This is a genomic window from Pseudomonas sp. REP124 (assembly GCF_020164475.1).
Taxonomy (GTDB): Bacteria; Pseudomonadota; Gammaproteobacteria; order Pseudomonadales; family Pseudomonadaceae; genus Aquipseudomonas.
This window is the reverse complement of sequence record NZ_JAIQWX010000032.1, coordinates 1-52,444: the sequence shown is the minus strand read 5'-3', so window position 1 is coordinate 52,444 and position 52,444 is coordinate 1. Positions and strand designations below refer to the sequence as shown.

Sequence of the window (52,444 nt, the reverse complement as noted above, 5' to 3'; positions counted from 1 at the left end):
ACGAGCCCACCTACGAACTGGATCGGGCCAGCGTTCATCGCCTCGGCCCGCAACAGAACTCCAGCTATCTGATGCCCAAGGATAGCGTATGACTTCAGCCAAGCCCGGCAGCCGCAAGGGGCTGTTATCACGAGAGGATTATCTGGCACCTCCCGCTGTCCCAACAGGGCAAACACCCAAGGATGTGCTCAATATCATCTGGCGCAAGAACGAGGTGTTTCTCGATATCGGTTCTTACAGCATCGGCTCTTTTGTCATGGTGCTTTGGCCAGTGGTCCTGATCTTTTTATGGATGGGGTGGGCCATGGGTTTTGAGTCGCTGGATGTTCTCTTCTGGTATGGATTCATGTGTTTTTGCGGCTTTCCGATACTGATGCTCATCTACATTTTGAGCCGCCCTGTCCCTCCTCCCGTGCGCTTCAACCGCCAACGCCGCGAAGTCTGTGTGCCATTCGACGATGGCCATTACTGGATCGTGCCGTGGGAGCAGGTCACGGCCCAAGCCGTGGCAATGGACTCTGTCGGGCGGCACGGCAAAATCACTCAAGGTCTGTTGGTCGTGGGCTTTCGAAATCCCGATCCCGATGCGCCCGAGAAGGAGCGTGACTTCAGCCTGGGGTTCAGTTGCGGCGGCGGTGAAACGGCGATGCGCCTCTGGGAGTGCATGCGCAGCTATATGGAGGTTGGGGCAGACGCGATACCACTCGGAAACGATCTGGAGGGCATTCGTGGAAAACTGGGAAGTAAGGGCATTTTCTGGGGTGTCTGGTACGGTTTTTTTATCGACATCCGTGATCACCTTATGGCCAGGGAGTTTGGTCAGGCACTGTCGTTCTTCGCGTCCATTTTTCTGTTGGGTACGCCTCTGGTCATGATGCTTCAGGTTTGGAAACTCGCGCCGCCACCTGAGCTGACAAATCCGGAGATCATCGAATGGTCCAAACCTCTACCTCCCGAACAATGGGCTCAACGCTCTCCTGAGTTGGAGCAGGCCATTCGGTTATATCAAGCCGAGCTGGCAGAAGAATCACAAGTCGCATGACCGTCGATGGCAGTGCTCAAACTGAATTGGATCGGGCCAGCGTTCACCGCCTCGGCCCACAACAGAACTCCAGCTATCTGAAACCTAGGGATAAAGTATGACTTCATCCACGCCCGGCAGCCGCAAGGGGCTGCTCTCACGAGAGGACTATCTGGCACCTCCTGCTGTCCCGACAGGGCAAAGACCAAAGGATGTGCTCAACATCATCTGGCGTAAAAACGAGGTATTTCTCGATATCGGCTCCTACAGCATCGGCTCTGCGGTAATGGTCATTTGGCCAGTGCTGCTGATCTGCATTTGGCTGGTTTATAACGAGCGCAATGCTGGTGGATATTTTTGGGGGGCAATGGCGCTTTCGTCTTTCGTGGTCGGCATACCCATTCTTATCGTCCTCAAAAGTTTATTCAGCCCAGTACCATCTCCTGTTCGCTTCAACCGTCAACGCCGCGAAGTCTGTGTGCCATTCGATGATGGCCGTTACTGGATCCTGCCTTGGGAGCAGGTCACAGCCCAGGCCGTGGCGATGGACTCTGTCGGGCGGCACGGCAAGATCACTCAAGGCCTGTTGGTCGTGGGCTTTCGAAATCCCGATCCCGATGCGCCCGAGAAGGAACGTGACTTCAGCCTGGGGTTCAGTTGCGGCGGCGGTGAAACGGCTATGTGCCTCTGGGAGTGCATGCGCAGTTACATGGAAGATGGAGCAGACGCGATACCAATCGGAAACGATTTCGAAGGCATTCGTGAAAAGCTCGGAAAAAAGGGTACTTTCTGGGGTATTTGGCACGGTTTTTTAACCGGCATCCGTGACCACCTTATGGCCAGGGAATTTGGTCAGGCACTGTGGCTTTTCGCGTCCATTTTTTTGTTGGGTACGCCTTTGGCCATGATGCTTCAGGTTTGGAAACTCGCGCCGCCACCTGAACTGACAAATCCCGACATCATCGAATGGTCCAAACCTCTACCTCCCGAACAATGGGCTCAACGCTCCCCTGAGCTGGAACAGGCCATTCGCCTGCAACAGGGAGAACTGGAACAAGTACAAGTTGCATGATGGCTATCGTTTTAACACCGGTACTCACACCAGAACTGGATCGTGCGCCACGCTATGCGCTCGGCAAAGATGAGCCTGGGGCCATTTACCTGCAGCCAAAGGACAAGCCATGAGCACGCCACCGGCAGGTACAACAAAAAAACGGATATTTTCGCGCAATGACTACTTGGCGCCATTGCCCACCCCCACTGGTGAAAAACCTTGCGATGTACTGAACATCATCTGGCGAAAGAACGAGGTGTTCCTGGATATCGGTAATTACAGCATCGGAGCTGCGGTGATGGGGATATGGCCATTGGTGATGCTTTTTTCAGGTCTGGGATATGGCCTGGACGATCCTGACGCATTCATCATGGGGGCTTGTATTACAGGCATTCCAATTTTGCTTGTGATCGTGGGCTTGTTCCGTGAAGTGCCTTCACCAGTGCGCTTCAACCGGCAACGTCGTGAGGTGTGCGTACCGCAAGCGGATGGCGAGTATTGGGTTGTTCCTTGGGAAAGCGTAACGGCTGCGGCGACTCAACACTCATCGGTGAGTCAGGCGGGTAAAGCCACTATGGGCTTGTTGATTATTGGCTTCGAAAACCCTGATCCGCAGGCCAAAGACGAAAACAAGCATTATTCGATGGGCTTTAACTGTGGTGGTGGAACCACGGCCATGGCGTTGTGGGAGTGCATGCGCAGCTACATGGAAATTGGTCCGGATGCTGTGCCTGATAGCCAGTTAGGTATTGCCCCTTTCGAGGAAACGCAAATCGGTTCAATCATCACGGACTTGCGTAAGGGGGACCTGATAGGTGTTGTCTGGGGAATATTCTGCATTGCCATCCTGGGCACATATTTCGCGGAGAAATTGCAGGATTTGAAGCTGTCGCATCCGCCTGACTTGACCTATCCAGCCATCATCGAATGGTCCAAACCCTTGCCTCCCGAACAATGGGCTCAACGCTCCCCTGAGTTGGAACAGGCCATCTGCCTGCGAAAGGTTGAGCTGGAGCAAGTTGCATGAATGTCAGAAGTATCAAACCGTTACTGGAACTGGATCGTGCGCCGGTTCCCGCGCCCGGCAAAGACGAGCCCGGGGCCGTTTACCTGCAACTCAAGGACAAACCATGAGCACACCACCGGCAGGCACGACAAAAAAGCGGATATTTTCACGCAATGACTATCTGGCGCCATTGCCCATTCCCACTGGTGAAGAACCTTGCGATGTACTCAACACCATCTGGCGCAAGAACGAGGTGTACCTCGATATCGGTAATTACAGCATTGGTTCGAGCGTAATGATGATTTGGGTAATGGCATTGCTTTTTGCACTTATGAATTACATCAATCCTGATCCTCTCATCTGGGGCGGCGGATTAGTCATAGTAGGAATTCCTACCTTGTTTGTTATTTACGGCTTATTTCGCGAGGTGCCTTTGCCAGTGCGTTTCAACCGCCAACGCCGTGAGGTGTGCGTGCCACAAGCGGATGGCGAGTACTGGATCGTCCCCTGGGAAAACGTGACGGCAGCGGGACGCAGCATTCGTCGGTCAGTCAGGCGGGTAAAGCCACCATGGGCTTGTTGATTATTGGCTTCGAAAGCCCTGATCCGCAGGCCAAAGACGACAACAAGCATTATTCGATGGGTTTTAACTGTGGTGGTGGAACCACGGCCATGGCGTTGTGGGAGTGCATGCGCAGCTACATGGAAATTGGTCCGGATGCTGTGCCTGATAGCCAGTTAGGTATTGCCCCTTTCGAGGAAACGCAAATCGGTTCGATCATCACGGACTTGCGTAAGGGGGACCTGATAGGCGTCGTCTGGGGAGTATTCTGCGTTGCCATCCTGGGCACATATTTCGCGGAGAAATTGCAGAACTTGAAGCTGTCGCATCCGCCTGACCTGACCGATCCAGCCATCATCGAATGGTCCAAACCCTTGCCTCCCGAACAGTGGGCTCAACGCTCCCCCGAATTGGAACAGGCCCTACGCTTGCGACAGGTTGGGCTGGAACAAGTCGCATGACTGTCAAAGCCACCACACCGTACCGGAATTGGATCGTGCGCCGGTTTCCGCGCTCGGCAAAGACGAGCGCGGGGCCTTACCTGCAACTAAGGTCTCGCCATGAGCACACATTGCTCTGATGCTGGATTACCACCCCTCCTGAAACGAAAGCTGAACCAACGCTGTCACCCAGCCAAGTTTCACAATGCCCACCCATTCCCCGTCCTAGGATGAAGGCACAAGCCCGTCTGCCACAGGACCGATAAAAATGATCTCGAACCTCCTCAAAGCCACGCTGATCACCGGTGCCGTGCTGTTGAGCGCGTGCTCCAGCGTCAGCACCAATCACGGTTATTCGGCTGACTCGGTAGTACCCAGTGGATTCGGCCCGGGGCCCACCAACAGCAATCCCAACAAGATGAACTTCCACGGCAGTGCGCTCGGCAGCAGTTACGGCGAGTACGGTTCAGCTTTGTTGCATGACGATTGATCGAGGACGCAAACGGTGGAGTGATTTCCACCGTTTGCGTTTCAGGAGGGGAGACTGCTTCGCAGTCGGGCGCAGGCTTCGACAGCTGCTATAGGGATGGTTTTACTTCGGGGTGGCGATCCACTCGCCCAGTACCTTTTGATAGGTGCCTGTGACCTTGGCCAAATGCAGCCACTGATCCACATACAACTTCCACGTCATGTCATCCCGCGGCAGCAGGTACGCCTTTTCACCGTACTGCATGTATTGCGTCGGGTTGACCGCACACAGTCCCGGTTTCAGCTTCTGTTGATACAGCGCCTCGGAAGCGTCGGTGATCATCACGTCCGCCTTTTTCTCCAGCAGTTGCTCGAAGATGGTGACGTTGTCGTGCAGCTGCAATTGCGCCTTTGGCAGGAAGGCGTGGACGAAGGCTTCGTTGGTGCCGCCGGCCGGCTCCACCAGGCGCACGTTGGGTTGGTTGATCTGTTCGATGCTTTGGTATTTGGACTGGTCTTCGCAGCGCACCAGCGGGATTTTGCCGTCGACGTCGAGGGTGGTGCTGAAGAAGGCTTTTTTCTGCCGTTCGAGGGTGACGGAGATGCCGCCCATGCCGATGTCGCATTTGCCGGCGAGCATGTCGGGCATCAGGGTTTTCCAGGTGGTGGGCACCCATTCGACTTTGACGCCGAGGCTGTCGGCCAGCGAGCGGGCCATGGCGATGTCGATGCCGGAGTATTCGCCGTTTTCGGCCTTGAAGGTGTAGGGCTTGTAGTCGCCGGTGGTACAGACGCGGAGTTGGCCTTGTTGCAGAACCTTGTCCAGATGGGAAGGGCCGTCCTGCGCGTGGGCGCTCATCGAAAGGGCGAAGAGGCCGCTGAGCATCATGCTGCTGTAGATTTTCTTCATTGTTATTCGGCTTTGGTGAGAGGGGGGGGCTGTAGTGAAACACATCCCCATCATCATCACGCAAGCCGGATTCTGGAAGCGCCTTACTGCCGCTTCGTAGTCTTCTCCGACGACGCCACGGTGCCGCTCCCACAGTTAATGTAGGAGGAGGTCTTCAGCCAGCGCTGGTCCGGGTAGTAGGAGAACAGCAGTTGCCCATCCTTCATCGAGTCGATCAGCTTGTGCGCAATGGCCGGGCGTACAGCCGGGCAGCCCAGGCTTCTGCCGATGCGGCCGTTGGCGCGGGCCAGGACCGGGCTGACGTACGGTGCACCGTGAATAACGATTGCCCGATCGAAGGCGTTATCGTTGAAGCCCGGTTCCAGGCCTTCCATGCGCAGGGAGTAGCCATTGGAGCCGCGATAACTTTCCTGGGTGCGGAACAGACCGATGCTGGTGGCGAAGCTTTCGTTCTGGTTGGAGAACAGGGTGGCCATGTTTTCGCCGCTGTTACGGCCATGGGCGACGAGTTCGTGGAACAGCAATTTGCGTTTCTTCAGATCGAACACCCACAGGCGCTGCTCGGTCGAAGGCAGGGAGTAATCGATCACTGCTAATCTTTGTGCCTGAACGGTGCTTTGCGCGCGGGAGCATTGTGTTGCGCGAACGGCGAGGGCGATGACCTTGGCATTTGCATTTGGGGCGGCTTTGGCGAGCGCGACCTCAAGCGTTTCGGCGTAGGCTGTGGTAATGAAGGCCGACGTCAACAGCAGCGCTGTGAGTTGCAAGCCAAAGCGATGTAGCGCCATATGTAAATCTCATCATGTATAGGTCGAGTCTAGCAGCGGTTTGAACGCCAGCTTTTTGATTTGCGGGAGATTAGGGATTATCCATGGGGCAATTAACAAGGTTATTCGTCATAAGCCGCGGTTTGTTTATGGTCTTTCTGATCAGCGGCACTGCGCTCGGCGAAACTTCGCCGATCGTGCCGCTATCTCCGCAAACCAACGAAAGGTCCGCGGCGCCCGACGATGTGGTCGGGCAGGGCATTCAAGCGATGCTCGAACCGCTGCAATCGGCCTTTCCACCCCTGATCACTTCGCGAAAACATCAACGGTCGGACATCAATCGCGTCGTTCTCGACTTTTACGCTCACCGTAATTATCGCGCCGCCTGGGCCGATGGGCGTGATATCGCGCAGCTACTCAAGGGTTTGAACGGCACTGAGGCCGACGGTTTGAACCCTGCGGATTTCCGCGGAACCGAGCTGGCCGAGGCGCAAATGCTGCTGCAGGCCAACGCGCCCACTGCGGCGCAATCGGCGGCATTCGATATCGCCCTGACCCGTACCTACATCACCGCGCTGCTGCAATTGCGGCGCGGCAAGGTCGATCCGGCGCGGCTGGATTTCCATTGGAATTTCGATCCGCCTGGAGTCGACCCGCGAGAAGATGTGAACAGCTTCTTTGTCGCCCTCGATGAGCACGATGTCGACCGCGCGTTCGCTCAGGCGCCGCCCCAGGAGGCGGTGTACGGCAGCATGCGCGAGGCCTTGGCGAAGTTGCGGCAGGTCCGCGATGCCGGTGGCTGGCCGAAGGTCACCGAGGGGCAGTCGCTCAAACCGGGGATGGAAGGTGCGTCGGTTGCACAATTACGCGCGCGCCTGGTGGCCGGTGGTTATCTGGATCCCCACGCAAGTAAACACAACGTTTACGACGACAAGGTCATTGCGGCGGTTAAGAAGTATCAAACCGAGCAATACCTTGGGGCCGATGGCGTAGCGGGGGCGGCGACTCTGGCAGCTCTGAATGTGCCTGTCGAGGCGCGGATCGATCAGGTCCGGGTCAACCTGGAGCGTGCGCGTTGGTTGCTGTACAAACTGCAGGGCACGTTTGTGGTGGTCGATATCGCCGGCTACAAGGTGGCGTTCTACCGCGACGGTCAGCCGATCTGGCGCGCCCGGGTGCAGGTGGGCAAGCCTTTCCGCAGCACGCCGGTGTTTCAGTCCGAGATTACGTACATCACGTTTAACCCGACCTGGACCGTGCCGCCGACGATTCTGACCAAGGACATGTTGCCCAAGGTTCAGCAGAACCCGGATTATCTGGCGGCCAACCGGATCAAGGTGTTGGACCGAGCGGGCAATGTCCTCGATCCGTCCACGATCGACTGGTCCAACGCCCGCGGCCTGACCCTGCGCCAGGATGCCGGCCCGGAAAACTCTCTGGGCCGGGTGGTTATCCGTTTCCCCAACGACTATGCGATTTACCTGCACGACACGCCGCACCGCGAGCTGTTCGCCAAGTCCATGCGCGCCACCAGCTCCGGCTGCATCCGCGTGGAAAATCCGCTGGAGTTGGTCGAGTTGCTGTTCAACGACCCTGTGCGCTGGAACAGTGAAGGGATTGCCAAGCAATTGGCCAACGGCCGCACCGAAAACATCAAGCTCCCGGTCAAGGTGCCGGTGTTGCTGGCGTACTGGACGGTGGATATGAGTAACGAGGGGCGGGTGGCGTTCAAACCGGATGTTTACAGTTATGACACACCGGTCTTGCTGCAATTGAACAAACCGTCGAATTTGCCTGCCCTGCAACTGCCCGGAGGCGAAGCAACGATGGTGGTCACCGGGCAGCGTCAACAGTAGCCGACGGGTAGCAATCGGTGGGGTGTTTCTAGCGTGAAACACCTCCGGCAAGCCGGCTGTCCGCCTGTCAAAACGGATCCAAGCGATCGTCTAGAGTTCTGTTAGTTCTGCCGAACCCGGCAGATCTCCCCTACGTACGGACGATCGCCAATATGTTGATTACTCAAGCATTGACAGCCGTTGCTCTGACCGTTGCCGCTTCAGCCATGCTTCCGCTCGCCGCCCATGCTCAATCGAAACTCACATCCGAACAGGCCCATGCCATTGGCGTGGATGCCTACGTGTATTTCTATCCATTGCTGACCATGGACATCACCCGCAAACAGTTCACCAACATCGAGCCGGGCAAGGAATTCGGCAAGGGGCCGATGAACATGTTCGTGAGCGTGCCGGAATATCCGCCGGCGAGTTTCAAAGGTGTGGTGCGCTCGAACTTCGACACTTTGTATTCCATTGCCTGGCTCGATTTGACCAAGGAGCCGCTGGTGATTGCCGCACCCGACACCGCCGGGCGTTTTTATCTTTTGCCGATGCTGGATATGTGGAGCGACGTGTTCGCCTCGCCGGGTTGGCGCACCACGGGCACCGAGGCCGCACAGTTTCTGGTAACGCCACCGGGCTGGGCGGGCACTGTGCCTGCCGGTTTGCAGCATCTGCCGGCGCCGACGTCTTATGTCTGGATCATCGGCCGTACCAAGACCGATGGTGCGGCCGATTATGCGGCGGTGCACAAGATCCAGGCCGGCTATACCGTGACGCCATTGTCGCGGCTGGGCAAGGCGGCGGAGCCTGTGAGCGTCAAGATCGATCCGGCGGTGGACATGAAGACACCGCCGAAGATTCAGGTCGATACCATGTCGGCGGCCAACTACTTCGCCTATGCCGCGGAGTTGCTGAAAATGCATCCAGCCCACAGCACTGATCAGCCGATGCTGGCGCAGATCAAGCGGATCGGCATCGAGCCTGGCAAATCATTCAACATGGACGCGCTGGATCCCGAGGTCAAAGACGCGCTGGAGTCCGTGCCGAAAGATGCGCAGGCGCTGATGAACTGGAAAGTGGAGACCCTGGCGCGGGTGGTCAATGGCTGGTCCATGAACACCGACACCATGGGCGTTTACGGCAACTACTACCTCAAGCGCGCGATCGTGGCTCAGGTGGGGCTTGGTGCCAACTTGCCGGAGGATGCGATTTATCCATTGAACCTGGGCGATTCCAATGGCAAGCCTCTGAACGGCGCGAACAAGTACGTCCTGCATTTCGACAAAGGCGAAGCGCCGCCGGTGAATGCTTTCTGGTCGATCACGTTGTATGACCCGGAGGGCTTCCAGGTGGCCAACGGGCTCGATCGTTTTGCGGTGAGCAGCTGGATGCCGTTCAAGAACAATGCCGATGGTTCGCTGGACATCTACTTCCAGAACGAAAGCCCCGGCAAGGATCTCGAGGCCAACTGGCTGCCGGCACCCAAGGGGCCGTTCAACCTGACCATGCGTCTATACGGACCGAAGGCGGATGCCTTGAACGGCAAGTGGAACCCGCCGCCGGTCATGCAGAAACAGTGACTGACTGATTGAGGTGGCCGACGGTGACTCACCATCGGCCGCCTTTGCGCGTTCAGCTACCCGTCCCGCCGCCTGCACCTCCGCTGCCACCCCCAGCCGAGCCCGTGCCGCCGCCTGCACCGGACCCCGAACCTGTGCCTGAACCCGTGGTGCCGCTGGCACTGCCGGATGAAGATCCGGTGGCGCCACCATCACCGGCGTTACCGCCTGAGGGCGCGGAAGGGGTGTTGTCCGGCGGCATGACCGGACCACCGGTGGCGCCGGACTTGGTGCCGGTTGCATCGGAGCCGTCGTTGGAGGCGGCGAAGGTGGCCAGGGAGCTAGCGGATAATAATCCGGCCAGTAACAGCGAAGTGAGTTTGATATTCATGAGGGAGCCTCTCCAGAAAATGAGTGGTTACCTGAAGTTGGTGTGGAGGGCAGGGTGGTTGGTGCCGGTTGGATGACGAGTGGTGCAATAGGGTGCCATCGATTCATTCATCGCCGCGTAATCTGAGGGAAGACACAAATCCCTGTGGGAGCGGGCTTGATCGCGAAGGCGTCGGATCAGGCGGCATCAATGTTGAAGGGTCTACCGCATTCGCGAGCAAGCCCGCTCCCACACTGAACCTGTGTCGTACACAGAATCTGCGATCAACCTCAATCCATCTGTGGGAGCGAGCCTGCTCGCGATGGCATCTGATCAGCCAGCATCTCTATTGAATGTGCCGGCCTCTTCGCGGGCAAGCCCGGCTCCCACAGGTTTCGCGGTTGTTCGCGGAATTTGAGTACACCAAATAAACCTGTGGGAGCGGGCTTGCCCGCGATGGCGGTGTGTCAGGCGATGGCAATGCTGAAGTTACAACCGCATTCGCTGGCAAGCCTCGCTCCTGCAGAGATCCGGTGCTTAGCGAAGGCCGTACCCGGCCAGTTTCTCCTCCAGCCGCTTTCTCACCTGCGGCCATTCTTCATCGATGATGCTGAACCGCACCGAGTTGCGCTTGCGGCCATCGGGCATGATGCGTTCGTTTCTGACGATGCCTTCCTGCTGCGCGCCCAGGCGCAGGATTGCGTTGCGCGAGGCCTGGTTGGTTTCATCAGTGGTGAATTGCACCCGCACGCAGTTCAGTTCCTGGAAGGCATAACGCAGCAGCAGGTATTTGGCTTCGGTGTTGACGAAGGTTTTCTGCCAGCGCGCCGAGATCCAGCTACTGCCGATTTCCAGCTTGCGGTTGAGCGGGTCGATTTTCCACAGGCGGGTCGAGCCGATCACTTCGCCGCTGTCCTTCAACACAATCACGAAAGGCTGCACCGTCCCGGCCTCGCGGCCGTCGAGGGCTTTTTTCAGGTAGGCGTCGACGGTGGTGGCGCTGGGTACGACCGTGACTTTCAGGTTCCACAGTTCACCATCCGCGGCGGCGTGTACCAAGGCGTCGGCGTCGGTGTATTGCAGTGGGCGCAAGCAGATCCGCTGGCCCTGCAAGAAGGTGTCTGTCATCTAGGTCTTACTCGGCAAGCAGAGAGGGCAAGGGCGTCCATTACGCCGCACCAGTGATTGTCGACGCAACCACCCGCCAGCAAAACGGTCACAACCTGGACACCCAACCAAACGGATCGGGGCCATGAAAAAGCTGAAAATCGCGACCTTCAACGTCAACGGCATGCGCGCCCGGTTGCCGAATCTGCTGGCGTGGCTCGAACGCGAGAAACCGGATATCGCCTGTTTGCAGGAACTCAAGTCGGTCGACACCGCGTTCCCCGCCGCAGAGCTCGAGGCCATCGGTTATGGCGCGATCTGGCAGGGGCAGGCGTCGTGGAACGGCGTGGCGATCCTGGCGCGTGACGCGCAGCCGCTGGAGAGCCGGCGAGGGCTGCCCGGCGATGACAGCGACACTCACAGTCGCTATCTGGAGGCGGCGGTGCACGGCGTGCTCGTCGGCTGCCTGTACTTGCCCAACGGCAACCCGCAACCCGGGCCGAAATTCGATTACAAGCTGGCGTGGTTCGAACGGCTGATCAGTCATGCGCAAACGCTGCAAGGCAGCGAGCATCCGGTGATTCTGGCTGGTGATTACAATGTGGTGCCTACCGATCTCGACATCTACAACACGCGCTCGTGGCTCAAGGATGCCTTGCTGCAACCGGAGAGTCGCGAATGCTATCAGCGCCTGCTGGACCAGGGCTGGACCGATGCTCTGCGTCATCTCTACCCGGAGGAGCGCATCTACACCTTCTGGGATTATTTCCGCCAGCACTGGCAAAAGAACTCCGGGCTGCGTATCGATCACCTGCTGCTCAATCCGGCGTCGAGCCCTTACTTGCAGAACGCGGGCGTCGACGCATGGGTGCGCAACGAAGAGCACGCCAGCGATCATGCGCCGACCTGGATCGAACTGGGCTCGCGCAAGCGCCGCTGAAGGGGCACCGCGGGCGATTGGCTAAATTAATTGTCAGCGGCAGCGGTTCATCCTTTATACATAGCGCCCATTGGCGGAACGATCCGCGACTTGCGTGCAAAAGGACTGAACGATGAGCGAGCCACGCCTGAGCAACCCGGCGCTATACCTGCAACGCCTGGGTTTCGACGCGCCCCCAGCGCCGACCCTGGAAACCCTGCGTCTGCTGCAACTGCGCCACACCGGCGCTTTCCCGTTTGAAAACCTCACCACGTTGTCCGGCGAACCCGTGCTGATCGACTTGCCTTCGATCGAGCACAAAGTCCTGCACGGCGGGCGCGGTGGCTACTGCTACGAACTCAACAATCTGTACCTGACGCTGCTTCAGGAGCTGGGCTTCGACGCCCGGGGCATCAGCGGACGCGTGGTCATCGGCCAGCCCGAAGGCGCCTGGCCCGCGCGTACCCATCGCTTGAGTCTGGTGACCCTGGACGGTGTGCGCTACATCAGCGATGTCGGCTTCGGCGGCATGGTGCCCACCGCGCCGCTGCTGCTCGATAGTCGCGAAGAACAACCCACGCCCCATGAGCCCTATCGCATCGAGCAACATGCCGATGGCTACACCCTGCGCGCCAGGGTCGGGGACGAGTGGCGGCAGATGTACATCTTCGACCTGCAACGCCAGGAAGCCATCGATTACACCGTCGGCAACTGGTACGTGTCGACCCATCCCGACTCGTCCTTCACCCGGCAACTCATGGTGGCGCGCACCGGGGAAGGCTGGCGCCGCACACTGAACAACGGCAGTTTCGCGATCCATCGTTCGGGCCAGGATAGCGAGCGCCGGGAGGTGGCCGAGGTGCAGGCGTTGATCGATCTGCTGGAGAGCGAATTCGGCATCCGGGTGCCTGACCATCCCGCGCTGATCCAGACCCTGGAGCGCTTGATCCAACAGCAGTAACGCCTGAGCGTGGATACAAAAAAGGGGCAGATTGAATCAATCTGCCCCTTTTCCGTGCCCGTCTAGGGTTGCACTTCAGGCTCCATCACGCGATGGATTTCCCGCAGCACTTCCGAAAGCTTTTTCTCCAGGGCCTTCAACTCGGAAGAGGTGATGCCCTTCTTCAAGTGCCCGCCAGCATCCGGCTCTGCCGACTTGCGCGGATCGGTCAGCAGCGCCCGGCGCAGGGTGTTGTTGATTGCCGTCTGGTAGCCATAGCCCTCGCTCTCCGCCAGCGCCCGGGCGGCTTCGATAACGACATCGTCGAGCATGATAGTGATTCGGGTTTTGCCTTTGCTTGAAGCGACGGCTCCGCGTTTGGCGTGGCTGAAGTCGTATTCGTCTTTCATGGGTCAAGTCTCCAGAGTCTCGAATCACCAACTATGCATATTTAATATGCATATGAAAGAGAGCGACCACAACCGATGGTCGCCGCGAACTCAAAAGCCTAGCGGGGAGAGGAAAATGGGCCGGATGGATGTATTTCGAGGTTTGAAGGTAATGGCACACAGTCTGCATGACTGACCGTTCATAACTTGACGAATAAGTTGTATACAACTCTATAGACTTTTGTCACAGATCTTGAATACAGTGTGCGCATAACAAAAACCAGGGAACCCCCTAACATGAAAACGCCCCATGTTTCACACCAACGGCCCGAAGACGAAAATCTTGGGATCGGCGCGAATATGGCTTACGGCCTGCAACATGTTCTGACCATGTACGGTGGCATCGTCGCGGTGCCTTTGATCATTGGTCAGGCTGCCGGGCTGTCGCCGGCTGACATTGGTTTGTTGATTGCTGCTTCATTGTTTGCGGGGGGGCTGGCCACGTTGCTGCAAACCCTGGGTCTACCGTTTTTCGGCTGTCAGTTGCCGCTGGTACAGGGCGTTTCGTTCTCCGGCGTCGCGACCATGGTGGCGATTGTCAGCACGGACGGGGAGGGCGGCTTCCAGGCGATTCTGGGGGCGGTGATAGCGGCGTCGTTGATCGGCCTGCTGATCACGCCGGTGTTCTCACGGATCACCAAATTCTTCCCACCGCTGGTCACGGGTATCGTGATCACCACCATCGGCCTGACCTTGATGCCGGTGGCGGCGCGCTGGGCCATGGGCGGCAACAGTCACTCTCCGGAATTCGGCAGCATGGCCAACATTGGTCTGGCGGCGATGACCCTGGTGCTGGTGCTGTTCCTGAGCAAGATCGGCAGCGCGACCATCTCCCGCCTGTCGATCCTGCTGGCCATGGTGATCGGCACCATCGTCGCGGTGTTCCTCGGCATGGCGGACTTCTCGGCTGTCACCCAGGGCCCGATGTTCGGTTTCCCCACGCCGTTCCACTTCGGCATGCCGACCTTCCATTTCGCGGCGATCCTGTCGATGTGCATCGTGGTCATGGTGACCCTGGTGGAAACCTCGGCGGACATCCTGGCGGTCGGTGAAATCATCGAGACCAAGGTCGACTCCAAGCGCTTGGGCAACGGCCTGCGTGCCGACATGCTGTCGAGCATGATCGCGCCGATCTTCGGTTCCTTCACCCAGAGCGCCTTCGCCCAGAACGTCGGCCTGGTGGCAGTGACCGGGATCAAGAGCCGTTATGTGGTCGCCACCGGCGGTCTGTTCCTGGTGATTCTCGGCCTGCTGCCCTTCATGGGCCGGGTCATCGCCGCCGTGCCGACCTCCGTGCTCGGCGGTGCCGGCATCGTGCTGTTCGGCACCGTGGCCGCCAGCGGTATTCGCACGCTGTCCAAGGTCGATTACCGCAACAACGTCAACCTGATCATCGTCGCCACCTCCATCGGCTTCGGCATGATCCCGATCGCCGCACCGAACTTCTACGAGCATTTCCCAAGCTGGTTCGCGACGATTTTCCATTCGGGCATCAGCTCCTCGGCCATCATGGCGATCGTGCTGAACCTGGCCTTCAACCACCTGACCGCCGGCAACTCCGATCAGCAGTCGGTGTTCGCGGCGGGCACCGAGCGGGTCATTCGTTATCAGGACCTGGCGGCGTTGCGTGAAGGGGATTACTTCCGCGAAGGCAAACTGCATGACTGCGACGGCAAGGAAGTGCAGGTGATCGAGGTGGCAGACCACGGTCATGGCGAGCCGCGAACGACGCACGCCAGCGAGCACGCCTGACTCTCTGTAGGCGCGAGCATGCTCGCGATGGTCTTCAACGATAACGCGGGGCACCTGACACCCCGCGCTGTTCAGTCGACCATCGCGAGCATGCTCGTTCCTTCAGAAGGTCAAAGATCGCGGCTCAACATCACGAGCAAGATGCGTTCATAACTCTGAAGTTAACTGCACCGAATCCTGCAGCCCCTCGATCCACAAAATCCGCATCACGATCAACCATCACGCAGATACCAAGCCATGGCTAATAGCTATGCCCGCACACCGCCTATGGGATTGAAACATTTTTAAATATTCTCGTTTTAACTAATGTTGTACGACGTCGTACTTATTGTGTTCGACTTGCCGGGTTCTCACAAAAAAAACAATGGAGATACCTTCGAATGACCAGCATTCCCAACGTGGAAGGCCAGGCCGTGGCGCCCGCGCAAAGTCGATTTCTACGAATATTCAAACTCCTGGGCCCAGGCATCATTGCCGTATTGTCCTGGCTGGGCGCAGGTGATCTGATCACTTCGTCCGTGGCCGGTGCCAACTACGGTTACGCGATGATGTGGGTATTGGCGGTGTCTCTGTTGCTGAGATACCTCATCGTCAACATCATTGCGCGCTTCCAGTTATGCAATAACCAGGGCATGACCATCCTCCAGGGGTATGCCCAGCTCAACCCGTTTTTCGCCTGGTTCATGCTGGTTTACGCCCTGTTGATGGGGCACTTGATGAACGCCTACATGATCAAGGGGGCAGGGGAGTCGTTGGCGATGCTGTTCAAGATCGACCAGCCATTGCTTTGCTCGGTGGCGGTGGTACTGGCGGTATGGATGCTGGTCGGTCGCAACATCTACTCGATGATCGAAGGCGTGATGAAGCTGCTGCTGGCGATCATGACCCTGGCGTTCATTGCCCTGGCTGTCATGTCGGGTCCGGATGTGGGCGGTATCATCAAAGGCACCATCGGCTTCAGCATTCCGAAGGACGAAGGCGTGCATGGCGCGTTGCTCGTAGCGGTGTCGGTGATCGGCGCTGTCGCGGGTTCGGTGGCCAACTTCGTGCATCCTTATGTGATGCGCCAGAAGGGCTGGACCGGGCCGCAACACAAGCGCATTCAACGCAACGATCTGCTGTTTGCGGTGTTCATCGGGATCATCATCAACCTGGCCATCTGGATTGTCGGCGCGGAAATTCTGCGTCCCAACGGCATCGAGGTCAAAACCCTGGGCGACCTGGGCAAGGCGCTGGAAATCTACTTCGGTTCGATCGGCTGGTACGTGTTCTTCATCGGCGTATTTGCCACGCTGTTTGCCAGTATTTCGGGCAAGACCACGGCTTTCCCGATGCTCATCACCGATGCCTTCCAGCATGTCTTCCCCAAGCGTCGCGACAAGTACGGCAAAGAGTTTCACCATGATCCGATGCACAAGTGGTTCATGCTGTTCATCCTCGTCACACCACTGATCTGGTCCATGCCCGGCATGCCGGACTTCGTGACTCTGACCATCGGTGTCAGTGCGCTGAACATCGTCGGCTTGCCGATCATTTCCCTCGGCCTGCTGATCATGTCCAACCAGAAAAAACTGTTGGACAAGCAGTACCGCAACAACCTGTTCGAGAACATTGCCCTGGCGTTCGCCACCGGCCTCGCTCTGTGGGTAGCCTTCCAGTTGGGCGTTGATTTGTTCGCCTGACACCAGGTCATCGTGGGGGCGCAATGCCCCCTCGATGTTTATTCCCCGCTCTGCGCCCAGCGCCCCATCAACGTATTGGATGGCAGTTGTTCGTCCAGCAGCTTCCTGGCGGTTTCCACCCCGGCCACGGGCAAGCCCTCAGGGTTCAGCAAACCGATCTGCACCAGCACGCTGGCCTGATCCCAGTAGATGTGTTCGTGATAGAGCTTGTCGCCCCGAAACTTGATCACTCCCAGCATTGGAATCTCGACGTATTTGCCGGTCGGCGCGACGTTGGGCAGCATCCAGTCGATCTCGGTGCTGTGGGTGAAGCACATGATGAATTCATCGACGATCTGCAGGGCGCCGATGGTGCGCGAGATCGGGATGAGCTTCATGTCCGGCGGGTTGCCGTGGACGAAATGGTGCTGGTAGAAGCGGCTCAGTTCCTTGGCGCCGACACCGCCGGTCATGGTCGGAATGTGGTTGACGTAGGGTTCGGAGACCATGGTTGCCATGGTTGCGGGCACATCGCGGGTGTCGAACTCGTGGCGGATGTGTTCTTCCCACAGGGCCGACAGGTTGAAGTGCGGGCCGATCTCGCGCTTGAGTGCGGCGATGCTGCGCTCGTGAGCCATCAGCGAGGCCGGCTTGTCGTAATGCATGCCACCGGCGCGGGCGAAGGCGTGGTCGACGCCGGGATAGACATAGATTTCGGCCTTGTCGTGACCGGCCAGATGCGTGCTGATCTGGCTGCGGGCAGCGGCGTCGCAGTAAACATCGTGTTCGGCAAAGTGCAGGACCAGACGACCCTTGAGGTTTTCCGATTCGTGCAGCAGCTGTTCGATGCCCATGCCGTAGTAGCCGACGGAACAGGCCACGTCGGTGCGGGTCGCGGTCAGCCAGGCCAGCTTGCCGCCCATGCAGAAACCGACGTAGCCAAGGCCCGTACCCTCGACCTCGGGCAGCGCACGCAGGGCCTTGAAGCTGGCATCGATGTCGGTGACGGCCTTGTCCACGTCCAGGCGCTGGAACAGGTCAATGGCCACCGCGAAATCCGCTTCGCTGTAGCCCAGATCGATGCCCGGTTGCAGGCGCCAGAACAGGTCCGGCACCAGTGCCACATAGCCTTCCTCGGCGTAGAAATCGGCCACCGCGCGCATGTTGGCGTTGACCCCGAAAATCTCTTGGCCGATCACCACGCCGGGACCCTTGCCGCTGGCCGGCAGCGCCAGGTAGCCGCTGAACGTGGCATTGCTGTCCGTTGCCCGGATTTCAATCATCTTGCCCATGTCATCTACCTCATTCGGTTATCAGGTTTTATTGGCTGTCACGGTATTGCTGGAACCAGACCCGCGGCGACACGCCACGGTCCGGGCCGAGAATCGAAAAGCCGCCGTCCACCGGCACGTCGACACCTGTCATCCAGCCGGCGCCGGCGCTGCACAGAAAGGCCACGACGCTGCCGATCTCATGACCGCGGCCGATGCGTCCGAGGGGATGAAACGGCGCGCCGACTCGGTCGGCCAGTTGCGGGTCGTTGTCGCTGAAGTCGGCGACGCTGGGCGACCAGGTCCAGGCCGGAGAAACGCTGAGCACGCGGATTTGCTCCGGGGCCAGGGTCATGGCCAGGTTTTTCGTCAGTTGCAGGATGCCGGCCTTGGAGGCGGGGTAGAGCGCCCGCCCGGCCGCACCGAATTTGCCGCCGGTGCTGCCGATGTTGATCACCACGCCGCCGCTGGGCAGGTGCGCGGCGGTCTTCTGGGTAAAGATCGCCGCCGACACCAGATTGACGTTGAGGGTTTTCAACCATTGTTCGCGACTCGATGCCAGCCCCTGATCGGCGTACAGGCACGCGTTGTTGACCAGAATGTCGAGCCTGCCGAAGCGGGCCAGGGTTGCGGCGATGCAGGCGTCGATGTCTTCGTCGCACTCCACGTCGCAAGCCGAGAAGCCGCACCCTAATTCCCGCGCCAGGGCCTGGCCGCTGTCGGCGTTGCGTCCCACCAGCATCACCTGCGCACCCTCGGCCAATAGCTGCCGCGCGATGTCCAGGCCCAGTCCCTGGGTGCTGCCGGTGACAATCGCCACCTTGTCTTCGAGCATCATGCCGATTCCTCCAGTGCCTGCCTGACATCAGTGATCCGCGCGATCAGCGCCATGCTCGCCAGCGAGGCAGCATGGACGCCGCTGTCGGCACTGGCGCAGGCGTCGGCCGCTACCGTCACTTCGAAACCGCAATCCACCGCATGGCGTACCGTGCTCTCCACCACCGAGTGGGTGGCCACGCCGGCGATCAGCAGCTGTGCAGGGTTGAACCGACGCACCAGGGTTTCCAGCGGCGAGCCATAGAAGGCATTGATGCGGTTATGGGTGACCACGAACTCGAGGTTGTTGTTCTTCGGTGCCAGGTCGCTGAAAAACTCCGCGCCCCAGCTGCCTTCCCGGACTGCACCGATGGCCGCGACATTGCGCAGGATCGGCGCATTCTGGATCAGATCGGCGTAGTCCGGGCGAAAGGCCACGCGCACATGGACGATCGGCCAGCCCTTGCTCCGCGCACCGGCCAGCAGCCGGCCGGCGGCATCGAGCAGAGCATTACGCGCGCCGTCTTCGGCCCCCAGCCCGACGCGAATCTTGCCCTCCGGATGCAGCACGTCGTTCTGATAATGCAGGGCGATCACCACCGGCGCGTTCATCACACGAACACCTCGAGGTTGGCGAACACGTCGTTGCAGTTGATCAGGTCCACGCGCTTGAGCTGGATCTTCCAGCCACCCGCTTCCTGCGCCACCAGCTTGTAGGTGTAGCGACCGGCGAGCTGGCGTTGTTCCAGGCGCCATTCGCTGTACTGGAAGCTGGCGCTGACCACCAGCAGGCCCTGGGCGTCCAGACCTTCGACCATCACGTTGCCGACCAGGTGCGCGGTCTGGGTCTGCGGCTGCTGGGACCAGTTACGGGCGTTTTCCACCCGGCGAATGCGCACCTCGCGCAGCATGCGGTTTTCCCAGAACAGCGAGATGTGATCGAACGGGTTGGCCTGATCGTGCTTGTGCGGCACCCAGTACATGCCGGTGTCGGTGAACAGTTTGTCCCACTCCCAGAAGCGTCGCTCGTCCAGCAGGCGCGCCTCCTGGTACAGGAACTGTTCGATCTGGCGCAGGGTTTCCACCGGAACCTGGGCGGGAGTCAGCTGGCGGGTGTCGACGTCGATTCGGCGGTCAAGCAGCATGGGTGCTCTCCTTGGCGATCAGGGTGGCGGTCATGAACTGTTTCCAGGCGGCGAACTGGTTGCGCATCGGCAGTTCGCTGGTGCCGTTGGTGGACACCGCGCCGTCTTCCAGCGGCGTATCGGTGCCGGCGTAGCGGTGCATGCTGATCCACTCGCCACCACGGGTCATGTTGCCTTCCTGGCAACGAGCATAGACCTCGACGTCGTCGGGCATGACGTTGGAGGAGGGGGAATTGATGACGTTGGCGTAGGTCAGCGCACGGTCGAACACCGCATCCGGCGCGCCCTTGCAGCGGAAGGTCTGGATCTCGACCATGGTCTGGTCCACGGCGATGGGGCGGATCACCCGGAACTGCATGAACACCGTGTGCGGCGAGCCGCTGCCGTAGATCACCGTGTTGTGGCGGTTCATCCCCAGGATTTCCTTGGCGCGTTGCTCGCCGTAGGCCTGGATCAGGCATTCGAAGTGGGCGCGGGAAACCTCGTCGCGTTCGGCCGCCGCCGGATCGAAGATCGCTTCCATGTAGCCGTGGCCGTTGTGGTAGGCGCGCAGTTCGAGTTTTTCCCAGAAGTCGTACGGCTCGCCGTTGCCGTCCATGATCAGCAATTCGAAAGGCATTTCACCGATGGCTTCGGCTTCGCCACGGGCGGCGTCCACCGAGGATTCGTGGGTCACGCGGGCGTGCATGGTGTCGTGCAGGTTTTCGTAGAACACCTTCCAGTTCGAGCGCTGCTGGACCCGGAAGATGCCGCCCGCCACCTCGACTTCACCGATGGGCGAGCGATCGCAGAGGTTGTCGATGGAGGTGATGACGCCACCGAGGAAGGTCTTCAGGTCCGGGCCGAACGCGGCCTGGCTGGCGAACACGAAGCCGCGATAGCTCTCGACGCGGGCGACGCTGACCATGGAAAAGTCCGGGTGCTTGGGGTCGTAGCAGGTGCCCTCGAAACCGCTCTTGAGCGGCGCCGACAGGTGCTGCCCGTCGAGCTTGAACGTCCAGGCGTGATACGGGCAGCGGAAGAACTTGCCGACACTGCCGTCGCCGTCGGCCACCAGCTTGGCGCCCTTGTGCGGGCAGCGGTTGTACAGCACGCTGACCTGCTGGTTGGCGCCGCGCACCATGATCACGTCCTGATCGCCGATGCGCGTGGTGTGGTAGTCGCCGGGGTTCTTGACCTGGCTTTCGTGGCCGACGTAGATCCAGGCATTGCCGTAGATGCGCTCCATCTCCAGCTTGAACAGGGTCGGGTCGGTGTAGACGCTCTTGTGCACGCTGTCCTCGCGGATCAAGGCAGCGATTTGTTCGTTGGTCGGTATCACGGGATGTCCTCGGCTTGTCACAGATCGAGTACCAGCAGCGCGCTGCTGGCACGGGAGACACAGGTACAGAAACTGCCGCCGGCGCGGTCGCGCTCCGACAGACAGATGTCGCGGTGATCGGGCTGGCCGTCGATGACCTGGGCGACGCACACCCCGCAGTCACCCCGGCGGCAATCGAACATCGGGTCCAGGCCGGCCTCGAGCATGGCGTCCAGCACGCTTTGCCCGGCGGCCACTTGCAGGCTCACGCCGGACTCGCGCAGGTGCACTTCGAAGCCTTGGTCACCGGCCATTTCCAGGGCGCCGCTGAACAGTTCGTAATGCAGGTGATCCTCCGCCCAGCCCAGTTCGCGGGCGCAGGCCAGCACGCTGTTGAGCATGGCGCTCGGGCCGCAGATGTAGAGGTGCAGGCCGGGCCTTGGCGCGGCCAGAATCGTGGCTGCCTGGAAGCGTTTTTGCGGGTCGCCGCCACTGATCCAGCAGTGGGTGTCCTGGCAGGCGCGGGCTTCTTGTAGATAGGCCATCTGCGCCTCATCGCGACCGGCGTAATGCAGGGTGAAGGGCTTGCCCGCCGCCTGCAGCGCGCGAGCCATGCCGAGCATCGGCGTGATGCCGATACCGCCGGCGATCAGCAGCGCATGCTCGGTGTTTTCGTTCAGGGGAAAGTGGTTGCGCGGCGCATCGGCCAACAGCTCATCGCCTTCCTTGAGCGAGTGCACCCAACGCGATCCGCCGGTGCTCGCGTCTTCGAGCTGCACGGCGATTTCGTAGTGCTCGCCGTCGGGCAGGTTGACCAGCGAATAGGCCCGGCGTTGAACGCGACTGCCGGGCACATGCAGTTCGAGATGCGCGCCGGCGGTGAAGCCCGGCAGCGGCGCGGCGTTGCTGGAGACCAGCAGCACGCGGCGGATTCTGGGGGTCAGAAGTTCGGTCCGTCGGACCCTGAGCGAGAGGCTGGACATACGCAATTCCTGTCTGGATACGCAGTCACTGTATGAAGGCGGGGAGGGGCAAAAAAGCCGCAAACGGCAAAGTGGTAGCCAGATCTGGCGAGAGTGATTTCACCCTTGTTAAACACCGTCCCCTGTAGGAGCGAGCACGCTCGCGATGGACGCCGGGACACCGCGGGGTATCAGGTTTCCCGCGTTATCGTTGACGTCCATCGCGAGCGTGCTCGCTCCTACAGGTTTGCGAATTTCAGGAGTGCGCGCAGGTGCTCGCCGTCGGGTTGGGCCAGATCATCCAGCACCGCAAAATGATGACACCCCGCAACCTCGATCAAGCTCACCACCTGCCCGGCCTCACGACAGGCAGCGGCGTACTCCCGCGAATGTCGGATCAACTCCGGCAACTCCTCCCCACCCACCGTCACCAGCAACGGTGCACCCTCGCCGATCAGCCGTTGCGGGCTGTAGCGGCGGATCTCCTCCGCGCTCAGCTGCAACTTGTCGTTCAGCCAGCAGCGGCTGATGGGGTCGAGCTCCATCAGGCCGCTGATCGGCATGGCCAGGGACAGCAGCGGATGTTGGCGATGCAGCGCGGTCAGATGGCCGCCTGCCGAGTGTCCGCAGAGCACCACCTGCGGACCGATGTTCAAGGCTTCGCGGTGCGCCATCAGGTAGTCCAGCGCCTTGCCAATCTGGCCGACGATGGTGCCCATGTTCGCCTCGGGCGCCAGGGTGTACTCGAGCAGGCCGACATTGAAGCCGGCCCCGATCAGGCCCTCGGCAATGAAGGCGTAGTCGTCCTTGTCCGAGGCCTGCCAGTAGCCTCCGTGGATGAACAACAGCGTCGGCGCTCCGGCCTTCGCCTGGGCGTACCAGTCGAAGCGCTCGCGCAGCGCATTGCCGTAAGCCACGTCTCGCTGCCAGGCATGACGGGCATAGGTCTCGACGCTGCGCTGGCGGAAGCCCTGCATGATCTGCGGGAAATTCCCCACCGCCGCCACGTTGTTGTAAGCCTGATTCAGGTCCATGACGGCTCACACTCCCAGGTAGCGTTGCGACAGTTCCGGTTGCGCCGCCAGCTCCTGGGGCGTGCCGTCCCAGACTTGGCGACCCTTCTCGATGATGTGGTGACGGTCGACCACCCGCGCCATTTCCTTGAGGTTCTTGTCGATCACCAGAATCGTCTCGCCCTCGGCCTTGAGGGTGGCCAGGCAACTCCAGATCTGCTCGCGAATGATCGGTGCCAGACCTTCGGTGGCTTCGTCGAGAATCAACAGGCTGGGATTGGTCAGCAGCGCGCGACCGACCACCAGCATCTGCTGTTCGCCGCCGGACAGGGTGCGCGACAGCTGGTCCTGACGCTCGAGCAAACGCGGAAACAGTTCATAGACGCGTTCCACATCCCACTTGCCCTTGGTGGCGGTGGCCAGCAGGTTTTCCCGCACGCTCAGGGTGCCGAAGGCCCGGCGACCTTCCGGCACCAGCCCGAGGCCCGCCTTGGCGATGCGATAGGGCGCCGCGCCGCGCATTTCCGTGCCGTTGATGCGGATGCTGCCGGCGCTGGGCTTGAGCAGACCCATGATCGATTTGACCGTGGTGGTCTTGCCCATGCCGTTGCGCCCAATCAGTGACACCACCTGGCCCTGTTCGATGCTCAGGTGCATGTCGAACAACACCTGGCTCAAGCCATAGCCCGCTTTCAAACCCTGAACTTCAAGCATGTTCTTCTCCCAGGTAAGCGGCCCGCACCTGCGGGTCGTTGCGCACTTGTTCGACGCTGCCGGTCAGCACGGTCTGGCCGTAGACCAGCACGGTGATGCGGTCGGCGAGGGCGAACACCGCGTCCATGTCGTGCTCCACCAAAAGGATCGCGTAGCGGCCCTTGAGGCTGTGCAGCAGCTCGGTCATGCGCGCCGACTCGTCGGCCCCCATCCCGGCCATCGGCTCATCGAGCAGCAGTACCGAGGCCTCCTGCGCCAGTGCCAGGGCGATTTCCAGTTGCCGCCGTTCGCCGTGGGACAGCTCATTGACCGGATCCTGCGCGCGCGGGCCCAGGCCCACTTGCTGCAGGTAGCCCAGCGCAGGCTCCAGCAGGCGGGTGTCGCGGCTCAGCGGGCGCCACATGCCGAACGCCTTGCCTTCGCGGGCGGCGATGGCCAGGGCGACGTTCTCCTGCAGGGTGAATTCGGTGTACAGCTGGCTGACCTGAAACGCCCGCGCCAGGCCCAGGCGCGGACGTTGCCAGGCCGGAACGCGGGTGATGTCCTGGTCGTCGAGGTGAATCTGGCCGCTGTCGGGAAAAATCTCCCCGGCAATCTGCGCGATCAGCGTGGACTTGCCCGCGCCGTTCGGGCCGATGATGGCGTGCAGTTCGCCCTTGGCAAGTTCCAGGCTGGCGCCGTTGGTGGCCTTCACCGCACCGAAGGCCTTGTGCAGATCGCGAATCGACAGTTGTGCGCTCATGGGCGGGCCTCCACGGCGGCGTTCGACGGGATGGCGGCGATCTTCGGTTTGCGCTGCAACAGGCTCAGCAGCAAGCCGTAGACGCCTTTCTTGCCGAACAGCACCACCAGCAACAGCAGTGGCCCGAAGATCAGCATCCAGTGTTCGGTCCACTGGCTCAGTACCTGCTCCAGACCCAGGTAGGTGGCAGCACCCAGCAGCGGGCCGAGCAGGGTGCCGACGCCGCCGAGGATCACCATCGCCATCAATTCGCCGGACTTGTGCCAGGCGCCCATGTCGGGGCTGACGAACAGCGCGTAGTTGGCCCACAGAATCCCCGCCAGTCCACCACCGGTGCCGGCGATCACGAAGGCTGTCAGGCGATAACGCAAGGGTTTGAGCCCCAGGCTGACACTGCGCCGCTCACTTTGCTTCAGCCCGCGCAACACGAAGCCGAACCGCGAATTCACCAGCCGCCGGCACAGCAGCAGCCAGCCGGCCAGCAAGGCCACGCACAGGTAGTAGAAGTGGTTGGCGTCCCCCAGGTTCAGGGCGCCGAAGGTATTGCGTTCGTTGATCAGGATCCCGTCATCACCGCCATACAGCGACAGCGAACCGAGCACGAAGTAGAGCATCTGGCCGAAGGCGAGGGTGATCATGATGAACTGCACGCCGCTGGTGCGCAGCGACAGGTAACCCACCAACAGCGAGAACAGCGCGCACACCAGCAGCGCCAGCGGCCACACCACCAGCGCGCTGTTGCTGCCGTCCCAGCCCCACAGCGGCATGCCCTGGGAGGTGTGAAAGGCAATGACGCCAACGATGTAGCCGCCCAGGCCGAAGAACGCGGCATGGCCGAAGCTGACCATGGCGCCGTAGCCGATCAGCAGGTCCAGGCTGATGGCTGCCATGCCGTAGATGGCAAGGCGGGTGAAGAAGCTGACCAGATAGGGCTCGTGCAGCCAGTGGGCCAATAGCGGCATGCAGGCGAAAGTCGCCAGGCACGCAAGGTCGATGATGAGGCGTGGTGACATGAAGTTCTCCTCAGGCTCGGGCCGGCAGCAGGCCGCGCGGACGCACCAGCAGCACCAGGGCCATGACGATGTAGGCGCTGGCGGAAATAAGCCCGGCGCTCAGGGTGCCGCTGGTTTCGCTGGGCAGCAGTTGATCCAGCAGCGGCGGAATGTAGGCGCGGCCCAGGCTGTCGACCATGCCGATCAGCAAGGCCCCCACCAGCGCACCGCGCACCGAGCCGACACCGCCGACGACGATGACCACGAAGGTGGTGATCAGGATCTTCTCGCCCATGCCGATCTCCACCGACAGCAGCGGCGCGGCCATGAACCCGGCCAGCCCGCACAGCACACAACCGAAGACGAACACCAGGGTGTACAGACGGGCGATGTTGACCCCCAGCGCGCCGACCATTTCGTGATCGTCGGCCCCGGCACGGATCAACATGCCCAGGCGCGTGTGATTGATCAGCAGCCACATGCCCACCGCTACCAGCAATCCGGCACCGATGAACAGCAGCCGACTGACCGGGTACATCAGCCCCGGCAGCACTTCGACAAAGCTCGAATACCACTCGGGGGTGGGCATCGCCGGCGGGCTGCGACCGAAGATCAGGGTCAGCAGCTCGTTGCTGAAAAACACCACGGCCAGGGTCGCGAGCACCTGGTCCAGGTGATCGCGTTTGTAGAGGCGGCGCATGATCGAGGTTTCGATCAGCGCGCCGTAACAGGCCGAGCCGATCAGCGCGGCCAGGCCACCGAGCCAGAACGAACCGGTGGCCATGGCGGTGTAGGCGGCGCAGAACGCACCGACCATGTAAAAGGCACCGTGGGCGAGGTTGATCACGCCCATGATGCCGAAAATCAGGGTCAGGCCTGAGGCCAGCAGAAACAGCAGGGCGCTGTATTGCAGGCCATTGAGAATCTGTTCGAGCAATAGCATTTCAGCGTTCCTCATCCATTCAAGACACCCTGTAGGAGCGAGGCTTGCCCGCGAAAGGGCCGGCACATCCAACATCGATGTCGCCTGAAACGCCTATTCGCGGGCAAGCCTGAATTCCGCTCAGTCAAGCCTAAACACGGTCCCTGTAGCAGCTGGCGAAGCCTGCGTCCGGCTGCGAAGCAGTCGCAAAACCTGAATGCGAGGTCTGCCTGAGACACCGCGTTGGCTGATTTCACGACTGCTTCGCAGCCGGACGCAGGCTTCGCCAGCTGCTACAGGTTCTGCGGCGGCTTGACTGGCCCGCTCCTAAAGTCAGGTATCGGTCAAATCGAGCACTGCGCCGCGTAGCTGTCGGCGTGACGGGTCGCCAGGGTCTTGATCGGCACTTCCACCAGCTTGCCGTCGGCGCCGGCCTGCACTTGCAGCAGGTACCAGTCGATCACCGGGTGCTGGTTTTGCGCGAAGCTGAAGTCGCCACGGATGGAGTCGAACTTGACGTTCTTCATCGCGTCGCGGAACGCCGGCTGGTCTTTCAGGTTGCCTTGCGAGGTTTTCAAGGCGGCGCCGATCAGCCGCGCCGTGTCGTAGGTCTGCGCGGCATACACCGTCGGGACGCGCTTGTACTTCTCGGTGAAGGCTTTGACGAAGGCCTGGTTGGCCGGGTTGTCCGATTGCGGGTTCCACAGGGTCACCACATTGGTGCCCTTGGCCACATCGCCAGTGGCGGCCAGCATGCGTTCATCCATGGAGAACACCGGCACCACCATCGGGATCTGCGCCGACAGGCCCGAACCGCCGTATTGCTTGGCGAAGTTAATGCCGCCACCGCCCGGGTGGAACTGGAAGATCGCATCAGGTGCCAGCGCCCGCACGCGGGCCAGTTCCACCGAGAAGTCCAGCTGGTTGAGCTTGGTGTAGATCTCGGTCACTTCGCCCTTGAAGGTACGCTTGAAGCCGGCCAGTGCATCGCGGCCGCCCTGATAATTGGGCGCCAGGATCACCATCTTCTTGTATCCCAGCTCGTTGGCGGCGACACCGGCCATCTCGTGCGGGGTGTCGTTCTGATAGGAACCGACGAAGTAGTTGGCCATGCATTTTTCACCGGCCAGGGTCGAAGGCGCGGTGTTGTTGCTGACGTAGAAACCATCCTTGGTGGCGGTGTTGATCACGGCCGCCAGCACGTTGGAAAAAATCACCCCGGTGTACAGCGAGACGCCGTCCAGGCTCATGCGATCGGCGATCTGTTTGGCCTTGGCCGGTTGCAGGCCGTCGTCCTCGACGATCAGTTGCACCGGCACGCCACCCAGCTTGCCGCCTTCCTGATCGATCGCCAGCTGAAAGCCGTCACGCGAGTCCTCGCCCAGGTAGCCGGCGGGCGTGGAGAGGGTGGTGATGAAGCCGATTCGGACAGGCTCCACAGCCTGCGCAGCGGTCGCCGCGCAGAGGGAGGTTGCCAGACATGCACGCAATACCAGGTTTTTCATGAGGCGGCCTATGAAGTAGGTCGTGCCAACGCACGGTGGATATCGATGAGGGCAGTGTTCTGTGTTCGGACGGGCCGATTGATTGTTGTTATGGGGTGCTGCGTCAGCTGTTGCTTTCGGTGAATTTCTCCAGGTAAAGGCGGCTTTGATCCAGGCCGTGCTGCTGGCGCCAGTCCTTGATCGACTCGACCATCGGCGGCGGACCGCACAGGTACAGGTCGACGGGCTGGTCACGCAGTTCGGCCAACTCCAGGTGCTCGGCGATGTAGCCGGTCTTGCCCGGCCAGTCGGGGTTTGCGTTGCTGACCACGGGGGTGAAACGGAAGCCCGGAATGCGCGCGGCATAGGCCTCGATGCGCGAGACCTCGCACAGGTCCGCGGCTTCGCGTACGCCGTAATACAGGTGCACCGGATGACCGCAGCCACCGCGTTCGGCGATCTGGTCGAGCATGCCGAGGAACGCCGACAGCCCGGTGCCGCCGGCGACCATCACCAGCGGGCGGTCGATGTGGCGCAGGTAGAAGGCACCCAGCGGCGCCTCCATGTGAATCACGTCACCAACCTGGCAGCGATCGCGCACGTAGTCGGTCATCACGCCGCTGGGCAGCAGGCGAATCAGGAACTGCAGGTTGCTGCTGCCCGGCGCGCAGGCGAAGGAATACGAGCGCCGATGCTCGGTACCCGGCACTTGCAGACGGGCGTACTGGCCCGGCAGATAGTCCAGCGCCGCGCCCGCATCACCCACTTCGACATGGACGATGGCGGTGGTCGGCGAGACCTGGCGCACCTCGCTCACGGTGCCTTGCAGGCTGCTCGGACCGTTGCTGCCGCAGAGGCTGGAGTCGAAGTCGAAGTAGAAGGCGGCATCCGACTGCACGCGGGTCTGGCAGGTCAGCACCTTGCGCTCGGCCAGATCGCTGGCCGACAGCGCTTCATCGTCCACGTAGTCCTGGGTGTACTGCCCGGATTCACAGCGGCCCTGGCAGGTCGCGCAAACCCCTTCGCGGCAATCCAGCGGAATCTTGATCCCGCTGCGCAGGGCCGCGTCGAGCAGGATTTCGTTGTTCTGCACGTTGCAGAAGAGTGTTTTGCCGTCGGCGAAACTGAAGGCGACCTTGTACGTCATGAGCGTTAATCCGCAGGGTTCAGAGATGGTAAAAATCGAGCACGGAATTGATCGTGTCGTTGAGCAGCACCACGTGTTTGCGGGCGATCTTCCAGCTCTCGCCGTCAGGGCGCAGGCGGTAGGTGGCGCGGCCGAAGAACTGCTCGGCGGTCTGCATGCGGTAGTACTGGGTGCTCCAGTTGACCCGCACTTCCAGCTCATCGTCCGCCAGCGGCGCGATGCGCACGTTGCTGATCAGGTGCAGGGTGCGCGGCATCGGAATGGTCGAGGCGGCCTTGCCGGTGCGGATGCGGAACACCCGGTCTTCCAGGCCGCCACGGTTGGGGTAATAAATCAGCGACATGCCTTTTTTCGGGTCGGTGGTGTAGACGTGCTCCGAATCCCATTGCGGCAGGTGGAACTCGCTGTCATCGCTGAACATGTCCAGGTAGCTGTCCCAATCCTGGGCATCGCAGGCCTCGGCATTACGGTAGAGAAATTGCTCGACGCGGTATTGCAGTTGCGAATTCATGTTCACACCTCACGCAGTTTCAACGGTTGTTCTTCGGCCGCCTTGCGCGCCAGACCTTCGAGCAAAAAGCGTTGCCAGTTGGCGTGCTGGTTGACGTACAGGCCTTCATGGGTGAACTCGGTGCCGGTCAGGGCCGGAGAAATGCCGATGGTTTCGCTGTTGCGGGTAGGGCCTTCGACCCACTTGCCTTCGCCACGGGAAATGTCGCTCCAGCGTTCCAGGCGGGCCTGGAAACCGCGCTGGGCTTCACGGAATTCCACCAGGTCATCGGGGGTGCCCATGCCGGACACGTTGAAGAAGTCTTCGAACTGGCGAATGCGGTTTTCCCGATCTGCATCCGACTCGCCGACCACGCCCAGGCAGAAGCTGTTGATCTCGGTCTTGTTCCAGGCCAGCGGGCGGATGATCCGCAGCTGCGAGCTGATCTGGTCGAGGAAGAACATGCTCGGGTAGACGTTGAGGTTGCGCAGGCGGTGCATCATCCACTCTGCCTTGCCCTGGCCGTGTTCTTCGACCAGCCGCGGCATGATGCTGGCGTAGCCCGGGCGCACGGCGGGGTTGGGCATGTCGCTGAACAGCACGCTGTGACCGTTGTGGAAGGCGAACCAGCCGTCGTCGGTTTCCTTGTCGCCGGCGCCCAGCTTGCTGTAGTCAAGAGTGTCACCGGCGCTCACGCCTTTCTCGGCGTTGACCTGCTGGCGGTGCTGCACGGTGGCCACGTAGTTGTAGTGCACGGTGCTGACGTGATAACCGTCCAGGCCGTTCTCGTTCTGCAGTTTCCAGTTGCCGTCGTAGGTGTAGGCCGACTTGCCCGGCAGCACTTCGAGCTGACCGGTGGGCGACTGCGCCACCATCATGTCGAAGAACACTTTGGCATCGCCCAGGAAGTCTTCCAGGGTGTCGGTGCCGTCCACATTGAGGCTGACGAAGACGAAGCCGTTGTAGCTTTCGATCCGGGCTTTTTTCAGGCCGCGGGTGGCCTTGTCGAAACCTTCGGGGTATTCACCCGGTGCCTTGACCTTCACCAGGCGGCCGTCGCTCTTGTAGCACCAGGCGTGGAAAGGGCAGGTGAAGGTCGACTGGTTACCCTTGCCGACACGGGTGAGGGTGGTGCCACGATGCTGGCAGGCGTTGATCAGGGCGTTGAGACGGCCTTCGCCGTCGCGGGTGATGATCAACGGCTGGCGGCCGGCACGCATGGTCATGAAGTCGTGATTATTGGCGATCTCGCTTTCGTGGCAGGCGTAGATCCAGTTCTTCTCGAAAATCAGTTCCATTTCCAGATCGAACAGTTCCGGGTCGGTGAACATATCGCGGGCAATGCGATAAACACCGTCCTGCGGGCGAAAGTCCAGGCAACTTTCAATATAACTTTTCCACTGTTCGACACTTCGTGCAGTTGTCATTTCCCAGTCCTCGGCCAATGGGCTAATTCACGTCTTCATTTAATGACGTGGTGCCCGACAGGGTCTATCCGATTAGTAGTGGAAACCCATCCGGAAAATAAGCGCCGATATTCGGCTAATGGCGGCTCATGCCCCGTAAATGCTGGCTGGTGCGCAATCCTGTGGCTGAGCAAATGGCTATTTGTCCTTCAGTAACGGGATAGCCGGTGACGAACTTGTTACGGCTTAATTTCAACCGAAGCACCACCAGAGTGTCTCGCTGCAGGTCACTGGAAACTGCCATTGCTAATGGTCTTTGGTTCTGTACCGAAAGTGCCTTCCATTTATGTGTTGCCAACTACGCGGCAGGGGAAGAAATAATATGTTGCACAAAGATTGGTTAGTTCGGGGAGTTCAAACGGTCGGGCTGTTGACGCCCTTGCTGGCCCAGGCGGATGTGGTCAGCGACAGCAAGCTGACATTGGGCACCCGCAACTTTTACATCGACCGGGATTACAAGGAGGACAACCCGCCGCAATCGCGGGTGGGCAGCTGGACCCAGGGTTTCGACCTGCGTTTCGCCTCCGGCTACACCGAAGGCACGTTGCAGTTCGGCCTGGATGCGGAGGCGCAGTACGCCTTTCGACTGGACGGCGGAGGCGGGCGTGGTGATGACACCATCATCCCGTACAGCAAAAGCCGTCAGGAGCAGGCCGACGAGTACGGCCGTGGCGGCGTGACGCTGAAAATGCGCTATTCGAAAACCGAGCTGAAAGTCGGCGAGCTGCGACCGCTGTTGCCGGTGGTGATCATGGATGACTCGCGGCAACTGGTGACGACCTATCGCGGTGCCTTGCTCGAATCCAAGGACGTCGATCGCCTGACCCTGACGGCAGGACGCCTGACCGAGATCGGCGCGCGTAACTCTTCGAACTACGAAAAGCTGTACCTGCAGACCGGCTCCGGCGTGCGTCGCGGCAGTGACGGCATGAACCTCGCCGGTGCCAGCTATGCCTTCACTCCCTCGCTGACCGGCAGCTACTTCTACGCGCAACTGGAAGACATCTACCAGCAGCACTATTTGGGTATCACCCATCTGGCGGACCTGGGCGACGGCTACGGGCTGAAGACCGATCTGCGTTACTTCAACAACAGCGAGGACGGCGAGGCGTTGTACGGCGACATCGACAACCGGTCCTGGGGCGCCATGACCACCCTGAAAAAGGGCGGGCACCGGTTCGGCGTCGGCTACCAGCGCATGCTCGGCGACAGCAACTTCCCGACCCTGGGCGGTTATGTGCCGCAGCCGTTCCTGGTGAACTGGTCGCGGGTGGGCTTCATCAAGCCTAACGAAAAATCCTGGCAGGTCCGTTACGACTACGACTTCGCCGCCCTCGGCATGCCGGGTCTTAACTTCATGACCCGATACTTCAAGGGCACCTCGATCGACCGTGGCGACAACCTCAGTCAGGCGGCGGAGCAGGAGCGCGATCTGGTGTTGTCCTACGTGGTGCAAAGCGGTCCGCTCAAAGGCGTCGGCGTGGAGGCCGGCAATGTCGTTTCCAAGTTCAGTCACGGCAATGACTGGGTCGAGAACCGTCTGATCACCACCTACACCTGGAAATTTTGGTAACGCCCCCGCCCCGAAATCGAACGCGTTTGTGCGCTGAGTGACGTGCCGGGTAGCGTTTTTCCCGGTGATCGACCACTTTTGGCACCGTTGCTGTGCGCGTTAATGCCGTACAACGCGTTCGATATCCAGATAGTTTGCGATTCGTAGCCGAAAAATGCGGATATCGCCTGTTCGCGCCGGCTGGGCATAGCCCTTGCTACTTCAATGTAAATACGCGCCGAAGAGCGTGTCGAAGTCCCTTGCCGTGGGTGTACTGATATGACCGATCCAAACCTTGTCCAATTTCGAGATATCCGTATAGATCGCTACGACCTGGCCGGTGCCCGTGCATGGATGGCCGGCATTTGCGGACCGCACGTACTGCAGACCCGCCAGCCGAACCGGATTCAGTTTCATCACAAGGCCAATGTGTTCAAGTCCATGTCCACGACCCTGGGCCGGATGGAATACGGCACGGACGTGACCATCGGCGTCGAGGATGCCGAACACCTCAATTGCTACAGCTTGAGCCTGCCGATTCGCGGCGAGCAGGAACTGCTCAAGGACGGTCGCCGGTTGTACTCCAACCAGGATCAGGGGCTGATCATCACGCCCCACGAAACCCAGTCGCTGACCATGGCCGGTGACTGCCACAAGATCTCCGTGGTGATCACCCGCATGGCCATGCGTCAGACCCTGGAAGGCATGCTGCAACGGCCGCTGGAAATGCCGCTGAAGTTCGAGCCGGTGATGGATGCGGTCAACGGCGCCTCGGCCTCCTGGTGGCGGATGGCCCGTTATTACATCGACGAACTGGAGCGCGGCCAGGAGCTGTTCAATCAGGTGTTCTTCACCCGGGATATCGAAAGCGCGCTGATCAAGGGCCTGATCCTTTCCCAGCCCAACAACTACAGCGCCGAACTGCGCGACCAACTGGGCGCCAAGCTGCCGTACTACCTGGTGCGCGCCAAGGACTTCATCGAAAGCAACGCCCGTGAAGACATTCACCTGGAAGACATCGAGGCGGCGGCCGGTGTGTCGCGCTTCAAGCTGTTCGAAGGCTTTCGCAAGCACTTCGGCGTGTCGCCCATGGCTTACCTGAAGAAATTTCGTCTGAGCGCCGTGCGGCAGGAAATTCTTGAGGACGCATCGGTGCGCAACATTTCGGTGATCGCCATGTGCTGGGGCTTCTCGCACCTGGGCCGGTTCGCCAGCGAATACCGCAAGCTGTTCAATGAAACCCCCAGCGCGACCTTGCAACGCAGCGAAGCCCGTCGCAACCGGTCGTTGTGAGATGACGACCTTGCACGCGGCCACCGCCAATAGCGTGGGCCTGAACCTGTCGCTGATGTGCCGCGAGCCGGTGTTCACCAGCCGCTCGGCCCAGGAAACCCAGCGGCTGATGGGGCAGGCGCTGGTGGAGCATGAGCTGGACTGGCCGAAGGGCGGCGTCGATACCGCGTTCTATCGCGGTCAGGTCGCCAGTTGCGAGCTGTATGCACTGCGCTATGGCGGCCAGGTGGAAATCCGCCCGCGGCCGTTCGAGGATTTTGTGCTGGTGCAGATGCCGTTGCGTGGCAGCGCCACTCTGGAATCCGACGGCATGGGCTATGGCGTCAGCCCCGGGGAAGTGGCGATCCTGTCGCCGCGCGAGCAGGCACGGGTGGTGTGGGAGGAGGGCTGCGAGCAGTTGATCCTCAAACTGCCGCGGACATTGCTCGCCGCCGGGCAGAGAGCGCTGGGGGATGATTTGCCGGAGGGCTTCGATTTAGCGCCGGTCAGTCGCCTGCAACGGCCGCTGGCGATACGCTGGTTTCGGCTGGTCAGCGAGTTGCTCGAGCATTTGCCCGAAGGCGAGGCGGGCGCAACGCCTTCATGCTGGTTGCAGCATCTGGAGCAAAGCCTGCCGCTGTTTCTGCTCAGTCATTGCGGTGCTGCGCAGGAGCCATCGCCGGCGCCGCGTCTGCCTGCGCGTCAGTTGCAGAAAATCGATTCCTGCATGCGTGAGCATCTTGCCCAAGGCATCAGCCTGTCTGAACTGGCGGTTGCCGCTGGAGTGAGCATTCGCAGCCTGAACACTTTGTGCCAGCGCGAATACGGTCAAAGCCCGATGGACCGCTTGCGGGGATTGCGCCTTGAGGCCGCCCGTGAATTCCTTCTGGCACGGCCGCATTGCAGCGTGACGGAGGTGGCGCTGGAGTTCGGCTTCGGTCACGTGGGGCGGTTTGCCAATTACTATCGGCAGCGATTCGGGGAGTTGCCGAAGCAGACGGTGAAATCTCAGGTATGAGCGGAAGCCGAAAACGAAAAAAACTGCCATCGCAGACTGTGTGAAAACGCACTGAAGGCCAGTTCAACAAACGCCCCGACTTGTTCAGGGTGTTTATTTTTCCAAGTTTTTTCCACCGCTGGTCACGGGCAGCGCGACCATCTCCCGCCTGTCGATCCTGCTGGCCATGGTGATCGACACCGTCGTCGCGGTGTTCCAGTTGGGCGTCGATCTGTCGCCTGATGCCGAATCATCGAGGGGGCGCAATGTCCCCTCGATGGCCAGGGTTCAATCGGTTACCGAGCCCTGCGGTACGCGTCCGGCGAAACTGTCCACCAGGCTCGCCACCACCATTTCACCCATTCGCGTGCGGGTCTGCACGGTCGCACTGGCGCGATGGGGTTGCAGCACCACCTGCTCATTGCCGAACAGGGTCTCTGGTACCCGCGGCTCGTCGACAAACACATCCAGTGCCGCGCCGGCGATCTCGCCCGCCTTCAATGCCGCTACCAGATCGACTTCGTTGACCAACTTGCCCCGGGCCACGTTGATCAAGTAACCACCCTGGCCCAGCGCTTTGAGCACATCGGCATTGATGATGGCTTCTGCCTTGTCGGCAGCGGCGGCGAGAATCAGCGCATCGCTTTGGCTGGCCAACTGCGTCAGATCGGCGACGAAACTGTGGTTCACATCGCTCATCGGTTGCAGGTCGGTGTAGCTGATCGGGCAGCCGAACGCGGCAGCGCGGGTAGCCACGGCGCGACCGACCCGACCCATGCCGACGATGCCGATGCGCATGCCCGATACCTGGCGTGCCAGTGGCAACGGTGCCAGCGGTGTTGTGCTGTGGGGCCATTGACCGGAACGCACATAACGGTCACTGGTGCACAGGCCTCGGCACACGGCGATCAACAGGCCGATAGCCAGGTCAGCCACATCTTCGGTCAGCGCACCGATGGTTGCGGTGACGCGAATTCCGCGATCCCTGGCGTAGGCGAGGTCTACCGCATCGGTGCCCACACCGTTGACTGCTACCACTTCCAGTTTGGGTAATTGAGCCATCAACGCCTGACTGATCCCGGTGTGGCCGCCGGTGATCACACCGCGAATGTTGGCGCCATGCTCTTTGATATAGGCCGCTTTATCGGCCTGTTCAAAATAACGCCTGATGGTGAACAACTCACCCAGGCGGGTGTTGATTTCAGGGATCAGGATCGGGCTGAGCTGCAAGACTTCTGGCTTCATGTGGACCTCGTATAGCGCAATAAAAAAGCCGGTCAACCGCGACCGGCAAACGGCATGGCGGTGGCCATGACGGTCATGTTCAGGACATTCGCCGACAGCGGAAGGGCGGCGATGTAGCGCACGGCATCGGCCACGTGCTGGACATCCACCATCGGCTCCACGGCGATGCTGCCGTTGGCCTGGCGCACGCCTTTGGTCATGCGTACCGACATCTCGGTCAGGGCGTTGCCGATATCGATCTGGCTGCAGGCAATGTTGAATTCGCGGCCATCCAGGGCCAGGGATTTGGTCAGGCCCAGCACCGCGTGTTTGCTGGCGGTATAGGCGGTGCTGAAGGGGCGGGGGGTGTGCGCCGAGATCGAGCCGTTATTGATGATGCGCCCACCCATGGGCTGTTGCCGGCGCATCAGTCCGAAGGCGCCGCGGGCGCAGAGGAAAACGCCGTTGAGGTTGGTGTCGATCACTGTTCGCCACTGTTCGAAGGTCAGCTCATCCAGGGGCACGGCCGGGGCGTTGACCCCGGCGTTGTTGAACACTACGTCCAGACGACCGTACTTGTCGGTGATGGTGGCAAACAGCGCGTCGACGCTGGCTGGATCGCGCACATCAGTAGGCACGGGCAGGGCTTTGTACCCGTCGACCGACGCCAGTTCCGCCAACTCCAGCAATGGCTCCGGCCGGCGACCGGCCAATACCACGGTGAATCCGTCGGCCATCAGACCAAGGGCCACCGCGCGGCCGATTCCGCTGCCGGCGCCGGTTACCAGGGCGACTTTCAAAGGATGGGTCATCTTGTTATTTCCTTTTTTCAATTCACTGAGGCGTGTTGTGTGTCAGATTCAGGGGCGCCGGCCGACGCGCATTTCGATCTGGCCGATGCCGTCGATGCCGGCGTGGATGATGTCTCCGGGTTGCAGCACATCGACGCCCGCGGGGCTGCCAGTCATGATCAGGTCGCCCGCGCGCAGCGCGACGGACTGGGAAATGCGGCTGATGATCTCGCTGACTGACCAGATTTGACTCTCGAGGCTGTCGCGCTGACGTTCTTCGCCGTTGACGTTCAACCACAAGTCACCATCGGGATGGCCTGCACGGGAGACCGGCACAATCGCGGTGATTGGCGCTGCGCCGTCGAATACCTTGGCGCCTTCCCACGGCATGCCACTGCTCTTGGCCGCGCGCTGGACATCTCGACGCGTCAGGTCAAGACCGGCGCCATAACCCCAGACGTACGCCAATGCCTGATCCTCAGGAATATTGGCGCCACCTTCGCCAATGGCAATCACCAACTCGATCTCGTGGGCGAACTCTTCGGTCAATGGCGGGAAGGCGATTTCGCCCTGTGCGTCCACCACATTGCTCGCCGGTTTCATGAAAAACACCGGTGGCAGGCGGGACTGGCCTTGCGTGTCGGGCCATGGGTAATTGCGACCGACGCAAAATACCCGGCCGACGGGAAAACGCTGCTGGCTGCCGGCAACCGGCAAGGTCACAGGCAGATCTGGTGTAAAAACATATTCGGGCATGTTCATCCGGGTATGGGTCCTTTATGAAACATCAGCGTACGGCGGCAATCTCGGGTGAAGTTGGACGAATGCCGCCTCGTCTTGGAGAAATAAGCTTTTCTTGAGTTAGCGGGCCTTCAGTTCGATGCGGTACAGGCGGCCTAGCAGCAACGAGTAGGACAAGGTCCCCATCAGCGCTACACCACCGATGAACCAGAAGGCCCAGGCGAAGGAGCCTGTGGACTGGACGATCGCGCCAATCACTATCGGTGTGACGATCCCGCCGATGTTGGCCGCGAGGCTGGTAACCCCTCCCGTCAGGCCGATCAGTTCCTTGGGTGCTACTTCCGATACGGCGGCCCACGACGAAGAGGCGATTCCCTGGGCAAAGAAGGCGATAGTCAAAATGGCAATGCAGATCACGTTTGAGTCGGTGAAATTCACCAGAACGATCGACATCCCCAGCATCGAGCCGACCACCAGTGGCAATTTGCGTGCGAAGGACATGGAGTAGCCGCGGCGTATCAGAAGATCGGAAATGATCCCGGCGAGCAGAATGCCTACGGTTGCACCTACGAATGGCAACACAGCAAAGATCCCGGCCTTGATCGTGGTGAGTTGCCGTTCTTCGATCAGATAGGTCGGGAACCAGGTGAGGAAGAAGTACAACGCCGAAGTGCTGGCAAACTTTCCAATACAAATTGCCCAGATCTGCCGATAGCCAAACAGTTCGGTGATTTGCCGCCAGTTGAAGCGGGTGCGTTCCTGGCTGCTCTTGACAAGACCACCACCGTTTTCAATGTATTTCAGTTCTTCCTTGCTGACTTTCTTGCAGCTCAGCGGGTCGCGGTACAGGAACAGCCAGATCACCCCGAACACGATGCCCAGCAATCCGGTGCTGTAAAACACATGGCGCCAGTCGAAGGTAGTGGCCAGCCAGAGCAACGCGCCGGTAAACAGGGCAGTGCCCAAATACTGGCCGCACACGTAGATGCTGCTGGCCATCCCGCGTTCACGTGCCGGGAACCACACGGTCACCGCCCGGCTATTGGCAGGAAATGCCGGCGCCTCCATCGCACCGACGGCCAGACGCAGGCCGAACAAGGATGCAAATCCTGTGGCAAAACCCTGCAAAACAGTGACTGTCGACCAACTGATCAGTGACACCCCATAGGTCAACCGGGAGCCGAAGCGGTCGGCGATGAACCCGGCAGGCACCAGCGCAAGGGCGTAAGTCCAGGCGAACGCGGAAAAAATCAGACCCATTTCGATCTTGTCCAGGCCCAGGTCCTTGGCCATGAAAGGTGCTGCGATCGAGATGTTCACACGGTCGATGTAGTTGATGATGGTTGCGATCAGCAGCAGCGACAGCATGAACCAGCGCCGGCGAGTCGGCAGTCGCTGGGTGGGCGCGGCATCGCGAGCGCCGGACGTCACTGAAGAGGTTGTGGAATTGGACATGGATGGACCTCGTTATTGTTAGAAGAATCGAGATATCTGTGCGCAGCCGAGCCCGTTGCCTCCCATTCGGGGCAGTGCAAGCGTTGCTTGGGTGAGCTGCGCGGACAACCGGCGTCAGGTGTTCAGGAACACCTTCCGACAAGTCGGATTCGGGGCGAGGTCGGGCGGGTCGTTGAGGGTGGAAAGCGGAGTCATGATATGCGCACCTGGTGATTATTTTTGGATGGGGCGGGCTGCGTTGCCTGTCACAGTGGTCGTACAACCATCCAAAATCAACGGAGGCGTTAGATCGTTTTTCTTTTGAAAATGCTGGGTAATGCATCTGTCCAAGAAAATATATGAGCCGTTCTTTCTTTGTAGTTCTATTAACTTATTGTTTTTATTGAAATAAAAAATTCGATATTGGATTATTTTTTTGGACAGGAAAATTCCCACACACAGATACAAATAATCCGTCGATATCTACGTCATCCTATGAGTTGTTGAATCCTGTCCGGGTTCACCCTCACAATCTCCCATGTCGTCTCCTCCATTTGCGGCGCGACGACTAGCTGTTCATGTACCTGTCGAGGATTCTCTGCAGATGTCGTCACCGAGTCGAGTACCTACCTACGTCATGCAGCAACGCAGCGAATTGACGGACTTTTACATCCGCGACAAAAAGGGGCGGCGTGCCGAAACCAGCCCCCATCGCCACGAATACTTTCAAATTCAGATCAACCTGGGTGGAGACACCGTGCAGCACATTGGCAACGTCGAGCGCCCGTTTCCGCGCAACACGCTCGCTTTCATCCTGCCGCATCGCGTGCATGTGATTCCGCACCCGGCGGACAGCAATTTCATGGTGATCAATTTCTCCCAGACCTTCCTGCTGCCGCACTTGCAATGCGATCCAATGGATCTGGAGGAAGTGTCGATTCTCCTCGCGCCGGAGCTATCGCCATTTCGCTTTCAGGAGCATCTGGACTTCATTTTGGGGGATGAGGATTTCAGCAAAGTCTGCGCCTTGATCGAACAGATGCGCTTGCTCGACGAGAACCGTCAGTTCGGCACCCGCGAGATGCTCAAGGGGCTGCTGCTGCAATTGGTGGGGAGTGTGTGCGCCTTGTATGCCGAGCCGCTCAAACGGCTGGCTGAAGAAAACGCCGCTGAAGTCAGCCGGCGCGATGCTTTGAGCAGAATGTCCGAATATTTGCGCAAGAACATCGCCGACCCGGACCTCAACCTGATCAAGGTGGCCGCAGCGACTTACCTGTCACCAACCTACTTGACGCACTGGTTGCGCAAGGAAATTGGCAAGACCTTCACCGAACTGGTGCTGGAACGCAGGATGCATGCGGCTCGCAATTATCTGCTCAATGGCACACGGCCGGTGGGGGAGGTGGCGAGGTTGTGTGGATTTGCTGACGAAGCTTACTTTTCTCGACGTTTTCGTCAGATCCATGGCCAACCGCCGGGACAATTCCGGCGCCAGCAACTAAACCCTGATACACCGCAGTCGCCGTTGAATACGTAATGATCACAACGCCAGAACGAAAAAACCCGCCATAGGCGGGTTTTTTGTATCTGGCTCCACGACCTGGACTCGAACCAGGGACCCAGTGATTAACAGTCACTTGCTCTACCAACTGAGCTATCGCGGAATGCCGGCTATGTTACTGATTCAAAAAGAGAAGTCAAGCGCCAGATAGCAATCGGACGGATTTAACGGGACAGACGGTGGTTTATCGACGATTGACGGCCGACCTAACCACCAAAGGTGATCGTGCCCATCATCAGCTTGGCGTAGAGCGCCGTGGCACCCAGTTGCACCAGCCACAGCGCCAGGCCGCCGAGGAACACACCGGTCGCCACTTGCATGACCAGGTTGCCGCTGCGTTTGGCCGGGGTGCGGGGGGTAAAGCGGTCCAGGTCATCAAGATCATCGCGGTCGGCGCGCAGGTTGTCGTTTTTCATAGGGTTCTCGCAGGAATTTCAGGGTGTACACAAACCTGTGGGAGCGGGCTTGCTCGCGAATGCGATGTGTCAGTCACATCCGTGTTGAATGAAGGACCGCTTTCGCGAGCAAGCCCGCTCCCACATTGAATTGCTGTGGAGTTTAGTGGGCGCAGGCGCTGTCTTGAGATTTATCTGCCACAAATAAAAACGGGAAGCCGACTGGCTTCCCGTTTTTCGTCTCAGTCTGCGGTTCAGATCACCTGAACGATCGCATCCGTCACGACTTTGATGTTGCTCTGGTTCAGCGCCGCCACGCAGATGCGGCCGGTGTCCAGGGCGTAGATGCCGAACTCGTTGCGCAGGCGGTGAACCTGTTCAACGGACAGGCCCGAGTAGGAGAACATGCCGCGCTGGCGACCGACGAAGCTGAAGTCACGCTGCGGAGCGTTTTTCGCCAGCAGGTCAACCATCTGGGTACGCATGCCCTTGATGCGCAGGCGCATTTCCGCCAGCTCGGCTTCCCACTGGGCGCGCAGTTCCGGGCTGTTCAGCACGGCGGCGACGATGCTTGCACCGTGGGTCGGCGGGTTGGAGTAGTTGGTGCGGATCACACGCTTGACCTGCGACAGCACGCGCGCGCTTTCTTCTTTCGATTCGCTGACGATCGACAGGGCGCCAACGCGCTCGCCGTACAGCGAGAAGGATTTGGAGAACGAGCTGGACACGAAGAAGGTCAGGCCCGACTCGGCGAACAGGCGCACGGCGGCGGCGTCTTCGTCGATGCCATCACCAAAGCCCTGGTAGGCCATGTCGAGGAACGGTACGTGACCTTTGGCCTTCACGGCTTCCAGAACGTTATTCCAGTCCGCCGGGCTCAGGTCGACGCCGGTCGGGTTGTGGCAGCAGGCGTGCAGCACCACGATCGAGCCGTTCGGCAGCGCGTTCAGGTCTTCCAGCAGGCCGGCGCGGTTCACGTCGTGGGTGGCGGCGTCGTAGTAGCGGTAGTTCTGCACCGGGAAACCGGCGGTTTCGAACAGCGCGCGGTGGTTTTCCCAGCTCGGGTCGCTGATGGCCACGACGGCGTTCGGCAGCAGTTGCTTGAGGAAGTCGGCACCGATTTTCAGTGCGCCGGTACCGCCGACGGCCTGGGTGGTGACTACGCGGCCAGCAGCGATCAACGGCGAATCATTGCCGAACAGCAGCTTCTGCACGGCCTGGTCGTAGGCGGCGATACCGTCGATTGGCAGGTAGCCACGGGAAGCGTGTTGAGCGACGCGAATCGTCTCGGCTTCGACAACGGCGCGCAGGAGTGGAATTCGCCCCTCCTCGTTGCAGTAAACACCTACCCCCAGATTGACCTTATCGGTACGGGTATCGGCGTTGAATGCTTCGTTGAGGCCCAGGATTGGATCGCGGGGTGCCATTTCGACAGCGGAGAACAGGCTCATTTTTGCGGCGGCTCTGAATGGAGAGTGGAGGGACGTGTGGCGCTCCAGCCGAATGCACTAGAGCGGTGCACAAACGGGGAGCTAGTATAGAGGCCATCTGCGACGGATAGCGACAGACGATTGGTCTTTTAACCCAAGTTTTTCCGATTATTTTTCGACCGTTAGTCGATTGGTGTAATCAAAGACTTCAACGGGCGTAGGACGTTTGCCTTGAAAGCGATGGCAATCGGCTCCACATTGAGCACAATCCCGCTTTTTCCTGCGACGACGCGCGTCGTTTGCGGCCTTCCCGTTCCTGCCGGTTGCGCCGACAACAGTGCTCCGAGAACAGTGCTCCGAGAACAGAGAGATCATTCATGTCCGAATTTGAGCTAGTCACCCGTTTTGCCCCCGCCGGCGATCAGCCGGAAGCCATCCGCCTGATGGTCGAGGGCATCGAGGCGGGGCTGGCGCACCAGACGCTGCTCGGTGTGACCGGTTCGGGCAAGACCTTCAGCATCGCCAACGTGATCGCCCAGGTGCAGCGTCCGACCCTGGTGCTGGCGCCGAACAAGACCCTGGCGGCGCAGTTGTACGGCGAATTCAAGGCGTTTTTCCCGAACAACGCCGTCGAGTACTTCGTTTCCTACTACGACTACTACCAGCCGGAAGCGTACGTGCCGTCCTCGGACACCTTCATCGAGAAGGACGCCTCGATCAACGACCACATCGAGCAGATGCGCCTGTCCGCGACCAAGGCCCTGCTGGAGCGCAAGGACGCCATCATCGTCACCACGGTGTCCTGCATCTATGGTCTGGGCAGTCCGGAAACCTATCTGAAGATGGTGTTGCACGTGGATCGCGGCGACAAGCTGGATCAGCGCGCGCTGCTGCGACGCCTCGCCGACCTTCAATACACGCGCAACGACATGGATTTCGCCCGTGCGACCTTCCGCGTGCGCGGCGATGTGATCGATATCCACCCGGCGGAATCGGATTTCGAAGCAATCCGCATCGAGCTGTTCGATGACGAAGTGGAAAGTCTGTCGGCGTTCGATCCGTTGACCGGTGAGGTCCTGCGCAAGCTGCCACGCTTCACATTTTATCCGAAGAGCCACTACGTCACTCCGCGGGAAACTCTGCTCGATGCGGTCGAGGGCATCAAGGTCGAATTGCAAGAGCGACTGGAATACCTGCGTTCCAACAACAAACTGGTGGAAGCCCAGCGCCTGGAACAGCGCACCCGTTTCGATCTGGAGATGATCCTCGAGCTGGGTTATTGCAACGGCATCGAAAACTACTCGCGCTACCTGTCCGGCCGGCCGGCCGGCGCGGCGCCGCCGACGCTCTACGACTACCTGCCCGCCGACGCTTTGCTGGTGATCGACGAATCCCACGTCAGCGTGCCGCAGGTCGGCGCCATGTACAAAGGCGACCGCTCGCGTAAAGAAACCCTGGTGGAATACGGCTTCCGCCTGCCTTCGGCGCTGGACAACCGACCGATGCGCTTCGACGAATGGGAAGGGGTGAGCCCGCAAACCATTTTCGTCTCGGCCACGCCGGGCAACTATGAGGCCGAACACGCCGGGCGCGTCATCGACATGGTGGTGCGTCCGACCGGCCTGGTGGACCCGCAGATCGAGATCCGCCCGGCCCTGACTCAGGTCGACGACTTGCTCTCGGAAATCACCAAGCGCGTGGCGCTGGAAGAGCGGGTGCTGGTCACCACGCTGACCAAGCGCATGGCCGAAGACCTGACCGATTACCTGGCCGATCACGGAGTGCGCGTGCGTTACCTGCACTCGGACATCGACACCGTGGAGCGGGTCGAGATCATCCGCGATCTGCGCCTGGGCACCTTCGATGTGCTGGTGGGGATCAACCTGCTGCGCGAAGGCCTGGACATGCCGGAAGTGTCGCTGGTGGCGATTCTCGATGCTGACAAGGAAGGTTTCCTGCGTTCCGAGCGCTCGCTGATCCAGACCATCGGCCGGGCGGCGCGTAACCTCAATGGTCGGGCGATTCTGTATGCCGACCGCATCACCGGCTCCATGGAGCGGGCTATCGGCGAAACGGAACGCCGGCGCGACAAGCAGATCGCGTTCAACCTGGCCAATGGGATCGTGCCCAAAGGGGTGGTCAAGGACGTGGCCGACATCATGGAAGGCGCCACCGTGCCGGGCTCGCGCAGCAAGAAGCGCAAGGGCATGGCCAAGGCTGCCGAGGAGAGCGCCAAGTACGAAGCGGAGTTGCGCTCGCCGGGTGAGATCACCAAGCGGATCAAGGCGCTGGAAGAGAAGATGTATCAGCTGGCGCGGGATCTGGAGTTCGAAGCGGCGGCGCAGATGCGCGATGAGATTGCCAAGTTGCGGGATCGGTTGATCACAGTTTGATTTTTGTGCTGTTCCTGCTGGCCTCTTCGCGGGCAAGCCCGCTCCCACAGGGTTTTGTGGTGAACACAAAATTTGCAATCACCAGCAATCACTGTGGGAGCGGGCTTGCCCGCGAAGAGGCCATCGAAGGCAACACAAAACTCAATGAGCCTCCCCAGCCTTGAGCCCCGCCGGCAATGTCCTGGTCAACAACACCGCCACCATGCTGATCCCCAGCGCAATCCCGACAAAATGAAACGCATCGTTGTAGGCCATGATCGACGCCTGCTGATGAGCAATCTCACTGAGTTTGGCCAGCGCCGCATTTTCATTGCCCAGCTTGTCGGTCAATGACGCCAGGCGCTCGGCCACCTGCGGATTGCTCGGCACGATGGATTCACGCAAATAATCGAAGTAGGTCTTGGTCCGCGCATCCAGCAAGGTGGCGAGGAGGGCGATGCCGATCGCGCCGCCCAGGTTGCGCAGGATATTAAACAGACTCGACGCCGAGCCCGCGTCCTGGGGCAGGATGTACGCTGTGGCGATCAGCGAGATGGTCACCATGATCAGCGGCTGGCCCAGGGCCCGGATGATCTGGATCTGATTGAACTGCGGTCCGGCGAAATCCGGGTTCAGCACTCCGGAAGAAAAACTCGCCAGGCCGAACAGGCCGAAACCCACCGTGCACAGCCATTTCGGTGAGATGTACTTCATCAGCTTCGGCACCAGCGGAATCAGAAACAGCTGGGGCACGCCCATCCACATGATCACTTCACCGATCTGCAGGGCGTTGTAGTTCTGGATCTGCGCCAGGTACAGCGGCAACAGATAGATCGAACCGTACAGCCCGACCCCCATACCTATACTGGAAATACTCGACAGGCCGAAGTTGCGATTGCCCAGGATGCCAAGGTTGATCAGCGGATTGGGTTTGGAAAACTGCACGATCACAAAGGTGATCAGGCTGATCAGGGCGATGCTGCCGAGGGTGACGATCAGGTCAGATTCGAGCCAGTCCTTGCGATGACCTTCCTCCAGAAACACCTGCAGGCAGCCCAGGCCGACGCCGAGGGTGACGATGCCGGCGTAGTCGGTGCTTTTCAGCAACTCCCAGTGCGCTTCCTTCTTCTCCAGACCGTACATCAGGCCGGCGATCATGATCAGGCCGGGTGGAATGTTGATATAGAAGATGTACTCCCAACCCCAGTTTTCAGTCAGCCAGCCGCCGAGGGTCGGGCCAATGGAGGGAGCGAAAGTGGCGGTCATGGCGAACATCGCCATGCCTTTGGCGCGGTGATGTTCGGGCAGCTTGATCAGGGTCAGGGTGAACGCCAGCGGGATCAGCGCGCCGCCGGTAAAGCCCTGGAGCGCACGGAAGACGATCATGCTTTCCAGACTCCAGGCCATGGAGCAAAGCAGCGAGGCGACCAAGAAACCCAATGACACCCAGACGGCCAGCCGCCGCGCCGACAGCAACTGCACCAGCCAGGCGGTGAGCGGGATCATGATGATTTCCGCCACCAGATAGGAGGTGGAGATCCACGAGCCTTCTTCCAGGGTGGCCGAGAGGGCGCCCTGAATGTCCTTGAGCGAGGAGTTGGTGATCTGGATATCGAGCACGGCCATGAAGGCGCCGAGCATCACGCTCATCACCGCGATCCAGTCCCGCCGGGTCGGTTCCCCGACCGGACGGATCAGTTGATCACCGGCCATCGTCAGCGCTGTCTTTGCTGCTTACCTTGTGCGCGGCGGATTCAGGGGCGTCCTTGATGTTGACGGTGGCGGTCACCGACATGCCCGGGCGGATCTTGCCGCGCAGAGGGTTATCGGCGGCGAAGGTCAGCTTGACCGGAATCCTTTGTACGACCTTGGTGAAGTTGCCGGTGGCGTTGTCCGGCGGCAACAGGCTGAACTGCGCGCCCGAGGCGGCGAACAGGCTGTCGACCCGGGCTTCGATCGGCGTGTCGCCGTAGGCGTCGAAGGTCAGCTCGGCTTTCTGCCCGGGCTGCATGTGGCCGATCTGGGTTTCCTTGAAATTGGCCTGAATCCAGATGTCTTCATCGGGCACGATCGACAGCAGGTAAGCGCCGGCCTGCACGTACTGGCCTTCTCGGGCCGCGCGCTGGCCGATCAGGCCGCTGATCGGCGCGTGGATTTCGCTGCGGGTCAGGTTCAGCTCGGCCTGGGCCAGATCGGCCTTGGCGTTGGCGATCTGCGCGTCGAGGCGCTTGATGTCGGCGTTCAGCGCATTGACCTGCTGGCGCTGACCCTGGGCATCGGCCTGGGCCTTGCTCAGTTGCGATTGGGCAATGTGGTTGTCGGCAGAGAGGGTGGTGACCCTTTCTTCGGAAACGTAACCGGGTTTGCGCAGGGTCTGGGCGCGGGCCAGGTCGATCTGCGAACGGCCGAGGCTGGCCTGTGTGGAGGCGACCTGAGCATCGCTGGCGGCGATCAGGCTGGACTGTTGCGTCAGCTTGCTCTGGGCTTGCAAGCGCTCGGCCTGGCGGGTGGCGAGGGCGGCGTTGGCGCGGTCGACGGCGAGGCGGAAATCATCGCCTTCGAGCCGGATCAGTACCTGGCCTTTCTCGACGTGCTGGTTGTCCTGCACCAGCACCTGCTCGATGCGCGCCCCCAGCTGGCTGGATACACGGGTGATCTCGCCCTGGACATACGCGTTGTCGGTGCTTTCATAAAAACGCCCCTTGAAGAACCAATGGGCAAAGAAGCCCCCGGCGATCAGCAGGACGAGGAGCAGGAAAACGGACAGGCGACGCTTGAGTTGGGCAGGCATGGGGCAAACTGTAGTCGAGAATATGTAAGGAAAGTTATCAGCAGGTGAATCTGGCATGAAGCCGACAAGCGGTAAATGCCATCCCTTGATATTCGGCCATTCACCGCGTGATACGGGCGTTCCAGACGCAACCTTGGCTTAAATGCCCTGTTCGCTGGAGCGGGGCGGGTGTCGCCTGTTACCATTCGCGGCTTGATTGTTTCTTTGCTTTTCATTCTTTTCGAGACATGCCATGACCACCGTCCGCACTCGCATCGCGCCATCGCCTACCGGGGATCCCCACGTAGGTACCGCTTACATCGCATTGTTCAACTACTGCTTTGCCAAGCAGCACGGCGGTGAGTTCATTCTGCGGATCGAAGACACCGACCAGTTGCGTTCGACCCGCGAGTCCGAACAGCAGATCTTCGACGCACTGCGCTGGCTGGGCATCGACTGGAGCGAAGGCCCGGACGTTGGCGGCCCGCACGGTCCGTACCGTCAGAGCGAGCGTGGCGACATTTATCAGAAGTACTGCCAGCAGTTGGTCGACCTGGGCCATGCCTTCCCGTGCTTCTGCACCGCCGAAGAGCTGGACCAGATGCGCGCCGAGCAGATGGCCCGCGGCGAAACCCCGCGTTACGACGGCCGCGCCTTGCTGCTGTCCAAGGAAGAAGTGGCCCGCCGCCTGGCTGCCGGCGAGCCGCACGTGATCCGCATGAAGGTGCCGACCGAAGGCGTCTGCGTGGTGCCGGACATGCTGCGCGGCGACGTTGAAATCCCGTGGGACCGCATGGACATGCAAGTCCTGATGAAGACCGACGGCCTGCCGACCTACTTCCTGGCCAACGTGGTCGACGACCACCTGATGGGCATCACCCACGTCCTGCGCGGCGAAGAGTGGCTGCCATCGGCACCGAAACTGATCCTCTTGTACGAGTACTTCGGCTGGGAACAACCAGAGCTGTGCTACATGCCGCTTCTGCGTAACCCGGACAAGAGCAAGCTGTCCAAGCGCAAGAACCCGACGTCAGTGACTTTCTACGAGCGCATGGGCTTCATGCCGGAAGCCATGCTCAACTACCTGGGCCGCATGGGCTGGTCGATGCCGGACGAGCGCGAGAAGTTCTCGCTGCAGGAAATGGTCGACAACTTCGACCTCAAGCGCGTTTCCCTGGGCGGGCCGATTTTCGACATCGAGAAGCTGTCGTGGCTCAACGGCCAGTGGCTGCGTGACCTGCCGGTGGAAGAGTTCGCGGCACGGGTGCAGAAGTGGGCATTCAATTCCGAATACATGATGAAGATCGCGCCGCACGTTCAGGGCCGGGTTGAAACCTTCAGCCAGGTCGCACCGCTGGCCGGCTTCTTCTTCGCCGGTGGCGTGAACCCGGATGCCAGCCTGTTCGAATCCAAGAAGCTCTCGGGCGATCAGGTGCGTCAGCTGATGCAACTGATCCTCTGGAAGCTGGAAAGCCTGCGTCACTGGGAGAAGGACAACATCACCGCGACGATTCAGGCAGTGGTCGAGTCCCTGCAACTGAAGCTGCGTGATGCCATGCCGCTGATGTTCGCCGCGATCACCGGGCAGGCCAGCTCGGTATCGGTGCTCGACGCGATGGAAATCCTCGGCCCGGACCTGACCCGTTTCCGCTTGCGCCAGGCAATCGACCTGCTGGGCGGTGTGTCGAAGAAAGAAAACAAAGAGTGGGAAAAGCTGCTGGGCGCTATCGCCTGATTCCCTGTAGCAGCTGCCGAGGTACGAGGCTGCATCGGGCTGCGCAGCCGCCCCTTTATGGACAACATGAAGGGGCAGGGCGAGCGCTTCGCACTCGAACGCAGCCTGCGGCAGCTGCTACAGAGACGGTTTTACCCCCGGATTTCCGGGGGGAGGGCGGTAAGTGATTGTTATGCCGACAAAAAATTTTAAATTTTTTGAAAAATAAGTTTGACAGGCTTTCGATACGCCCTTAAGATTCGCCCCGTCCTCAGCGATGACATCAACGATGAGGGGCTATAGCTCAGCTGGGAGAGCGCCTGCATGGCATGCAGGAGGTCAGCGGTTCGATCCCGCTTAGCTCCACCAATTTACAGTTCAAGGTCTGGCCACACCGGCCTTGAATCGACCAGCACTCAGCACTGGTCAGTTGTAAAGAAGGGTTTGCGTCCCCTTCGTCTAGTGGCCTAGGACACCGCCCTTTCACGGCGGTAACAGGGGTTCGAGTCCCCTAGGGGACGCCAGTTTTACAGAAGCGATGTTGCAAGAGATCGCTCCGCCGAGAGGCGAAAAATCCGGGGCTATAGCTCAGCTGGGAGAGCGCCTGCATGGCATGCAGGAGGTCAGCGGTTCGATCCCGCTTAGCTCCACCAATTTACAGTTCAAGGTCTGGCCACACCGGCCTTGAATCGATCAGCACTCAGCACTGATCAGTTGTACAGAAGGTTTGTGTCCCCTTCGTCTAGTGGCCTAGGACACCGCCCTTTCACGGCGGTAACAGGGGTTCGAGTCCCCTAGGGGACGCCACGATTACCCGCTCTGCGGGATTTTATAAGGGTCATTCAATTATTGAATGGCCCTTTTGTTTGTCTGGCGTTTGGCCAAATCCCCCCATTTCTCTCAAACTGTTCTTCAGACCAGCGGTCACATTCATGACTTGCAGAATATTATTATGAGAATAATATTCTAATCGTAATATTTGGAGGCAAAGATGAACGACAAGAAAGCTCAAACCCGAGAACGCATTCTCAAGGCCGCCAGCGCAGCGCTGATCCAGCGTGGCCCGGCCGAACCGAGCGTGGGCGAAGTGATGGGCGCGGCCGGCCTGACTGTCGGCGGCTTCTATGCGCACTTCGAAAGCAAGGACGCGATGATGCTGGAGGCGTTCAAGCATTTGCTGGCACGCCGTCGTGACTCGATTTCCGACATGGATGCCGAGTTGACCGGTGAAGAGCGTCGCGCCTTGGTCGCCGCGTTCTATCTGTCGCGCAAACACCGTGATTCCAGCGAGTCTGCCTGCCCGATCCCGGCCTCCATCGGCGAGCTCGGACGTCTGCCGGATTCTTTCCGTGCCGCACTCAATGAGCACACGGAAATGATGATCGCGCAGTTGGCGGACAGCCCTGAAGACATCGAAAAAGCTTTGGCCGACATGGCCTTGATGGTGGGTGGCCTGGCGCTGGCACGGGCGCTGGGGCCTGGTGATTTATCCGATCGATTGTTGCGCGCGGCCAAATCGGCGGTGCGTTGACCTGAAGGCTAGGCCTTGGGAGAGAGCGATGAGCACGTTGAAGTGGGTTCGTGGCGTTAATGGCACCTTGGGCTGGTTCGCTCCAAAACTGGTCGCAAGCAAAATGCGACTGGCGTTCATGACGCCGCGGGATTTTCCACCCAGTGACTGGGAATTGCCGCTGCTGGCGAAATCCGAACGAATCACTTTGCGTTTCGGCCTCTCTGCGTTGCGCTGGGGGCAGGGCCCGACAGTGCTGCTGATGCACGGCTGGGAAGGTCGGCCGACGCAATTCGCCACCCTGATCACCGTCTTGGTCGAAGCCGGCTACACCGTGGTCGCCCTCGATGGCCCGGCACACGGTCGCTCGCCGGGCACCGAAGCGAATGTCGTGCTGTTCGCCCGTGCCATGCTCGAAGCCGCTGCCGAATTGCCGCCGTTGCAAGCGGTCATCGGCCATTCCATGGGTGGCGCCAGTGCCATGCTGGCGGTGCAATTGGGTCTGCGCACCGAAACCCTGGTCACCATTGGCGCTCCTGCGCGCATTCTTGGGGTATTGCGCGGTTTCGCCCGTTACGTGCGACTGCCGCCGAAAGCTCGCTCGGCCTTCATTCGCCAGGTCGAGAAAGATGTCGGCATGCGTGCCGCCACGCTGGACGTTGCGCACTATCAACTCGACATGCCCGGCCTGATCGTTCATGCCGAAGACGACAAATATGTCCCGGCCAAGGAAGCGCAATTGATCCACGAGGCCTGGTTCGACAGTCGCCTGCTGCGCCTGGAGGAGGGTGGCCATCATCGGGTGCTCGCCGACCCTCGGGTGATTGATGGCGTGTTATCACTGCTGGCCGGTCGCAGCCTGCAATCGCGCCAATCGGCCTGAGCATCCGTTACACTGCGCCGGTCGACAATATCTGACCGGGAGTGGGGCATGGGCTGGGATCGGGCAACGCCGTTCATCATTGATCTGCAAGTGGCCGCCGAAGACATCGATGGGCTGGGGCACGCCAATAACGCGGTTTACGTGACCTGGCTCGAGCGTTGCGCCTGGCGGCACTCGCAGCGCCTCGGTCTGGATCTTGCCGAATATCGCCGTCTGGACCGTGCGATGGCGGTGGTGCGGCACGAGATCGACTATCTGGCGGCGGCCTACGAGGGCGATGAGTTGCAGATGGCGACCTGGATCGTCGACTGGGACCAGCGCCTGAAGATGACCCGTCATTTCCAGTTGAAGCGGCCCAGTGACAATACGACGCTGCTGCGCGCGCAAACCACCTTCGTCTGCATCGAGCTGTCCACGGGTAAGCCCAAGCGTATGCCCGCAGAATTCATCGAGGGTTATGGCCCGGCACTCCAACTCCCGGCCTGATCCCACGGATGTACCCAGACCCCAT

General features: G+C 60.3%; 47 protein-coding genes, 5 tRNA genes and 1 pseudogene. 24 read left to right on the top strand and 29 right to left on the bottom strand.

Annotated features, from left to right (window positions below; genetic code table 11):
• Positions 1-88: 88 nt before the first annotated feature.
• The 5 genes and pseudogenes from K9857_RS10830 to K9857_RS10810 all read left to right on the top strand — a co-directional run bounded on the left by K9857_RS10830 (position 89) and on the right by K9857_RS10810 (position 4,573).
• Positions 89-1,042, top strand: a complete 954-nt coding sequence (locus K9857_RS10830) for a hypothetical protein (RefSeq protein ID WP_224535640.1) — start codon at positions 89-91, stop codon at positions 1,040-1,042.
• 97 nt (positions 1,043-1,139) lie between these two features.
• Positions 1,140-2,093: a DUF6708 domain-containing protein gene (locus K9857_RS10825; RefSeq protein ID WP_224535638.1), complete on the top strand. Its 954-nt coding sequence runs from the start codon at positions 1,140-1,142 to the stop codon at positions 2,091-2,093.
• Between the two features lie 109 nt (positions 2,094-2,202).
• Positions 2,203-3,102 (top strand): hypothetical protein, encoded by a 900-nt coding sequence (locus K9857_RS10820; protein ID WP_224535636.1) that lies wholly within the window; start codon positions 2,203-2,205, stop codon positions 3,100-3,102.
• 103 nt (positions 3,103-3,205) lie between these two features.
• Positions 3,206-4,104, top strand: a pseudogene (locus K9857_RS10815) (hypothetical protein).
• Positions 4,105-4,351: 247 nt separating this feature from the next.
• Entirely contained in the window at positions 4,352-4,573 is a 222-nt protein-coding gene (locus tag K9857_RS10810; protein ID WP_224535633.1) for a hypothetical protein, read from the top strand.
• Between the two features lie 102 nt (positions 4,574-4,675).
• On the opposite strand, the gene K9857_RS10805 is transcribed toward K9857_RS10810, so the two are convergent.
• Complete coding sequence (locus tag K9857_RS10805; protein WP_224535631.1) at positions 4,676-5,461, bottom strand: transporter substrate-binding domain-containing protein; 786 nt, start codon at positions 5,459-5,461, stop codon at positions 4,676-4,678.
• Positions 5,462-5,544: 83 nt separating this feature from the next.
• Complete coding sequence (locus tag K9857_RS10800) at positions 5,545-6,249, bottom strand: murein L,D-transpeptidase catalytic domain family protein (RefSeq protein WP_224535629.1); 705 nt, start codon at positions 6,247-6,249, stop codon at positions 5,545-5,547.
• 83 nt (positions 6,250-6,332) lie between these two features.
• Between K9857_RS10800 and K9857_RS10795 the strand changes: the two genes are divergently transcribed.
• Together K9857_RS10795 and K9857_RS10790 are read left to right on the top strand one after the other, a co-directional pair.
• Positions 6,333-8,084 carry a murein L,D-transpeptidase gene (locus K9857_RS10795; RefSeq protein WP_224535627.1) on the top strand — a complete coding sequence of 584 codons (1,752 nt, stop codon included), beginning with the start codon at positions 6,333-6,335 and terminating at the stop codon, positions 8,082-8,084.
• A 152-nt stretch (positions 8,085-8,236) separates the two neighbouring features.
• Entirely contained in the window at positions 8,237-9,646 is a 1,410-nt protein-coding gene (locus tag K9857_RS10790; RefSeq protein WP_224535625.1) for a DUF1254 domain-containing protein, read from the top strand.
• Positions 9,647-9,698: 52 nt separating this feature from the next.
• Here K9857_RS10790 and K9857_RS10785 read toward each other — a convergent pair whose 3' ends face one another.
• Positions 9,699-10,016, bottom strand: a complete 318-nt coding sequence (locus K9857_RS10785; RefSeq protein WP_224535623.1) for a hypothetical protein — start codon at positions 10,014-10,016, stop codon at positions 9,699-9,701.
• A gap of 516 nt (positions 10,017-10,532) precedes the next feature.
• Entirely contained in the window at positions 10,533-11,123 is a 591-nt protein-coding gene (locus K9857_RS10780) for a GNAT family N-acetyltransferase (RefSeq protein ID WP_224535621.1), read from the bottom strand.
• Between the two features lie 124 nt (positions 11,124-11,247).
• Between K9857_RS10780 and xth the strand changes: the two genes are divergently transcribed.
• Together xth and K9857_RS10770 are read left to right on the top strand one after the other, a co-directional pair.
• On the top strand, positions 11,248-12,042 hold the full coding sequence (gene xth / locus K9857_RS10775) for an exodeoxyribonuclease III (protein WP_224535618.1): 795 nt from the start codon (positions 11,248-11,250) through the stop codon (positions 12,040-12,042).
• 112 nt (positions 12,043-12,154) lie between these two features.
• On the top strand, positions 12,155-12,982 hold the full coding sequence (locus K9857_RS10770; protein ID WP_224535616.1) for an arylamine N-acetyltransferase family protein: 828 nt from the start codon (positions 12,155-12,157) through the stop codon (positions 12,980-12,982).
• Positions 12,983-13,044: 62 nt separating this feature from the next.
• Here K9857_RS10770 and K9857_RS10765 read toward each other — a convergent pair whose 3' ends face one another.
• Complete coding sequence (locus tag K9857_RS10765; RefSeq protein ID WP_224535614.1) at positions 13,045-13,371, bottom strand: BrnA antitoxin family protein; 327 nt, start codon at positions 13,369-13,371, stop codon at positions 13,045-13,047.
• A gap of 276 nt (positions 13,372-13,647) precedes the next feature.
• Here K9857_RS10765 and K9857_RS10760 point away from each other — a divergent pair, with 276 nt between their 5' ends.
• On the top strand, positions 13,648-15,162 hold the full coding sequence (locus tag K9857_RS10760; protein ID WP_224535612.1) for a nucleobase:cation symporter-2 family protein: 1,515 nt from the start codon (positions 13,648-13,650) through the stop codon (positions 15,160-15,162).
• Positions 15,163-15,542: 380 nt separating this feature from the next.
• Positions 15,543-16,844 (top strand): Nramp family divalent metal transporter, encoded by a 1,302-nt coding sequence (locus K9857_RS10755; protein ID WP_224535610.1) that lies wholly within the window; start codon positions 15,543-15,545, stop codon positions 16,842-16,844.
• A gap of 38 nt (positions 16,845-16,882) precedes the next feature.
• Here the strand turns inward: K9857_RS10755 and K9857_RS10750 are convergent, their stop codons facing one another.
• The 15 genes from K9857_RS10750 to antA form a co-directional block, all read right to left on the bottom strand.
• Positions 16,883-18,115, bottom strand: a complete 1,233-nt coding sequence (locus K9857_RS10750; protein WP_224535608.1) for a dienelactone hydrolase family protein — start codon at positions 18,113-18,115, stop codon at positions 16,883-16,885.
• A 28-nt stretch (positions 18,116-18,143) separates the two neighbouring features.
• The gene (locus K9857_RS10745) at positions 18,144-18,932 is read right to left on the bottom strand and encodes an SDR family oxidoreductase (protein WP_224535606.1); all 789 of its coding nucleotides are present in this window, start codon (positions 18,930-18,932) and stop codon (positions 18,144-18,146) included.
• Positions 18,929-19,522, bottom strand: a complete 594-nt coding sequence (locus K9857_RS10740; protein ID WP_224535603.1) for a cysteine hydrolase family protein — start codon at positions 19,520-19,522, stop codon at positions 18,929-18,931. Before K9857_RS10740 ends, K9857_RS10745 begins: the two co-directional genes overlap by 4 nt.
• Entirely contained in the window at positions 19,522-20,055 is a 534-nt protein-coding gene (locus K9857_RS10735) for an aromatic-ring-hydroxylating dioxygenase subunit beta (RefSeq protein ID WP_224535600.1), read from the bottom strand. Before K9857_RS10735 ends, K9857_RS10740 begins: the two co-directional genes overlap by 1 nt.
• Entirely contained in the window at positions 20,045-21,376 is a 1,332-nt protein-coding gene (locus tag K9857_RS10730) for an aromatic ring-hydroxylating dioxygenase subunit alpha (protein ID WP_224535598.1), read from the bottom strand. The genes K9857_RS10735 and K9857_RS10730 overlap by 11 nt, the downstream gene beginning before the upstream one ends.
• 17 nt (positions 21,377-21,393) lie before the next feature.
• Positions 21,394-22,338 carry a PDR/VanB family oxidoreductase gene (locus tag K9857_RS10725; RefSeq protein ID WP_224535596.1) on the bottom strand — a complete coding sequence of 315 codons (945 nt, stop codon included), beginning with the start codon at positions 22,336-22,338 and terminating at the stop codon, positions 21,394-21,396.
• Positions 22,339-22,556: 218 nt separating this feature from the next.
• Complete coding sequence (locus K9857_RS10720; protein WP_224535594.1) at positions 22,557-23,351, bottom strand: alpha/beta hydrolase; 795 nt, start codon at positions 23,349-23,351, stop codon at positions 22,557-22,559.
• Positions 23,352-23,357: 6 nt separating this feature from the next.
• Positions 23,358-24,044: an ABC transporter ATP-binding protein gene (locus K9857_RS10715; RefSeq protein WP_224535592.1), complete on the bottom strand. Its 687-nt coding sequence runs from the start codon at positions 24,042-24,044 to the stop codon at positions 23,358-23,360.
• Positions 24,037-24,786 (bottom strand): ABC transporter ATP-binding protein, encoded by a 750-nt coding sequence (locus K9857_RS10710; protein WP_224535590.1) that lies wholly within the window; start codon positions 24,784-24,786, stop codon positions 24,037-24,039. The genes K9857_RS10715 and K9857_RS10710 overlap by 8 nt, the downstream gene beginning before the upstream one ends.
• Complete coding sequence (locus K9857_RS10705) at positions 24,783-25,799, bottom strand: branched-chain amino acid ABC transporter permease (RefSeq protein WP_224535588.1); 1,017 nt, start codon at positions 25,797-25,799, stop codon at positions 24,783-24,785. The genes K9857_RS10710 and K9857_RS10705 overlap by 4 nt, the downstream gene beginning before the upstream one ends.
• Before the next feature lie 10 nt (positions 25,800-25,809).
• Positions 25,810-26,721 (bottom strand): branched-chain amino acid ABC transporter permease, encoded by a 912-nt coding sequence (locus K9857_RS10700; protein ID WP_224535586.1) that lies wholly within the window; start codon positions 26,719-26,721, stop codon positions 25,810-25,812.
• A gap of 323 nt (positions 26,722-27,044) precedes the next feature.
• Complete coding sequence (locus K9857_RS10695) at positions 27,045-28,205, bottom strand: ABC transporter substrate-binding protein (protein ID WP_224535584.1); 1,161 nt, start codon at positions 28,203-28,205, stop codon at positions 27,045-27,047.
• A 103-nt stretch (positions 28,206-28,308) separates the two neighbouring features.
• The gene (gene antC / locus K9857_RS10690; protein ID WP_224535582.1) at positions 28,309-29,331 is read right to left on the bottom strand and encodes an anthranilate 1,2-dioxygenase electron transfer component AntC; all 1,023 of its coding nucleotides are present in this window, start codon (positions 29,329-29,331) and stop codon (positions 28,309-28,311) included.
• A 19-nt stretch (positions 29,332-29,350) separates the two neighbouring features.
• The gene (antB, locus tag K9857_RS10685) at positions 29,351-29,842 is read right to left on the bottom strand and encodes an anthranilate 1,2-dioxygenase small subunit (protein WP_224535581.1); all 492 of its coding nucleotides are present in this window, start codon (positions 29,840-29,842) and stop codon (positions 29,351-29,353) included.
• 2 nt (positions 29,843-29,844) lie between these two features.
• Entirely contained in the window at positions 29,845-31,248 is a 1,404-nt protein-coding gene (gene antA, locus K9857_RS10680; RefSeq protein ID WP_224535579.1) for an anthranilate 1,2-dioxygenase large subunit, read from the bottom strand.
• A gap of 361 nt (positions 31,249-31,609) precedes the next feature.
• Between antA and K9857_RS10675 the strand changes: the two genes are divergently transcribed.
• The 3 genes from K9857_RS10675 to K9857_RS10665 all read left to right on the top strand — a co-directional run bounded on the left by K9857_RS10675 (position 31,610) and on the right by K9857_RS10665 (position 35,129).
• Entirely contained in the window at positions 31,610-32,860 is a 1,251-nt protein-coding gene (locus tag K9857_RS10675; RefSeq protein WP_224535577.1) for an OprD family porin, read from the top strand.
• A gap of 258 nt (positions 32,861-33,118) precedes the next feature.
• Complete coding sequence (locus tag K9857_RS10670; RefSeq protein ID WP_224535574.1) at positions 33,119-34,132, top strand: AraC family transcriptional regulator; 1,014 nt, start codon at positions 33,119-33,121, stop codon at positions 34,130-34,132.
• 1 nt (position 34,133) lies between these two features.
• Complete coding sequence (locus K9857_RS10665) at positions 34,134-35,129, top strand: AraC family transcriptional regulator (protein ID WP_224535573.1); 996 nt, start codon at positions 34,134-34,136, stop codon at positions 35,127-35,129.
• A gap of 267 nt (positions 35,130-35,396) precedes the next feature.
• On the opposite strand, the gene K9857_RS10660 is transcribed toward K9857_RS10665, so the two are convergent.
• The 4 genes from K9857_RS10660 to K9857_RS10645 form a co-directional block, all read right to left on the bottom strand.
• The gene (locus K9857_RS10660) at positions 35,397-36,353 is read right to left on the bottom strand and encodes a 2-hydroxyacid dehydrogenase (RefSeq protein ID WP_224535571.1); all 957 of its coding nucleotides are present in this window, start codon (positions 36,351-36,353) and stop codon (positions 35,397-35,399) included.
• A 32-nt stretch (positions 36,354-36,385) separates the two neighbouring features.
• Positions 36,386-37,144, bottom strand: coding sequence for an SDR family oxidoreductase (locus K9857_RS10655; RefSeq protein WP_224535569.1), 759 nt, complete (start codon positions 37,142-37,144; stop codon positions 36,386-36,388).
• A 48-nt stretch (positions 37,145-37,192) separates the two neighbouring features.
• The gene (locus K9857_RS10650) at positions 37,193-37,885 is read right to left on the bottom strand and encodes a fumarylacetoacetate hydrolase family protein (RefSeq protein WP_224535567.1); all 693 of its coding nucleotides are present in this window, start codon (positions 37,883-37,885) and stop codon (positions 37,193-37,195) included.
• Positions 37,886-37,984: 99 nt separating this feature from the next.
• On the bottom strand, positions 37,985-39,319 hold the full coding sequence (locus tag K9857_RS10645) for an MFS transporter (protein ID WP_224535565.1): 1,335 nt from the start codon (positions 39,317-39,319) through the stop codon (positions 37,985-37,987).
• Positions 39,320-39,902: 583 nt separating this feature from the next.
• Here K9857_RS10645 and K9857_RS10640 point away from each other — a divergent pair.
• Positions 39,903-40,835, top strand: a complete 933-nt coding sequence (locus K9857_RS10640; protein ID WP_224535563.1) for a helix-turn-helix transcriptional regulator — start codon at positions 39,903-39,905, stop codon at positions 40,833-40,835.
• 51 nt (positions 40,836-40,886) lie between these two features.
• Here the strand turns inward: K9857_RS10640 and K9857_RS10635 are convergent.
• The 3 genes from K9857_RS10635 to K9857_RS10625 all read right to left on the bottom strand — a co-directional run bounded on the left by K9857_RS10635 (position 40,887) and on the right by K9857_RS10625 (position 42,705).
• Positions 40,887-40,962 (bottom strand) — tRNA-Asn (locus tag K9857_RS10635).
• 103 nt (positions 40,963-41,065) lie between these two features.
• Positions 41,066-41,275, bottom strand: coding sequence for a hypothetical protein (locus tag K9857_RS10630; RefSeq protein WP_224535561.1), 210 nt, complete (start codon positions 41,273-41,275; stop codon positions 41,066-41,068).
• A 233-nt stretch (positions 41,276-41,508) separates the two neighbouring features.
• Positions 41,509-42,705, bottom strand: coding sequence for an amino acid aminotransferase (locus tag K9857_RS10625; protein WP_224535559.1), 1,197 nt, complete (start codon positions 42,703-42,705; stop codon positions 41,509-41,511).
• A gap of 356 nt (positions 42,706-43,061) precedes the next feature.
• Here K9857_RS10625 and uvrB point away from each other — a divergent pair, with 356 nt between their 5' ends.
• A complete protein-coding gene (gene uvrB / locus K9857_RS10620; protein WP_224535557.1) occupies positions 43,062-45,077 on the top strand; it encodes an excinuclease ABC subunit UvrB in 2,016 nt (671 codons plus the stop codon).
• A 141-nt stretch (positions 45,078-45,218) separates the two neighbouring features.
• Here the strand turns inward: uvrB and K9857_RS10615 are convergent, their stop codons facing one another.
• On the bottom strand, positions 45,219-46,709 hold the full coding sequence (locus K9857_RS10615) for an MDR family MFS transporter (protein ID WP_224535642.1): 1,491 nt from the start codon (positions 46,707-46,709) through the stop codon (positions 45,219-45,221).
• 49 nt (positions 46,710-46,758) lie between these two features.
• Positions 46,759-47,847, bottom strand: coding sequence for an HlyD family secretion protein (locus K9857_RS10610; protein ID WP_224535555.1), 1,089 nt, complete (start codon positions 47,845-47,847; stop codon positions 46,759-46,761).
• 232 nt (positions 47,848-48,079) lie between these two features.
• Between K9857_RS10610 and gltX the strand changes: the two genes are divergently transcribed.
• From gltX to K9857_RS10570, 8 genes are all read left to right on the top strand, one after another.
• Positions 48,080-49,561, top strand: coding sequence for a glutamate--tRNA ligase (gltX, locus tag K9857_RS10605; RefSeq protein WP_224535552.1), 1,482 nt, complete (start codon positions 48,080-48,082; stop codon positions 49,559-49,561).
• Positions 49,562-49,833: 272 nt separating this feature from the next.
• Positions 49,834-49,909 (top strand) — tRNA-Ala (locus tag K9857_RS10600).
• 79 nt (positions 49,910-49,988) lie between these two features.
• A tRNA-Glu gene (locus K9857_RS10595) sits at positions 49,989-50,064 on the top strand.
• Between the two features lie 53 nt (positions 50,065-50,117).
• Positions 50,118-50,193: transfer RNA gene (locus K9857_RS10590), tRNA-Ala, on the top strand.
• A 78-nt stretch (positions 50,194-50,271) separates the two neighbouring features.
• Positions 50,272-50,347 (top strand) — tRNA-Glu (locus tag K9857_RS10585).
• 184 nt (positions 50,348-50,531) lie between these two features.
• Positions 50,532-51,071, top strand: coding sequence for a TetR/AcrR family transcriptional regulator (locus tag K9857_RS10580; RefSeq protein WP_224535550.1), 540 nt, complete (start codon positions 50,532-50,534; stop codon positions 51,069-51,071).
• A 28-nt stretch (positions 51,072-51,099) separates the two neighbouring features.
• Complete coding sequence (locus tag K9857_RS10575; protein WP_224535548.1) at positions 51,100-51,933, top strand: alpha/beta fold hydrolase; 834 nt, start codon at positions 51,100-51,102, stop codon at positions 51,931-51,933.
• A 48-nt stretch (positions 51,934-51,981) separates the two neighbouring features.
• Positions 51,982-52,419, top strand: a complete 438-nt coding sequence (locus tag K9857_RS10570) for an acyl-CoA thioesterase (protein ID WP_224535546.1) — start codon at positions 51,982-51,984, stop codon at positions 52,417-52,419.
• Positions 52,420-52,444 lie beyond the last annotated feature (25 nt).

What these genes read in the sequence shown, in the direction of transcription:
- K9857_RS10785 (WP_224535623.1), bottom strand. Translation starts at nt 10,016, where the DNA reads ATGAATATCAAACTCACTTCGCTGTTACTGGCCGGATTATTATCCGCT.
- K9857_RS10660 (WP_224535571.1), bottom strand. Translation starts at nt 36,353, where the DNA reads ATGAAGCCAGAAGTCTTGCAGCTCAGCCCGATCCTGATCCCTGAAATC.
- K9857_RS10740 (WP_224535603.1), bottom strand. Translation starts at nt 19,522, where the DNA reads ATGAACGCGCCGGTGGTGATCGCCCTGCATTATCAGAACGACGTGCTG.
- K9857_RS10580 (WP_224535550.1), top strand. Translation starts at nt 50,532, where the DNA reads ATGAACGACAAGAAAGCTCAAACCCGAGAACGCATTCTCAAGGCCGCC.
- K9857_RS10820 (WP_224535636.1), top strand. Translation starts at nt 2,203, where the DNA reads ATGAGCACGCCACCGGCAGGTACAACAAAAAAACGGATATTTTCGCGC.
- K9857_RS10750 (WP_224535608.1), bottom strand. Translation starts at nt 18,115, where the DNA reads ATGGGCAAGATGATTGAAATCCGGGCAACGGACAGCAATGCCACGTTC.
- K9857_RS10715 (WP_224535592.1), bottom strand. Translation starts at nt 24,044, where the DNA reads ATGCTTGAAGTTCAGGGTTTGAAAGCGGGCTATGGCTTGAGCCAGGTG.
- antB (WP_224535581.1), bottom strand. Translation starts at nt 29,842, where the DNA reads ATGAATTCGCAACTGCAATACCGCGTCGAGCAATTTCTCTACCGTAAT.
- K9857_RS10795 (WP_224535627.1), top strand. Translation starts at nt 6,333, where the DNA reads ATGGGGCAATTAACAAGGTTATTCGTCATAAGCCGCGGTTTGTTTATG.
- K9857_RS10665 (WP_224535573.1), top strand. Translation starts at nt 34,134, where the DNA reads ATGACGACCTTGCACGCGGCCACCGCCAATAGCGTGGGCCTGAACCTG.
- K9857_RS10745 (WP_224535606.1), bottom strand. Translation starts at nt 18,932, where the DNA reads ATGATGCTCGAAGACAAGGTGGCGATTGTCACCGGCAGCACCCAGGGA.
- K9857_RS10825 (WP_224535638.1), top strand. Translation starts at nt 1,140, where the DNA reads ATGACTTCATCCACGCCCGGCAGCCGCAAGGGGCTGCTCTCACGAGAG.
- K9857_RS10700 (WP_224535586.1), bottom strand. Translation starts at nt 26,721, where the DNA reads ATGCTATTGCTCGAACAGATTCTCAATGGCCTGCAATACAGCGCCCTG.
- K9857_RS10790 (WP_224535625.1), top strand. Translation starts at nt 8,237, where the DNA reads ATGTTGATTACTCAAGCATTGACAGCCGTTGCTCTGACCGTTGCCGCT.
- antA (WP_224535579.1), bottom strand. Translation starts at nt 31,248, where the DNA reads ATGACAACTGCACGAAGTGTCGAACAGTGGAAAAGTTATATTGAAAGT.
- K9857_RS10625 (WP_224535559.1), bottom strand. Translation starts at nt 42,705, where the DNA reads ATGAGCCTGTTCTCCGCTGTCGAAATGGCACCCCGCGATCCAATCCTG.
- K9857_RS10765 (WP_224535614.1), bottom strand. Translation starts at nt 13,371, where the DNA reads ATGAAAGACGAATACGACTTCAGCCACGCCAAACGCGGAGCCGTCGCT.
- gltX (WP_224535552.1), top strand. Translation starts at nt 48,080, where the DNA reads ATGACCACCGTCCGCACTCGCATCGCGCCATCGCCTACCGGGGATCCC.
- K9857_RS10770 (WP_224535616.1), top strand. Translation starts at nt 12,155, where the DNA reads ATGAGCGAGCCACGCCTGAGCAACCCGGCGCTATACCTGCAACGCCTG.
- K9857_RS10640 (WP_224535563.1), top strand. Translation starts at nt 39,903, where the DNA reads ATGTCGTCACCGAGTCGAGTACCTACCTACGTCATGCAGCAACGCAGC.
- K9857_RS10695 (WP_224535584.1), bottom strand. Translation starts at nt 28,205, where the DNA reads ATGAAAAACCTGGTATTGCGTGCATGTCTGGCAACCTCCCTCTGCGCG.
- K9857_RS10570 (WP_224535546.1), top strand. Translation starts at nt 51,982, where the DNA reads ATGGGCTGGGATCGGGCAACGCCGTTCATCATTGATCTGCAAGTGGCC.
- K9857_RS10735 (WP_224535600.1), bottom strand. Translation starts at nt 20,055, where the DNA reads ATGCTGCTTGACCGCCGAATCGACGTCGACACCCGCCAGCTGACTCCC.
- K9857_RS10725 (WP_224535596.1), bottom strand. Translation starts at nt 22,338, where the DNA reads ATGTCCAGCCTCTCGCTCAGGGTCCGACGGACCGAACTTCTGACCCCC.
- K9857_RS10720 (WP_224535594.1), bottom strand. Translation starts at nt 23,351, where the DNA reads ATGGACCTGAATCAGGCTTACAACAACGTGGCGGCGGTGGGGAATTTC.
- K9857_RS10705 (WP_224535588.1), bottom strand. Translation starts at nt 25,799, where the DNA reads ATGTCACCACGCCTCATCATCGACCTTGCGTGCCTGGCGACTTTCGCC.
- K9857_RS10630 (WP_224535561.1), bottom strand. Translation starts at nt 41,275, where the DNA reads ATGAAAAACGACAACCTGCGCGCCGACCGCGATGATCTTGATGACCTG.
- K9857_RS10755 (WP_224535610.1), top strand. Translation starts at nt 15,543, where the DNA reads ATGACCAGCATTCCCAACGTGGAAGGCCAGGCCGTGGCGCCCGCGCAA.
- K9857_RS10710 (WP_224535590.1), bottom strand. Translation starts at nt 24,786, where the DNA reads ATGAGCGCACAACTGTCGATTCGCGATCTGCACAAGGCCTTCGGTGCG.
- K9857_RS10575 (WP_224535548.1), top strand. Translation starts at nt 51,100, where the DNA reads ATGAGCACGTTGAAGTGGGTTCGTGGCGTTAATGGCACCTTGGGCTGG.
- K9857_RS10810 (WP_224535633.1), top strand. Translation starts at nt 4,352, where the DNA reads ATGATCTCGAACCTCCTCAAAGCCACGCTGATCACCGGTGCCGTGCTG.
- K9857_RS10830 (WP_224535640.1), top strand. Translation starts at nt 89, where the DNA reads ATGACTTCAGCCAAGCCCGGCAGCCGCAAGGGGCTGTTATCACGAGAG.
- K9857_RS10800 (WP_224535629.1), bottom strand. Translation starts at nt 6,249, where the DNA reads ATGGCGCTACATCGCTTTGGCTTGCAACTCACAGCGCTGCTGTTGACG.
- K9857_RS10760 (WP_224535612.1), top strand. Translation starts at nt 13,648, where the DNA reads ATGAAAACGCCCCATGTTTCACACCAACGGCCCGAAGACGAAAATCTT.
- antC (WP_224535582.1), bottom strand. Translation starts at nt 29,331, where the DNA reads ATGACGTACAAGGTCGCCTTCAGTTTCGCCGACGGCAAAACACTCTTC.
- uvrB (WP_224535557.1), top strand. Translation starts at nt 43,062, where the DNA reads ATGTCCGAATTTGAGCTAGTCACCCGTTTTGCCCCCGCCGGCGATCAG.
- K9857_RS10675 (WP_224535577.1), top strand. Translation starts at nt 31,610, where the DNA reads ATGTTGCACAAAGATTGGTTAGTTCGGGGAGTTCAAACGGTCGGGCTG.
- K9857_RS10805 (WP_224535631.1), bottom strand. Translation starts at nt 5,461, where the DNA reads ATGAAGAAAATCTACAGCAGCATGATGCTCAGCGGCCTCTTCGCCCTT.
- K9857_RS10655 (WP_224535569.1), bottom strand. Translation starts at nt 37,144, where the DNA reads ATGACCCATCCTTTGAAAGTCGCCCTGGTAACCGGCGCCGGCAGCGGA.
- K9857_RS10650 (WP_224535567.1), bottom strand. Translation starts at nt 37,885, where the DNA reads ATGAACATGCCCGAATATGTTTTTACACCAGATCTGCCTGTGACCTTG.
- K9857_RS10645 (WP_224535565.1), bottom strand. Translation starts at nt 39,319, where the DNA reads ATGTCCAATTCCACAACCTCTTCAGTGACGTCCGGCGCTCGCGATGCC.
- xth (WP_224535618.1), top strand. Translation starts at nt 11,248, where the DNA reads ATGAAAAAGCTGAAAATCGCGACCTTCAACGTCAACGGCATGCGCGCC.
- K9857_RS10670 (WP_224535574.1), top strand. Translation starts at nt 33,119, where the DNA reads ATGACCGATCCAAACCTTGTCCAATTTCGAGATATCCGTATAGATCGC.
- K9857_RS10610 (WP_224535555.1), bottom strand. Translation starts at nt 47,847, where the DNA reads ATGCCTGCCCAACTCAAGCGTCGCCTGTCCGTTTTCCTGCTCCTCGTC.
- K9857_RS10780 (WP_224535621.1), bottom strand. Translation starts at nt 11,123, where the DNA reads ATGACAGACACCTTCTTGCAGGGCCAGCGGATCTGCTTGCGCCCACTG.